Raw genomic sequence first — 46,684 nt, forward strand, 5'->3', positions numbered from 1 at the left:
TTGGCGGTCGATACATTTATTCCGCGCAAGGTGCAGGGCGGCATCGCCGGAGAGTGTTCCATGGAGAACGCCGTGGGTATTGCGGCGATGGTGAAAGCCGATCGTTTACAGATGCAGGCCATTGCCAGTGAGCTGAGCGCCCGGTTAAACACTCTGGTTGAGGTGGGCGGCGTAGAGGCCAACATGGCTGTGGCGGGGGCGTTAACTACGCCCGGATGCGCCGCACCGCTGGCGATCCTCGACTTAGGCGCAGGATCTACCGATGCCGCCGTCATCAATAGCGACGGCGTAGTGAAAGCGGTACATCTGGCCGGCGCGGGGAATATGGTCAGCCTGTTGATTCAAACTGAGCTGGGCTTAAGCGATGCATTTCTGGCGGAGGAAATAAAAAAATACCCGCTGGCAAAAGTGGAGAGCCTGTTCAGCATTCGCCATGAGAACGGCGCGGTGGAGTTTTTCCGCGAACCGCTCAGTCCGTCAGTATTCGCCAAAGTGGTGTACTTGAAAGAGGGCGAGCTGATCCCGGTAGATAACCAGACTTCGCTGGAAAAAATCCGTCTGGTGCGCCGACAGGCTAAAGAGAAGGTTTTTGTGACCAACTGCCTTCGCGCGTTACGCCAGGTGTCACCCGGTGGCTCTATTCGCGATATGACGTTCGTGGTGCTGGTAGGCGGTTCTTCGCTGGATTTTGAAATCCCGCAGATGATCACCGATGCGCTGGCGAATTACGGCGTTGTCGCCGGGCAGGGTAATATTCGAGGTACCGAAGGGCCGCGTAATGCGGTGGCAACTGGGCTGGTTTTAGCCGGAGAAGCAAAAAAATAGCGCAGAAAACAGCCGCGCAAGCGTTTAGCTGCGGGGTAAGTCAAATAAAGGCGATGTTCTCTTTGATATCCCGGCGGAGTTGGGTACATAGTATAAATGTGTCTCTCACGTGGTTAATTTTAAGGATAAGAGCATGCCAACAGCAATTGAGAAAGCATTGGATTTTATTGGTGGTATGAACACTTCGGCGTCAGTACCACATTCAATGGATGAAAGTACCGCTAAGGGAATCTTAAAGTATTTGCATGACTTAGGTGTGCCAGCGAGTCCGGAAGTTGTGATGGCACGGGGTGAGCAAGAGGGATGGAATCCCGAGTTCACGAAAAAAGTGGCCGGATGGGCAGAGAAAGTCGCCTCCGGTAACCGCATCCTTATCAAGAACCCAGAGTATTTTTCAACCTATATGCAGGAGCAGCTCAAAGAGCTAGTGTGAGCTGACTATCGAATTAAACTCTAACGGACGTTTCCATCCCAGGATGGCGGCGTCCAGATGGGGTTGCCATTAACATGCTGTTTTCTGAACAGGTGTATCGCGTAAATAGCTTTAGTCCCCGCCAGCTATGTTCTTCCGTGTACTCATTCAACATATTGATGCAAGCAAGTATTGATTTTGCTACATGCCAATTTCTATGGAATACCCATAAAAAAAGGACCTGCGATTTCTCGCAAGTCCTTGAGATTTGGTGGCCCCTGCTGGACTTGAACCAGCGACCAAGCGATTATGAGTCGCCTGCTCTAACCACTGAGCTAAGGGGCCGTGGCGGTGGATTATAAAGTAACTCCGCGTTGCAATCCAGACATAAGCGTACGGATGCTGTTTTTATAAACAATGTATTTTCAGTCCGTTATACTGGTTCCTCTGATGTATTGTTCGGAGTAATTATGGTTAAGGACATACTGGCACCGGAGCTGCGGGTGGTGTTTTGCGGCATCAATCCGGGGCTTTCTTCCGCAGGTACAGGATTCCCCTTTGCGCACCCCGCTAATCGCTTCTGGAAGGTTATCCATCAGGCGGGATTTACCGATCGCCAGCTTAAACCTGAAGAGGCACAGCACCTGCTGGACTTCCGCTGCGGCGTGACTAAGTTTGTCGACAGACCAACGGTACAAGCCAATGAAGTGAAGCTACAAGAGATGCGTAGCGGCGGTCGTCTGCTTATTGAGAAAATAGAAGAGTATCAGCCAGCCGCGCTCGCTATCCTTGGGAAGCAGGCATTTGAGCAGGGGCTTAGCCAGCGTGGGGCGCAGTGGGGAAAACAGACGCTGACCATTGGCGCGACGCAGATTTGGGTATTGCCGAATCCCAGCGGATTGAGCCGGATTACACTGGATAAGCTGGTGGAGGCGTATCGCGAGTTGGATGATGCGCTGGTCATGCGCGGGATGTAAAGAAAAACGCCACCTTGCGGTGGCGTTTATGCTTATGCGGCGAGATTAATCGTCCAGGAAGCTACGCAGTACTTCAGAGCGGCTCGGGTGGCGCAGTTTACGCAGCGCTTTCGCTTCGATCTGACGGATACGTTCGCGGGTAACGTCGAACTGTTTACCTACTTCTTCCAGCGTGTGGTCGGTGTTCATATCGATACCGAAACGCATACGCAGAACTTTCGCTTCACGGGCGGTCAGGCCAGCCAGAACGTCGTGCGTTGCGGCACGCAGGCTCTCGGTGGTCGCAGAGTCCAGCGGCAGCTCGAGGGTGGTATCCTCGATGAAATCACCCAGATGCGAATCTTCATCGTCGCCGATCGGCGTTTCCATGGAGATAGGCTCTTTAGCGATCTTCAGCACTTTACGGATCTTGTCTTCCGGCATCAGCATGCGCTCAGCCAGTTCTTCTGGCGTCGGCTCGCGGCCCATCTCTTGCAGCATCTGACGGGAGATACGGTTGAGCTTGTTGATAGTCTCAATCATATGTACCGGGATACGGATGGTACGCGCCTGATCCGCGATCGAACGGGTGATCGCCTGACGGATCCACCAGGTTGCATAGGTGGAGAACTTGTAACCACGACGGTATTCAAACTTATCAACCGCTTTCATCAGACCGATGTTACCTTCCTGAATCAGATCCAGGAACTGCAAGCCACGGTTGGTGTATTTTTTAGCGATAGAGATAACCAGACGTAAGTTCGCTTCAACCATCTCTTTTTTCGCACGGCGGGCTTTCGCTTCACCGATGGACATGCGACGGTTGATATCTTTAACCTGCTCGATGGTCAGGCCGGTTTCTTCTTCAATCTGCTGCAGTTTCTGCAGGCCGCGGTGAACGTCATCTGCCACGTCGTGCAGTTTTTCAGACCACGGTTTGTTCATCGCGATTGCCGCGTTGAACCAGGTTTCGCTGGTTTCGTTGCCAGTGAACAGGGTGATGAAGTTTTTCTTCGGCATTTTGCACTGCTCGACGCAGAGCTTCATGATCAGACGTTCCTGAGTACGCACGCGGTCCATCATGACGCGCATGCTGTTTACCAGGTAGTCGAACTGCTTCGGCACCAGGCGGAACTGTTTGAACACTTCGGACAGCTTCTGAATTTCTTCCTGCGCGGCAGCATGGCTGCGGCCTTTCGCTTTGATGGTGTCGCGAGTGATTTCGTACTGAGTACGCAGTTCACCGAATTTTTCACGCGCTAACTCAGGGTCGATGCTGTTGTCATCATCGCTGCTGTCGTCGTCGCCATCTTCTTCATCTTCATCTTCATCGTCATCCATCTCTTCCTGAGAGAGTTCAGAACCGACGTGGGTCGCCGTTGGCGCCATGTCTTCTTCCGCGTTCGGATCGACAAAGCCAGTGATCAGATCGGAAAGACGTGCTTCTTCAGCTTCTACGCGATCGTACTGCTCAAGCAGGTAGGTGATAGCTTCCGGGTATTCGGCAACGGAGCATTGAACCTGGTTAATCCCGTCTTCGATGCGTTTAGCGATGTCGATTTCGCCTTCGCGGGTTAACAGTTCAACGGTACCCATTTCACGCATGTACATGCGGACCGGGTCAGTCGTACGACCGATTTCGGACTCAACGCTGGACAGAACCTGGGCAGCCGCTTCTTCCGCGTCTTCATCGGTGCTGTTGGAGGTTTCAGCAAGCAGCAGATCATCGGCATCAGGTGCTTCTTCCATCACCTGAATACCCATGTCATTGATCATTTGGATGATGTCTTCGATTTGATCTGAATCGACGATATCTTCCGGCAGATGGTCATTGACCTCGGCATAGGTCAGATAGCCTTGCTCCTTACCACGTTGGACAAGAAGCTTCAGCTGTGACTGCGGGTTTTGCTCCATAAGACGGTATCCACACTTAATTCGTTTGATTGGTGTTGGGCGGTAAAACCGCCAACGGCAAAACGAGGGCATACTTATATTTTGCCGCTGCCTCTCCGTGCGGCTGTCGGGGGCTTCCCGATCGATATTCGGCAGTTAAGCCGTTAAATACTTTTGTCTTTCTGTTATTTCTTGGCCAGTTCCTGGTTCAGTGTCCAGAGTTCCCGGCGTTCTTCGCTGCTTAAACCGTGTGTGCGCTCACGAGCTATCAACTCTTCCTGGCGCAGTTCAAGCATCGAATCAAACATATGGTTGAGTGAGTCGGTGAAGGTTTTTTCCGCGATATCTTTATCTGCTATATCGTCCCACATCGACAGTTTTTCAAGGGTCGCAGCATCATTTGTGCCACGGTAGTGTTCTAAAAGTTGCCCGGTGGTCAGACCTGGCTGAGCCAGACAAGTGTTGACCAGTTCTCTGAATAAGCCAAGTCCAGGCAGCTTATTACTATCCAGTGCGCCTAACGGTGGAACCAGCGGGGCGAGGCCCGGGTTCTGTACCAGCAACCCTATAAGTATACGCATGGTCGTACGTTTTAGCTGTGGAACAGGGCGGGAAGCCCCATTTTCTGCCAGTTTAGGCATTAAACGTTCAAGCTGGCTGTCATCCAGAATGCCGAGCTTGTTCCCCAACTCCTGTCGCAGGTAAATGCGCAACGTTTCGCCTGGTACCTGAGTAATCAGCGGTAATGCCAGCGTACTGAGCTGTGCGCGTCCGTCCGGGGTACTCAAATCCACCTGCGGCAGCAGGCTGTTAAATAAAAACGCGGAGAGCGGCAGCGCCTGCTCCATCCGGGCTTCAAAGGCCTCTTTCCCTTCTTTACGCACCAGCGTATCGGGGTCTTCGCCGTCAGGTAAAAACATGAAGCGTAGCTGGCGTCCGTCTGTCATATAGGGCAGTGCGGTTTCCAGTGCGCGCCATGCTGCGTCGCGTCCGGCACGGTCGCCGTCGTAACAGCAAATTACGTTGTTCGTCGCGCGGAACAACAGTTGGATGTGATCGGCAGTAGTTGACGTCCCTAGGGATGCCACGGCGTAGTTAATGCCGTATTGCGCCAGCGCCACCACATCCATATAGCCTTCTACCACTAACAGGCGCTGTGGATCGGCGTTATCCTGCTGGGCTTCATAAAGGCCATACAGCTGGCGTCCTTTATGGAAAATATCGGTTTCCGGGGAGTTCAGATATTTCGGCAGGGCATCGCCCAGCACGCGTCCACCAAAACCAATGACTCGACCACGTTTGTCGCGAATGGGGAACATCACCCGTTCGCGGAAGCGATCGTAACTGCGTCCCTGATCGTTGGTGACCAACATCCCCGCATCGACCAGCGATTTGCGATTCTCAGCATTGCCGCCAAACCGTTTCAGGACGTTGTCCCAGCCGGGGGGCGCAAAACCAATAGCAAAACGGGTGATAACGTCGCTACTTAATCCTCGCTTTTCCAGGTACTGGCGCGCAGGGGTAGCGGCGGGCTGCATCAAAGACTGTTGATAAAAAGTGTTCAGGCCGTCCATCAATTGATAAAGGCTTTGCCGTTGATGGCGCTCTATCTGACTGGGGCCACTGCCTGCTTCATAGGGCACTTCAAGGTTGTGCATTGCGGCCAGTTCTTCGACGGTTTCCACAAACTCGAGCTTGTCGTAGTTCATGAGAAAGTCGACGGCGTTGCCATGCGCGCCACACCCAAAGCAGTGATAAAACTGTTTTTCACCGTTTACGGTGAAAGAGGGGGTTTTTTCGTTATGGAACGGACAGCACGCGTGATAATTTTTGCCCTGCTTTTTCAGCTTTACCCGCGCGTCGATGAGATCGACGATGTCGGTTCTTGCCAGCAGGTCATTGATAAAAACGCGAGGAATTCGTCCAGCCATAAGCCCCTGTTTTTTGATGACTCATATACACAAAATCATTCAGGATGCATCAAGGCGGCAAGGAAGCGAATCCTCAGGAGCGTACAGCAGTACGTGACTGGGGTGAGCGACTGCAGCCAACACTGAGGCAGCTTGAATGATGACGTGTATAAACGAAAATAAGCCGCGCATTCCTTCCGGAAGCACGGCCTTACAACTACAACTCAGTCTGAATTGAGAGCTTTGGCTCTCAATGGATTAGTACAGACGAGTACGGCGTGCGTTTTCGCGAGCCAGTTTCTTCGCGTGACGTTTCACAGCAGAAGCTTTAGCGCGCTTACGTTCGGTAGTCGGTTTTTCATAGAACTCACGACGACGAACTTCCGCCAGAACACCTGCTTTTTCGCATGAACGCTTGAAGCGACGCAGTGCTACGTCGAACGGCTCGTTTTCACGTACTTTAATTACCGGCATGTAACTCTCACCTTTAATAAATTCGGTTTGCCGCTGGCATCAACGCCAGCTTATTTCAAAATGGTGCGGAATTTTACTGCAATTGCTGCTGCTTTGTAAAGCACCGACGCGATTTTGAAAGGGACTTTTATAAGGACAAGGAGTATACACGAGCGAAACTCCTGGGGCGAACAAAGTTTTACATCAACCCGCATTGGTCCTACACTGCGCGGTAATAGAGCGAGGTAAAACAAGTCATGCGTGTACTGGGTATTGAAACATCCTGCGATGAAACCGGCATCGCCATTTACGACGATGAAAAAGGTCTTTTAGCCAACCAATTGTATAGTCAGGTGAAATTACATGCTGACTACGGCGGCGTAGTGCCTGAACTGGCCTCGCGCGATCACGTACGTAAAACCGTACCGTTGATCCAGGCCGCGCTGAAAGAAGCGGGACTGACGGCAAAAGAGATCGATGCGGTGGCGTATACCGCAGGTCCTGGTCTGGTTGGTGCGCTGCTGGTTGGCGCAACCGTAGGACGTTCGCTGGCGTTCGCCTGGGGCGTACCGGCAATTCCTGTGCACCACATGGAAGGGCATCTGCTGGCGCCAATGCTGGAAGATAATCCCCCTGCATTCCCGTTCGTCGCGCTGCTGGTTTCCGGCGGCCACACGCAGCTGATCAGCGTCACCGGTATCGGTCAGTATGAATTGCTGGGCGAATCGATTGATGATGCTGCCGGTGAAGCGTTCGACAAAACCGCCAAGCTGCTGGGATTGGATTATCCTGGTGGCCCAATGCTGTCAAAGCTGGCATCACAAGGCGTTGAAAAACGTTTTGTCTTCCCGCGTCCGATGACTGACCGTCCGGGGCTGGATTTCAGCTTCTCCGGCCTGAAAACCTTTGCCGCGAATACCATTCGTAATAACGAAAATGACGATCAGACCCGCGCTGATATCGCCCGTGCGTTTGAAGATGCGGTGGTCGATACGTTGATGATCAAGTGCAAACGCGCGCTGGACCAAACCGGTTTTAAACGTCTGGTGATGGCGGGGGGCGTGAGTGCGAACCGTACGCTGCGCGCAAAGCTGGCTGAGATGATGCAAAAACGTCGTGGCGAAGTGTTTTACGCGCGTCCGGAATTTTGTACCGATAACGGGGCGATGATCGCCTACGCGGGCATGGTGCGCTTTAAAGCGGGTGCAACGGCGGATCTTGGCGTGACCGTGCGCCCACGCTGGCCGCTGGCGGAATTACCGGCAGCATAAGTTTTTTTTGCCCGGTGGCGCTGCGTTTACCGGGCTTACAAAACCGTAGGCCGGGTCAGGCGAATCCGCCGCCCGGCGATAGCTCTCACTACATCCGCAACATTCCTTTCTCTTCCAGAAACGCGATAATTTTGTCCAGGCCTTCTCCAGATTTTAAATTACTAAACGTCCATGGACGCTCGCCGCGCATGCGCAAGGTATCGCGCTCCATCACCTTCAGCGATGCGCCGACGTAAGGGGCAAGATCGGTTTTATTGATCACCAGAAAATCGGATTTGGTGATCCCCGGACCGCCTTTACGCGGGATCTTCTCGCCTTCGGCAACATCGATCACATAGATCGTCAGATCCGCGAGTTCCGGGCTAAAGGTGGCGCTCAGGTTATCGCCGCCGCTTTCCACAAAAATCAGATCCAGATTGCCGAATTTCTCGCTCAGCGCTTCTACGGCGGCCAGATTCATCGACGCATCTTCGCGGATGGCGGTATGCGGGCAGCCACCGGTTTCCACACCAACGATTCTGTCCGGTTCCAGTGCGCCAGCCTCGGTGAGAATGCGCTGATCTTCTTTGGTGTAGATATCGTTGGTCACCACCGCCAACTGATAGCTGCTGCGCATGGCTTTGCATAACGCTTCCAGCAGCGCCGTTTTGCCGGAGCCAACCGGGCCGCCAACGCCCACACGCAGGGGATGCTTGTAGTTACTCATTTTTTCTCCTCAGGAGCGGAATAATCGGGAATATTGGGTTTCATGCCGGGCAGACGCGATAGCGGCCAACGGCGTTGCGGAGCCGAGGCTGGTGTCAGGACACGTCAGCGCCTGTGCCAAACCCTGCGCATAGCGATCGCAGAGCGCAATAATCAAACGCTGGGCCGCCTGTTGTCCAAAAGGAACCAGCTTGACGCCAGCCATGACAGCGCTCTCAATCCAGCTGTAGCCGAGGCTTAACGCCAGCTCCGTCAGCGGAATTTTCCAGCGTACGCCCAGCCAGGCCATGCCGCAGAGTTGGCTGTCGACAAAGAGGGTGCGCCATTCTCGCGAGCAATCCGCCTCCCAGTCGGTGACCAGCCGTGTAAACGCCGCACCCCGACTGCGTTCTTCATCCCGCAGTTCGCGGGTTTCGCGACAGGCCAGCAGGTAAGCGCTCCAGCGGCGTGCTGCGTCGAGATCGTCCTGCTCGCAGGCGCGATACAGTCTCGCCAGCAGCGGTAGGTCAACGGTAAAAAAGTTCTGCTCCATCTGCTGGATTTGCCAGGCAGAGAAGTCATCGACGCTTTTCACCCAGCCGATTTCCACCGCCCACTCCAGACCCTGGGACCAGGTAAATGACCCTACCGGGAGCGCGCTGCTGGCGAGCTGCATCAGACGTAGCTGTTGGCTGTTATGCATCAGTGCGCATGGCCGTGGTGATGCCCGTGTGATTCACTGGCATAAGCGCCTGCTTCAGGTTCAAACGGCAACTGGGCGAACGTCACCTCAAGGTTGAACTGGCGCAGCATGTCGTCCAGCACATGATCGTGATGGTAACGCAGTTCATCAGGCAGGATTTGCAGCGGAACGTGGCGATTACCGAGGTGATAACAGGCTTTGGCGAGCAGGAAAGGATCGGCGCAGCGCACCACGGAAACCGACTCCGGTGCGGCGATCACTTCGATCACTTCGCTGCCATCTTCGGTACTTAGCAGATCGCCGCCGCGCAGCAGCAAACCACGCGGTAGCATTAGCCCGGCTTCGCGACCGTCGTTCAGCGCCACTCTGGCGCGACTTTTAACCCGAACATCAATGGGTAGCGTGACGCTTGCGGTGGCGCGGTGGGCGTGGTCAAGGCGTTGGGTCAGGTAGATCATCGTCACTCCTCAAAACAGAAAATAGCGTTGCGCCATCGGCAAAACGTCTGCCGGTTCGCTGGTGATAAGTTCGCCATCAATACGCACCTCGTAGGTCTGAGCATCGACGGTGATATTGGGTTGCAGGCCGTTGTGGATCATGTCGGCCTTTTTCACCGTCCGGCAGCCTTTGACGACGGCGATAGTGCTTCGCAAACCGAGCTGCTGCGGGATGTTTTGCGCGTCAGCGGCTTGCGAAATAAAGGTCAGCCGGGTGTGATGCCGTGCTGCGCCAAGTGCGCCGAACATCATGCGGTAATGCACCGGCTGCGGGGTGGGGATCGAGGCGTTGATGTCGCCCATCGGCGCGCAGGCGATCATCCCGCCCTTGACGATCGTCGCCGGTTTTACGCCAAAAAAGGCGGGCGACCACAGCACCAGATCGGCCAGTTTGCCAGGCTCAACGGAGCCGACTTCATGGGCGATACCATGGGTTAACGCCGGGTTGATGGTGTATTTGGCGACGTAGCGTTTAACGCGCAGGTTGTCGTTGTCACCGGTTTCTTCTGCCAACGGGCCACGCTGAACCTTCATGCGGTGCGCCACCTGCCAGGTACGCAGGATCACTTCGCCCACGCGCCCCATCGCCTGTGAATCGGACGAGGTCAGGGAAAACGCGCCAATGTCATGCAGCACATCTTCGGCAGCGATCGTTTCCCGGCGAATGCGGGATTCGGCAAAGGCCACGTCTTCGGCGATATCCGGATCGAGGTGGTGGCAAACCATCAGCATGTCGAGATGCTCGTCGATGGTGTTGACGGTATAGGGCAGCGTCGGATTCGTGGAGGAGGGCAGAATATTCGGATGCGCGCAGGCGGTGATGATATCCGGCGCATGGCCGCCGCCCGCGCCTTCAGTGTGAAAAGTATGAATGGTGCGATCGCCAATCGCCGCCAGCGTATCTTCAACGAATCCGGACTCGTTGAGCGTATCGCTATGCAGCGCGACCTGGATGTCCATCTCGTCGGCTACGGTCAGCGCGCAGTCGATAGCGGCAGGCGTGGCGCCCCAGTCTTCATGGATTTTCAGGCCAATTGCGCCCGCGCTGATTTGCTCGCGCAGGGCGTCTGGGTTTGAGCCATTGCCTTTGCCCAGCAAACCAATGTTAACCGGCAACGCATCTGCCGCCTGCAGCATGCGCGCGATGTACCAGGGGCCCGGCGTGCAGGTGGTGGCGTTGGTTCCTGCTGCCGGACCGGTGCCTCCGCCGATCATCGTCGTCACGCCAGAAACCAGCGCCTCCTGCGCCTGCTGTGGGCAAATCCAGTGAATATGCGTATCCACGCCGCCCGCGGTGACGATCTTGCCTTCCCCGGCAATGACTTCAGTTCCCACGCCTATCGGGATCGTGACGTTGGGTTGAATATCGGGATTACCTGCTTTGCCGATGGCGAAGATCCTGCCGTTTTTGATGCCGATATCCGCTTTCACGATCCCCCAGTGATCGACGATCAGCGCGTTGGTGATCACCAGATCCACGCATGCATCGGCGCGCATTTGTCCCTGGCCCATGCCGTCGCGGATCACTTTTCCGCCGCCGAATTTGACCTCTTCGCCGTAGGTGGTGAAGTCTTGTTCCACCTCGATCCACAGGTCGGTATCCGCCAGGCGCACTTTATCGCCGGTGGTTGGGCCAAACATGTCGGCGTACGCCTGCCGGGAAATGTCACTCATTATCTGCCTCCAGTGCGCCCATCACTTCGCTGCGAAAACCCACGATCCTTTGTGCACCGGCAACGCGCACCAGTTCGACTTCGCGTTTTTGTCCTGGCTCAAAACGCACCGCTGTGCCCGCAGCAATGTTCAGACGAAAGCCGCGTGCGGCCAGCCTGTCAAAGCGCAGCGCCGGGTTTACTTCGTAAAAGTGATAGTGCGAGCCCACCTGGATGGGTCTGTCGCCATGATTTTCCACCACGATCGTGCAGGTCTCCCGCCCCTGATTAAGCGCGATATTGCCTTTTGCGATCTGATATTCACCTGGGATCATTGCCGCTCCTTAGACGATCGGGTTGTGGACAGTGACCAGCTTCGAACCGTCCGGAAATGTGGCTTCAACCTGAATATCCGGGATCATCTCCGGTACGCCTTCCATCACCTGATCGCGGCGCAGGACGTGACGCCCGTCTTCCATCAGCGCGGCCACGGTTTGCCCGTCACGCGCCCCTTCCATGATGAAAGCGCTAATCAGCGCCACCGATTCCGGGTAGTTCAGCTTCAGCCCGCGGGCCAGGCGACGTTCCGCCACCAGCGCAGCGGTAAACAGCAACAGCTTGTCTTTTTCTCTGGGAGTCAGTTCCATTAGGGTTCTCTTAGGTTTGCCAGATTCGCGGGAGTACGGGCGCTTTATGTGTCAGCAGCGGGCGCAGAAATTGCCAGATGTCGCGCATAACGCGCTGGACAACCAGGTTGTCGTTAGCAAGAAAACGGATTGTCAGCAACGAATCGTTAAGCGTTGCCCCGGCGTAATCGCCAAGCGCCGTAAGCCGCTCCCGCGTGCCCTCGAGCATATGTTCGCTGGCCGGATAACACAGCAACGTGCCGACCCAGGGATGATGTGCGACGCCGCTCAGATTCCCCTCCTGCAACTGCAAGCGTTCTATCAGCAGTGGCTGCCCATCTCGCCATACTTCCAGGCGGTTTTGCAGCGTGCCGTAACTGAAGGTCTCCTGCATAACCGGTCGGCCAAGACACAGCAGATCCCAGGCCAGCAGGCGGCTTGTGGATGTCAGATGAAAGACGGTCTGAATAGCGGCGTTGGCGCCGGGAAAGAGGATCGTATCCTGCGGCAACCACTCCAGCGTCGCGTGAGGAGTGAGGGTAAAATGCTGGCGCAGTAATGCCTGCGGTCCACGGCTGCGGTAAAACTTTCCCGCGCCAGGCTGGGTGATTAACGCGTGGCTGTTTTCGTCGAGCGTTACGGCGATATGGAGCTCATCCCCGCCGACGATCCCCGCCGGTGGATGAAGCAAATAGAGATGGCATACGTCCTCTTCCGGGTAAAACGGGCGTTGAACCGTCAATGGACCATGATGACGCGCCGAGGCGAGCACCGTTTTGTGCCCGGTGCAGGTAAAATGCAGATCCAGTTCGGCCTGCCAGCCCCGTGTGAGTGTCTCGTGCGCAACCGTGTCCAGAGCGTTTCCCCTATCAGCATGAGGGTGTTTGCATACAAAAAAGTATGCCTCAGCGCATCGGGAAATCGATCATATGAGAAGCTTATGGATAAAGGGGCGACAATACGCCGCCCCACCAGGGTTTTACAGTAAAACGAGGGGCATCCAGACCAGACCGGTAATCACCAGCAGCACGAGGAAAATCAGGCCAAAAATAGCACCGAGTCGCCAGTAATCCACCGTTGGTAAATAGCCGCTGCCGTAGTAGATAGGGCTAGGGCCGGTGGCGTACGGGGTCAGAATGCTGCCCAGACCAATGGCGGCGCCGACCATCAGGCAGAAGACCGGTAGCGGGATTTCCGGCATTGCCAGCGCGGCGGCAATCATCATCGGTGCGAGGGCGGAGGTATACGCCGTGGCGCTGGCAAAGAAGTAGCGCAGCAGATAGAACACCACGATAAGCGCCACCATCACCATCATCGGCGAATAACCGCTCAGCCCATTTGCCAGCAGCTTGCCGAACCAGGTAATAAAACCGGTGTTATTGAGCCCGGTGGCCAGCGTGATCAGCGAGGCCAGCCAGAAAAAGACGTTCCATGCGGCTTTATTGCTGACGATGTCATCCCAGCTAATGATGCGCAGCACCAGCATCAACGCCACCACGCTGTATCCGACCATCGCAGCGTCAATATAATCGCCGCCGAAGATCCACAGCACCAGCGCGCCGACCATCAGCACCAGCATCTTTTTCTCGCGAGCGCAGAGCGGTCCCATCGATTTTAGTTCGGTATCCGCCCAGCGTGGAACCTGATCACCGGATTTCAGCACCGGTGGATACAACACGTACGCCAGCCACGGCACGATCAGCACCAGTAAAATGCTCAGCGGCAGCATGCCTAAGAACCAGTCACCCCAGCTTAGCGCGGTGTGGGACGCGCCTTTCATCAGACCGATCAACAGCAGGTTCGGCGCCATTGCCGTTAAGAAAATGGCGCTGGTAACGCAGTCAGCGACAATACCCATCCACATGATGTACGAGCCAATAGAGCGTGAACTGGCGCTATTGGGTTGTGAGTTATACAGCGGCGGCAGGTTGCGGATAATCGGGTAGATTATTCCGGCCCCACGGGCGGAGTTGGAAGGTGTGACGGGAGCGAGGATAAGTTCGGAGAACATCACCGCATAGCCGAGAAACAGCGTCCTATGCCCCATCTTTTTCACCAGCATCAGCGCGATTCGCCGACCGAGTCCGGTTTTCTCATAGCCAGTACCAAACATAAAGGCCGCGAAGATCAGCCAGATGACCGAGTTTGAAAAGCCAGATACCGCCCACGACAGCGATTTGGCGGTAAATTTAAAACCGTCCTGCGCGAGTTGCTCCGGGCTGAACAGCAGCCACGGTGAAAGGACGGCGATGATCGAAATGCCAATCATCGCCACTACCGCGCCCGGTACAGGTTCCAGAATAAGCCCGACAATCACACCGGTAAAGACGGCAAAATAGAGCCAGGTGTGGCTCTCAAGACCGGTGGGGACGGGTAGAACAGCAATAATGGCGATGACCACCAGCGGAGCCAGGTATCGCCACCAACCAGCTAAAGGTGCCATTGTTGTATCCCTACGAAAGAGGAGAGGCGTAGCGCCTCTCCGGGAGGGTTATTTGATGTAATGCACGTGCTCGCAGATTTCATCGACGATAGGGTCGCGACGTTCAGCGAACAGCTTTTTGTTTTCAGCGATCAGGTTATTGCCGTGGGTATCGATGGAAACGATCAGCGGGCCGAACTCTTTTACCCGACACACCCACAGGGACTCCGGCATGCCGAGTTCCGTCCAGTGCACCTCTTCGATCTCCTCAACCTGGGTTGCCGCCACGACTGCGCAGCCTGCCGGGAAGATGACGTGCAGCGCTTTAAACTGCTTGCAGCCTTCTTCCGTCAGCGGTCCCATGCCGCCCTTGCCGACCACCAGTTTGACGCCAGTCTGTTCGATAAAGTCTTTCTCAAACGCTTCCATACGCATGCTGGTGGTTGGGCCGACGGAAACCATTTCCCATTTTTCACCGTTCTTACGTACGATCGGGCCCGCGTGGAAAATGGCTTTGCCGTTCAGGTCATAAGGAATCGGGCGCTTCAGTTCGATCAGGCGGCGGTGGCAAACGTCACGGCAGGTCACCAGCGTACCGGTCAGGTAAATGACATCGCCAACGCGAATGTCTGCCAGATCTTCTGCTTTGATCGGGGTTGTGAGGATCTTTTTCATAACGCGCTCCGGGTGTGAGACAGGTTTTCGAAGGAGAGGTCAGCATGAACCAACAGCGTGCCGCGACGGTGGGCCCAGCAGCCGGTAGAGACGGCAACGCCGATAGTCGACGGGTGGCGCGCGGCGGATTCGATATGCACGCCCATCACCGAGCTATTACCGGTCAATCCTTGCGGACCAATGCCCAGACGGTTAAGTCCTTCTTCCAGACGCAGTTCCAGTTCGGCCGCTTTCGGATTCGGATGACGTGAGCCGATAGGGCGCAGCACCGCTTTACGAGAAAGAACGGCGGCGGTTTCTACGGAGGTGGCAATACCTACGCCCACCAGCACCGGCGGACAGGCGTTGACTGCCAGCGTGGAGATATTTTCAAAAACAAATTTCACCACACCTTCGTAGCCCTCAGAAGGCATTAACACTTTCGAGCGTCCCGGTAGCGTACAGCCGCCGCCTGCCATGTAGACTTCGATTTCCGCGTCATCGTTATCAGGGATGATGTCCCAGGTGACCCACGGCACACCGGTACCTGTATTTTTGCCGGTATTCACTTCGTCAAAAATCTCGACCGCGTTATGGCGCAGCGGCGCTTTTACCGTGGCGTCTTCAACGGCCTGCTTCAGAATGCTTTGCAGTTCGCCGAGGAGCGGAAAACGGGAACCGACCTTCACGAAGAACATAATCTCGCCGGTGTCCTGACAGGCTGGGCGGTTCAGGTCGATAGCTTTCTGCATGTTGTCAAACATGGTGTGGTAGATGATTTTACCCATCGGCGAGGTTTCGCCTTCACGCAGCTTTTTTAATTTATCCACGACGTCATCGGGCATGCGGGTAGAAATCATGGCGGTAAAATCGGCGACAATGTTAGTCAGCGTATTTATCGCATTTTGGTTATTTTGATTGCTCATCTTGTTAACTCCAGTTCTTTTATTTATCTGGAAATAAATTCTCCGCCACAAACTACCACTAAAAGTGTGGATTAATATTATTTGCCACTGTGAATATCTAATTAACAGTTCGTGAATGATGGCCGGATAAGGCAATAAAAATTGCGCAAAGGCAGGGTTTAAGACGCATGAGAGAATTACACTGCGGTGAACAACATTACGGATAGACCGATCATGCTGAACACGTATCCCCTGGCGAAAGACCTGCAGGTGTTGGTTGAAATTGTGCATAGTGGCAGCTTCAGCGCCGCCGCCTCGACGCTGGGGCAAACGCCGGCGTTTGTGACAAAACGCATTCAGATCCTAGAGTCCGCGCTGGGGACGACGCTGCTAAGCCGCTCTGCGCGTGGTGTAGCGCTCACGGAGAGTGGTCAACGTTGCTATGAACATGCGCAGGCGATCCTCGCGAGTTATCAGCATCTGGTCGATGACGTCACGCAACTCAAAACGCGCCCGGCAGGGATGATTCGTATCGGCTGTAGTTTTGGCTTTGGGCGCAGTTATATTGCACCGGCAATTACCGAATTGATGCATAGCTACCCTGAATTACAGGTGCATTTTGAGCTTTACGATCGGCAAATTGATTTGGCGCAGGATAATATCGATTTGGATATTCGTATTAATGACGAGATACCGGATTATTATATTGCGCATTTGTTAACGAAAAACAAAAGAATATTGTGTGCGGCCCCACCGTACTTACAAAAATACGGTGAGCCGATGACGTTACAGGAATTAAGTCGTCATGATTGTCTGGTCACCAAAGAACGCGATATGACTCACGGGGTGTGGGAACTGGACAATGGTCAGGAGAAAAAGTCGGTCAAGGTGGCGGGACATCTTTCCTCTAACAGCGGTGAGATTGTGTTGCAGTGGGCGCTACAGGGAAAAGGGATTATGTTGCGTTCCGAATGGGATGTGCAGCCGTTTCTGGCCAGCGGTGAACTGGTGCGTGTGCTGCCGGACTATGCGCAGAGCGCTAATATCTGGGCGGTTTATCAGGAGCCGCTGTATCGCAGCGTGAAGCTGCGCGTGTGCGTGGAGTTTCTGGCGACGTGGTGTCAGAACCGATTAGGCAAACCGGTGGAGGGGTATCACATCCCCCACGCCGGATAAGACGCCGTTGCGTCGCTATCCGACAATAAAATCACTCGGGGTCTCGTTCGCGTTTTTTCTTCAGCTTGGTCCAGATCTTCGGCTCCTGACGACGCCACAGACGCTGAATGTTGTCATGGTGACGAAGCAGAATTAAGCACGACAGCATGGACACCGGGAAAGTGAACTGGGGATTGAACCACCAGACGTAAAAAGGGGCGATCAACGCGCTGACGATAGCGCCTAACGACGAGTAGCCGCTCAACAGGACGGTCAGCAGCCAGGTCCCGGCCATCACGCCGGTTAAGTCCCAACCAATCGGCGCAATCGCGCCAAAAGCGGTGGCAACGCCTTTCCCACCTTTAAAGCCGAAGAATACCGGCCAAATGTGGCCCAGACAGGCGGCGATTGCGATCAATCCCAGCCAGAAGGGGCTGACGCCTAGCGCATAGGCACCCCAGACGGGTAACATACCTTTCAGGACGTCGAAAATCAGTACCGCGACGGCGGCTCCCTTGCCACCGATGCGCAGCACGTTTGTCGCGCCCGGATTCCCAGAGCCGCTGTCGCGCGGGTCCGGCAATCCAGCAAGGCGGCATACCAGAATAGCACTGGAAATTGAGCCACAGAGGTACGCGAAGATAATCATTCCAGGCGCGATTGCACTCATAAGCTGTTCCGTTTTGAAAATGTCGTGTAAAACGCTACTTCTGTGGATAATACGCATATTTCGCCGGAAGTGGTATCCGGGTTAGCCAAAAAGCAGGCAGGTCGTGATGGATATTGTATTTATAGAGCAACTTTCTGTAATCACCACTATTGGTGTTTACGACTGGGAACAAACGATCGAACAACGGTTGGTGTTCGATATCGAAATGGCATGGGATAACCGCAAATCGGCTAAAAGCGATGATGTGGCTGATTGCCTGAGCTATGCTGATATTGCTCAAACGGTTGTTAATCATGTGGAAGGTGGGCGCTTTGCGCTGGTAGAACGGGTTGCGGAAGAGGTGGCAGATCTGCTGCTTAGCCGCTTTAATTCTCCCTGGGTACGGATCAAACTCAGTAAACCTGGCGCGGTAGCCCGTGCGGCGAACGTCGGGGTTATCATTGAGCGTGGCAATAATCTGAAAGAAAATAATTAATTTAATAATTTCTAAAACAAACGGGTATAAAAGGGTCCTTTCGTCGGCTCTTTTTTGCCGTGGTTTCTCTATCTAGGGGTTTATTAATGAGTGATATGCACTCGCTGCTGGTGGCGGCAATTTTGGGTGTGGTCGAAGGATTGACGGAATTTTTACCCGTTTCCAGTACCGGCCATATGATTATTGTTGGCCACTTATTGGGTTTTGAGGGTGACACTGCGAAAACATTCGAAGTGGTTATCCAGTTAGGTTCTATCCTGGCCGTTGTGGTGATGTTCTGGCGACGTCTGTTTGGCCTGATCGGTATTCACTTCGGCAAGGCTCCGCATGAAGGCACTGGCAAAGGTCGACTGACGCTGGGACATATCCTGTTGGGGATGATTCCAGCCGTGGTACTGGGGCTAATCTTCCACGACACCATCAAATCGCTGTTTAACCCGATCAACGTGATGTATGCGCTGGTGGTGGGTGGTGTACTGCTGATTGCCGCAGAATGCCTGAAGCCGAAAGAACCGCGTGCGCCGGGTCTGGATGATATGACCTATCGCCAGGCGTTTATGATTGGCTGTTTCCAGTGTCTGGCGCTGTGGCCGGGTTTTTCTCGCTCCGGGGCGACGATTTCTGGCGGCATGCTGATGGGCGTGAGTCGTTACGCGGCCTCGGAATTCTCCTTCCTGTTGGCCGTGCCGATGATGATGGGCGCGACGGCGCTGGATCTCTACAAGAGCTGGTCTTTCCTTAGCGCATCAGATATCCCGATGTTTGCAGTCGGATTTGTGACGGCGTTTATCGTGGCGCTGGTGGCGATCAAAACCTTCCTGCAACTGATTAAACGCATCTCGTTCATTCCGTTTGCGATTTACCGCTTTATTGTGGCGGCTGCCGTTTACGTCGTGTTCTTCTGATGACTTACCGTGGTGCCGGATGGCGGCGTTCCGCCTTATCCGGCCTACGGGTTATATCCATTTCGAACCTGTAGATCGGATAAGCACAGCGCATCCGGCAACGCAGTGTCTACGCTTTCGGGCAACGCTGCTCCTTCCAACTGGCTACCGCCGCGATGCGACGCCGGGTCAGTTCTTCACGAATTGCCTGACCTTTGAATCCAGCTTCAACCACGTCTTTCGTTGGCACCGCCTGCGCAACCTGCCAGGCTTCGCGCAACAGTCTGCCTTGCGGATAATCTGCCGCTTCAAAACCGGTTCGCCCACGCACATCGGCCTCGCTGGTGAGGGCGATTTGCTCCACGCGTTGCGGTTTGCGCCAGGCATCGATGGAATCAAACAGCTTAACGATGGTTTTCGGCTGCAGGATCGGGAAGGTATGAATGAGGTCGTGGAACTCGGAAACCAGTTTGGCTAAATCACGGATGTCATTCGGCACGCGCAGGCGCTGGCACAGTTGTTCGACAAGCTTAACACCCGCCGGACCGTGGCCGTGATGGCGCGGCCACAGCGCTTTAGGCGTCAATGCCTTGCCAAGATCGTGGCACAGCGTAGCAAAACGCACGTCGACCTCCGGACTTAACATGGCTGCCATCGACAGCGTCATCAGCGTGTGAATGCCGGTGTCGATTTCCGGATGCCACTGCGCGGGAGCTGGAACGCCAAACAAAGCATCCACTTCCGGAAACAGGACGCGCAGTGCGTCGCAGTCGCGCAGGACCTGGAAAAATACCTGTGGGTTACGGGTGGTTAATGCGCCTTCGGTTTCTTTCCACACCCGCTCTGGTGTCAGATGCTCCAGTTCACCAGCGGCGGTCATGTCACGCATTAGCGTCATGGTTTCGTCAGCAATCCGAAAACCGAGATGTGCGTAGCGGGCAGCAAAGCGTGCCACGCGCAGTACGCGCAGCGGATCTTCGCTAAAGGCAGATGAAACATGGCGCAGCAGACGGTTTTCCAGATCGTCGCGTCCGTTATACGGGTCGATAATCTCCCCGTCGTCATCGCGGGCGATTGCGTTGATGGTCAGGTCACGACGCTGAAGATCGGCCTCCAGCGTGACATCTGCGGCGGCATAGCAGGTGAACCCGGTATACCCCGAGCCTGACTTACGTTCGGTACGCGCCAGCGCATACTCTTCGCGGGTTTGCGGATGCAGAAACACGGGAAAATCGCGGCCTACCTGCTGGTAGCCCGCGTCGAGCATCTCTTGCGGCGTGGCGCCAACAACAACCCAATCTTTATCTTTAATCGGTAGCCCTAATAACGCATCCCGAACAGCACCACCGACCAGATAAATCTTCACGCCACTTTCCTTTTGAAAACTATGATCCCTTAATCATATGTCAGTGTGGCGGAGAAGGCGATTCAGTTCATCCAGCGATCTTTGCGTTTACGGCTTGGGATCATGTGTGGCAGAACCAGGCCGAGCAGCAGACCAAGACCCAACACGCCGCCACCGTACATAAACCACTGCATGATGATGGTGCGCTGTTTGTCATCAAGCTGAAGGTTGGCTGCGCTGACCTTCTTTTGCGCCACGATAAGCTCGTTTTTCAGCTTCTGGTTTTCTTGTTTCAGCCCGTCGATCACGCTGTCGCTTTGCGCTACCTTTTGCTGCATATCAGCGGTGCGCTGGTTCCACGTGGTATCGATATTATTGAGCTTATCGGTCAAGGTCTTAACCTGGTTTTCCAGGTCGGGAACGCGGGTACGCAGGCTCGGCGTACTGTTCAGCTCTTTCAGTGGGATCCAGGCGGTACGTCCGGTGCTGTCTTTCACCTGGCCGTAGTTAGTGTTGGCATCGGTCTGTAATAGCGTGACTTCCTCGCCGGCGTTAACCGTACCCACGAGGCGATAATTATCTCCCGGACCGCTGCGGACCCAGGTGTTCAGTTCGTCAGAGACATAGCGCTTTTCTTCGGCATGAGAGACTGCAGTGGCGCTAAGTGCGAGTAAAGTTAATCCAATCAGGCGTAATTTTGGCATCAGGCTGTCGTTATTGTCATAGAAAGTGGAACGATAGTAGTGGCATCAGTGTCTCTACGCAAAGCATTCGACATCAATCGGAATCATCTGTGTCCTTTTTGCCACCACTCGAAACTTTTACGCCCGTCAAATTGCTCGTTGCATGGCAATTTGGCGCAAAATACTATCTACTGACCATAAAGAACGAACTTAGTTCGCAGTCAGTTTTCTCAACTGTGACATAACCCATAAGTACAAGACCATGGCCCAGGAAATCGAATTAAAATTTATCGTCAATAGTGACGCTGTAGATGCGCTACGTGAACGTCTGAATACGCTGGGGGGAGAGCATCATGCGCCCAGCCAGTTGCTGAATATCTACTACGAAACACCGGATGCGTGGTTGCGTGGTCACGATATGGGGCTGCGTATTCGCGGTGAAAATGGTCATTACGAAATGACCATGAAAATTGCCGGACGCGTGACGGGCGGACTGCACCAACGGCCGGAATATAACGTTGCGCTAAACGCGCCTGAGCTGGACCTCACCTTGTTCCCAACGGAAGTCTGGCCTGATGGCGAGCTGCCTGCTGAACTTGCTTCTCAAGTGCAGCCGTTGTTCAGCACCGATTTTTACCGTGAGAAATGGTTGGTTGATGTTGATGGCAGCCGGATTGAAATGGCCCTCGATCTGGGGGAGGTGAAAGCGGGCGAGTTTGCAGAACCTATCTGTGAGCTTGAACTTGAACTGCTAAGCGGCGATACCCGTGCGGTACTGAAGCTGGCAAACCAGCTGGTTTCGCAAACCGGTTTACGCCAGGGTAGCTTGAGCAAAGCAGCGCGCGGTTATCACCTGGCTCAGGGGAATGCGCCGCGCGAACTTAAGCCGACACGCATTTTGAAAGTTCCGGCGAAAGCGAGTATTGAGCAGGGGCTGGAAGCGGCGCTGGAGCTGGCATTATCACAGTGGCAGTACCATGAAGAGCTGTGGGTGCGCGGCGTTAAAGGGGCGAAAGCCGAGGTGCTGGCGGCTATGGGCCTGGTGCGTCACATTCTGATGCTGTTTGGCGGTAATGTGCCGCGAAAAGCGAGCGCTCACTTACGTGATTTGTTGACCCAGTCGGAAGCGATCATTTCGTCGGACGTTTCTGCTGTTTCGGCGGTTTACAGCACGCAAACGGCAATGGCCAAGCTGGCGCTGACCGAATGGCTGGTGACCAAAGGATGGCAGCCGTTCCTTGATGCGAAGGCGCAGGGAAAAATTGCCGACTCCTTTAAGCGTTTCTCGGATACCCATCTTTCACGCCATGCCGCTGAGCTGAAAACCGCTTTTGCGCAGCCGCTGGGCGATCAGTACGCCGATCAGCTTCCACGTTTGACGCGCAACATTGATAGCATGCTGATGCTGGCGGGATACTACGATGAAAATGTCGCATCAGAATGGATCGCCAACTGGCAGGGTTTGCGCCACGCCATTGCGGCCAACCAATATATTGAAATTGAACACTTCCGTAACGAGGCAATTGCACTGGAACCGTTCTGGCTGCACAGCGGAAAACGATAATCAGCGCCGAGGCCGGGATGCCTGATGGCGCTGCGCTTATCAGGCCTACGCGATGTGTGTAACTGTCATGTAGGCCGGATAAGGCGAAAAGACGCATCCGGCACCATTCAAAGGATAACCCGTAAATGAAGCAGCTCTCTTCACCGTTACAGCAGTACTGGCCGACCGTTGTTGAGCGGCTGCCAGCAGCAATATCTGAGTCCTCGCTTAGCGTTCAGGCGAAGTCAGTACTTACATTCAGCGATTTTGTCCGTGACAGCATTATTGCCCATCCCGAATGGCTGGCTGAGCTGGAAAGCGCTCCACCCCTGGCGGATGAATGGCAACACTATGCCGACTGGTTACAGCAAACATTGGCTGACGTTAGTGATGAAAACACGCTGATGCGTGAGTTACGCCTGTTTCGCCGTCGCATTATGGTGCGTATCGCCTGGGCACAGACGTTGTCGCTGGTGACCGAAGAGAGTATTTTGCAGCAGCTAAGCCATCTGGCTGAAACGTTGATCGTCGCCGCGCGTGACTGGTTATACGCCGCCTGCTGTCGCGAATGGGGTACGCCCTGTAATCCTGAAGGTGTGGCGCAGCCGCTGCTGATTTTAGGCATGGGGAAACTGGGTGGCGGCGAGCTGAATTTTTCCTCCGATATCGACCTGATTTTTGCCTGGCCAGAACATGGCAGCACACAGGGCGGGCGACGCGAGCTGGATAACGCCCAGTTCTTTACCCGTATGGGCCAGCGGCTCATTAAGGTATTAGATCAGCCCACAATGGATGGGTTTGTCTATCGGGTGGATATGCGTTTACGCCCGTTTGGTGACAGCGGTCCGTTGGTACTGAGCTTCTCTGCGCTGGAGGATTATTACCAGGAGCAAGGGCGCGACTGGGAACGCTATGCGATGGTCAAAGCCCGCATTATGGGCGATGCCGACGGCACTTACGTCAGCGAGCTTCGTGCCATGCTGCGGCCTTTTGTTTTCCGTCGCTATATTGATTTCAGCGTGATCCAGTCGTTGCGTAACATGAAAGGGATGATTGCGCGTGAAGTGCGCCGCCGTGGTCTGAAAGACAACATCAAGCTGGGGGCGGGCGGTATTCGCGAAATAGAATTTATCGTGCAGGTATTCCAGCTGATTCGCGGCGGACGTGAACCGTCGCTGCAATCCCGCTCGCTGTTACCGACGCTTAGCGCCATCAATGCGCTGCACCTGCTGTCTGATACCGATACGGAACAACTGCGAGCAGCCTATCTCTATTTACGCCGCCTGGAAAACCTGCTGCAAAGCATCAATGATGAACAGACCCAAACGTTGCCAGGCGATGAACTGAATCGCGCGCGGCTGGCGTGGGGGATGAACGTTGATGACTGGCAGCAATTAACTGATGTGCTGGCCAATCATATGGACAACGTACGCCGGGTATTTAACGAGCTGATTGGCGATGACGAATCTGAAACCCAGGAAGAGTCGCTTTCAGAACAGTGGCGCGAACTGTGGCAGGATGCATTACAGGAAGATGACACCACGCCGGTGCTGACGCATCTGGCGGATGACGATCGCCGGCGCGTGCTGTCTCTGATTGCTGATTTCCGCAAAGAGCTGGATAAACGCACCATTGGTCCACGCGGACGCCAGGTGCTGGATCATTTAATGCCGCATCTGCTGAGCGATGTCTGTACGCGTGACGATGCCTCAGTCCCGCTATCGCGCATTACCCCTCTGCTGGTAGGGATTGTTACCCGTACGACCTATCTGGAACTGCTGAGCGAATTCCCCGGGGCGCTGAAGCATCTGATTTCGCTCTGTGCGGCCTCGCCGATGGTCGCCAGCCAGCTGGCGCGGTATCCGCTGTTGCTCGATGAACTGCTGGATCCGAACACCCTGTATCAACCCACCGCGACGGACGCCTACCGTGATGAGCTGCGCCAGTATTTGCTGCGCGTGCCGGAAGATGACGAAGAGCAGCAACTTGAGGCTCTGCGCCAGTTTAAGCAAACGCAGCTACTGCGTATTGCTGCGGCTGATATCGCCGGTACGCTGCCGGTGATGAAGGTGAGCGACCATTTAACCTGGCTGGCGGAAGCTATTATTGATGCGGTAGTCCAGCAGGCGTGGACGCAGATGGTCGCGCGCTACGGTCAACCCACTCATCTTGGCGAACGCGAGGGGCGTGGCTTTGCCGTCGTCGGGTATGGCAAGCTGGGCGGTTGGGAGTTGGGTTACAGCTCGGATCTCGATTTGATCTTCCTGCATGACTGTCCGATGGACGTGATGACGGACGGTGAGCGTGAGATTGACGGGCGACAGTTCTATCTGCGTCTGGCGCAGCGCATTATGCACCTCTTCAGTACCCGTACTTCGTCCGGTATTTTGTACGAAGTGGATGCGCGTTTGCGTCCGTCAGGGGCGGCGGGAATGCTGGTGACATCGGCTGATGCTTTCGCCGATTATCAGCGTAACGAAGCCTGGACATGGGAGCATCAGGCGCTGGTGCGTGCTCGCGTAGTGTACGGCGACCCGCAGTTGACCTCTCAGTTTGATGCGATTCGTCGCGATATCATGACCCTCGTCCGCGATGGGAAAACCTTGCAGACCGAGGTGCGCGAAATGCGTGAGAAAATGCGTGCCCATTTGGGCAATAAGCATCGCGATCGTTTTGATATCAAAGCGGATGAAGGCGGCATCACAGACATTGAGTTTATTACGCAGTATCTGGTGCTGCGCTATGCGCATGAAAAACCGAAGCTGACGCGCTGGTCGGATAACGTGCGCATTCTGGAATTACTGGCGCAAAACGACATTATGGACGAGCAGGAAGCGCTGGCGCTTACCCGTGCTTATACGACGTTGCGTGATGAACTTCATCATCTTGCGTTGCAGGAACTTCCGGGCCATGTGGCGCTGGAGCACTTTGACGCTGAACGTACGCTGGTGCGTGACAGCTGGCAGAAGTGGCTGGTTGCCGAGTGAAGTGTGCTATTATCGCGCGCAAATTTTAAGACCCTCAGAGAATCTCTCAGGAGACAGGAATGAAAGTAACGCTGCCAGAGTTTGAACGTGCAGGAGTCATGGTTGTCGGTGATGTTATGCTGGATCGCTACTGGTACGGTCCTACCAGCCGTATTTCACCTGAAGCGCCGGTTCCGGTGGTGAAGGTCGATACCATCGAAGAACGTCCCGGTGGCGCAGCAAACGTGGCGATGAACATTGCCTCTCTGGGAGCGAATTCGCGTCTGGTGGGCCTGACCGGTATTGACGACGCGGCGCGTGCGCTGAGCAAAACGCTGGCGGATGTGAACGTAAAATGCGATTTCGTTTCCGTGCCGACCCATCCGACGATCACCAAACTGCGCGTGCTTTCCCGCAACCAGCAGCTGATTCGCCTGGATTTCGAAGAAGGTTTTGAAGGTGTGGATCCGCAGCCGCTGCACGAGCGTATTAACCAGGCGCTGGGTTCTATCGGTGCTCTGGTGCTCTCCGACTACGCCAAAGGCGCGTTGGCAAGCGTGCAGCAGATGATTGCTCTGGCGCGTAAGGCTGGGGTGCCGGTGCTTATCGATCCGAAAGGAACCGATTTTGAACGCTACCGTGGCGCAACGCTGCTGACGCCGAACCTGTCTGAGTTTGAAGCGGTGGCGGGCAAGTGCAAAAGCGAAGATGAACTGGTTGAACGCGGCATGAAAGTGATTGCTGATTTCGACCTTTCCGCACTGCTGATCACGCGATCCGAACAGGGGATGACGCTGCTGCAGCCGGGAAAATCGCCGCTGCATATGCCGACCCAGGCGCAGGAAGTGTATGACGTGACCGGTGCGGGCGATACGGTTATCGGCGTGCTGGCGGCGACGCTGGCGGCGGGTAACTCACTGGAAGAGGCGTGCTATTTTGCTAACGCCGCAGCCGGTGTTGTCGTTGGTAAGCTGGGGACCTCCACTGTTTCTCCGATTGAACTGGAAAACGCCGTGCGCGGTCGGGCCGATACTGGCTTTGGCGTGATGAGCGAATCTGAGCTGAAACAGGCCGTTGCCAGCGCCCGCAAGCGCGGCGAGAAAGTGGTAATGACCAACGGTGTGTTCGACATCCTGCATGCGGGCCATGTTTCCTATCTGGCGAATGCGCGCAAGCTGGGCGATCGCCTGATCGTGGCGGTCAACAGCGATGCTTCGACCAAACGTCTGAAAGGTGAAACGCGTCCGGTCAACCCGCTGGAACAGCGTATGATCGTACTGGGCGCGCTGGAGGCCGTCGACTGGGTGGTCTCTTTTGAAGAAGATACGCCGCAGCGTCTGATTGCTGGCATTCTGCCGGATCTGCTGGTCAAAGGCGGCGACTATAAGCCGGAGCAGATTGCGGGTAGTGAAGAGGTGTGGGCGAACGGCGGTGAAGTGCTGGTGCTGAACTTCGAAGATGGCTGCTCCACGACTAATATCATCAATAAGATCCAGAAAGACAGCGATAAATAACACCTGAAAAGTTTGCCGGATGGCGGTGTGAACACCTTATCCGGCCTACGTGACGTAACGTTTGTAGGCCGGATAAGACGCTTTCGCGTCGCCATCCGGCTTTTTTTCGCTTTATTCTTCAGCCGCAGCGCCTCTTTCCCTGATATACCCGCCATATTTCATGCCCTCTTAGATTTCATAGGAAACTGTGAACCCGCGCAGTAGTTTTGCGCACAATATGTACAGAATAACTTCGTATCCAGGGAAATACTGAAATTAGAAAAAGCATATGGCCTTAGCAGATATTCAATAACTGGAGGGTATGCTCATGAACAGCAATATGTATTCACTGAACAATTTCGATTTCCTGGCCCGTAGTTTTGCCAGGATGCAGGCTGAGGGCCATCCCATTGATATCCAGGCGATAACCGGGAATATGGATGAAGAACATCGTAGCTGGTTTTGCAAACGCTATGCGCTGTACTGCCAGCAGGCGACGGAAGCCAGGAAGCTAGAACTGGAACACTAACAGAAAAACGGGCCTTGCGGCCCGTTGTCGTTTTTACTCTTGGGGATCAACTGACGGGATCGCGGGGGCAGGCTTAACGTCTGCCGTTTTATCACGTGATTCAAGCTCAGTCAGACGTTGCTCAAGCAGCGCCAGCTTTTCACGCGTGCGCAATAAAACCTGAGTCTGTACATCGAATTCTTCGCGGCTTACCAGATCCAGACGGGTCAGCTGTGACTGCAGCGTTTGACGAATTTTCTTCTCGACGTCTTCGCCAAACTCGCGGATCCCTTTCGGCATCGACTCGTGAACCTGACGAGCAATCTGCTCAATTTTTTTCGGGTCAATCATTGTGGTTTCCCTGAACTGGTACGTGTTGCTGCCTATTGTAGTGCGAACTGGCACAGGCATAAACCAGAATTGTGTGAAGCTAAGACGAGTAAAGGCGTTGATGAAGGTAATCAATAGCGTTATAGTTAACCCGCTTATTCTCAGGGCGGGGCGAAATTCCCCACCGGCGGTAAATCAACTGATGTTGAAAGCCCGCGAGCGCTTTTTGTTACGGCAAAAAGGTCAGCAGATCCGGTGTAATTCCGGGGCCGACGGTTAGAGTCCGGATGGGAGAGAGTAACGATCCAGTCGGGCATGGACCCGCTCACGTTATTTTTTTGCCGCTTAGACGGTACTCCTAAGACTGCCCTGATTCTGGTAACCATAATTTTAGTGAGGTTTTTTTACCATGAATCAGACGCTACTTTCCTCTTTTGGTACGCCTTTCGAACGTGTTGAACATGCGCTGTCTGCGCTGCGTGAAGGACGCGGTGTAATGGTGCTTGACGACGAAGACCGTGAAAACGAAGGCGATATGATTTTCCCGGCAGAAACCATGACCGTAGAACAGATGGCGCTGACCATCCGTCACGGTAGCGGTATTGTTTGCCTGTGCATCACTGAAGACCGACGCAAACAGCTCGATCTGCCAATGATGGTGGAAAATAACACCAGCGCTTACGGTACCGGTTTTACCGTGACCATTGAAGCCGCAGAAGGCGTAACCACCGGCGTTTCCGCAGCAGACCGTGTTACAACGGTGCGTGCGGCAATTAAGGATGGCGCAAAACCTTCCGATCTTAACCGTCCGGGGCACGTTTTCCCGCTGCGTGCTCAGGCTGGCGGCGTGTTGACCCGCGGTGGTCATACTGAAGCAACCATCGACCTGATGACGCTGGCAGGGTTTAAACCAGCCGGTGTGCTGTGCGAACTGACCAATGATGACGGCACCATGGCCCGTGCGCCAGAGTGCATCGAATTTGCCGGTAAGCATAATATGGCTGTAGTGACTATCGAAGACCTGGTGGCTTACCGTCAGGCGCATGAGCGCAAAGCCAGCTAATTGCTGACTACCGCGACAACCGTGGTAGGGATAAAAAAACCGAAGTCAGTTTTCTGACTTCGGTTTTTTGTTATTGCAGCCTGGCTATTTAGTTCTGGCCAGTTTAAGTGCCCAGGCTCCGCTCATTACCAGCAACAGCACTAAACACAAACCAAAAGCGAGCAGGCAAGCCTGCGCCATATTCATAAAATGCCATGGCGGGAGCAGATACCAGCCTTCGGACTGCTGGTACAAATCGACAAACCACTTTTGCATGCTGCTAAGCGCTACGCCATCAGGAACGACAGGTGCGTCATAGCCGCAATCTCCAGTGGGCTTAAACCATTCTGGAGCCCAGTTTGCCAGCGGCAAATTGAAAGGGAATGTCGGATCGGTGGAACATCCCTGTACGCCAAAGAGCGAATCCGGGTCCGGGTTATGTACCGCATAATGAATGCCATTAAGTTTGATAGAGAACTTAATGCCCATAATGCTGCCATAAAATGCCGCAATGCAGCCGACCAGTTTTAGAATGAGGTTTTTAGGGTTTATTGCCGCGATCAGCCCACCGAAAACCATCACAAACATGGCAAAGCGGATGTATACACATTGCTCGCAAGGGGCCATGTAGAGATAGATTTGGAAGAACGAGTGCGCCAGAATAATTAACCCACCCATGGCACAAGCCATTAGCAACCACAAAAAGCGTCGCTCCTGCCATCTCACCAGGGTATTAACCGGTGCGGTACATAAGTCTCGCCACAATCCTTTGATAAAATCCATAGCCGGTTCCCTGTTTATTTTGTCGCCAGCTCTCTGACAAGCTCAGCCATGGAATCAATCGATTTGATGCTTTTGGTGTAGATCAGGTACTTACCATTGACGACGTAAGCCGGAACCCCCTGGATTTTGGCAACATCATAAGCCGCTTTCCATTTTTCCAGTGTCTCCTGGACTACGGGTTCTTTTAAGGCGCTCTCGAAGTCTGCTTGACTCATACCTGCAGCGTCCAGTCCTGTTTTGATGAATGAAGCGGGATCTTTACCGTCAGACCAGCGTTCTTTCTTATCGTGGTAGGCAGTGTAGTAAGCAAACTTAGCTTTTTTGAACTGTGATTTGGCATCAAACAATGAAATTCCTGCGGCCTGATCCTTAGCAATCATTACTGCAAATACTTCACTGGCCTGTTTGCCGTATTCTCCTTTGGTCTCGAGATGAAACGGTGTGAAGGCGACGAGATCGGCAACTTTATCTGACACCGGGCCGGTCACGGCTTTATCATATTTGTAGCAGAATGGGCAGGCGTAGCTGAATACTTTGATCAACGTTTTATCAGCATTGGGAATCGGTTTCTCCAGCACCATATAGTCAGTACCTTCAGTAAAAGCCGATGCTGCAAATGGTGAAACCAGCGCTGCCGTTAATACCACGCTTTTAAATAATGAAGTAATCCATTTAGATGACATAATTAATCCTTAATCTAACGAAATTATTTAAATATTTGTTGTGGGCGAACCAGTAATGCGCGGTAGTGCGTTTGGTTTGGTTTATCGGAAAGGACATCAATTTCGACTTTGACTTCTTTTGTTTTGTAGTCAATTTCGTTGATTTTGCCGATGGTTGGCTGTCCAACGTCAAATAAATTAATAGAACCACCAAATCCAAACATCGTGTCGCGGTCTTTTTGATATTCAATTACCGACGTGATAGGACTGTAGAAATCATAACCGCGCTCTTTCCCGTATTCCCAAACTTGCTGAACGGTTCCTTTTTTCTCGTCAATTTTATATTCGACGAATCGGGAGTATTTCATTGTTGGTAGAGCCGGTTGTTCGAGTCCACGGCCATCGCCATTGTCAAAGATGGTTAGCGTTCCTTTGCTGGAGAGCCAGGCGGTGTGTTGGGTGTAGGTAAAATCGAAATCAGTATTCTCGCACTTACCGTTTTCATCACACTTCAGCGCGTTGCCCTTATCATCAACCGGTTTTAACAGTTTGCTTGCCAGCGCCTTATTCCAGCCTTTAGACGGTGCCAGGATCCATTTAACCTGTTTATCACGACCGATTTTGACGACACCCTGATGGCGGGAAGAAAGAATGATGGAGTCATCTTTAGCGTCATAGGCAATGGAGTTGACGTGAGCCCAGTTACGGCCCGCACCAACGCCGAGGGCGTCACCATAGGGGGTATCTGGCTCCAGTTTCGCCTGTTGGCCTGCGTGAGCGAGATCCACGTTGACGCATACCGCGCCTGCGTCCAGCGCACCCAGCAGCGCGTCACGCATCGGGTCGAGAATTTGTGTCAGATCCCATACGTCAACAACACGTCCAGATTTATCGACTTCAATAATCTGGTCGCGGATGGTATGTACGTGAAGGCCATCTTCTTTGCGATAATCGCGTTTACCCACGCGAAGCAGTACGGTGCCGTTCACTGTTTCGACCGACTCATGCGACGCGTCGAGGAATCCGCGAGGCAGCTTATGGTCGGCCAGAATTTGCCCCAGCATATCGAATTCATACCAGTGCTGGCCCTGGACGGCGGTGAAGGTGCCTCGCGGTGTTTCACGAATACCCATCAGGTAGCCGCGCTTGTTGATATCCATGTCATGGCCGTCATAGAAGGTGTCCTGATCCAGCCACCACCGATATTCACCTTCCGTATCGACGACAAAGGTAAAGGGTGCGATATCAAAGGGGAGTGCGCCGCCAGCTGGACCCGCATCCAGGATGCCGGCATTTTTATCTTTTTCGCCATGCCAGTGGAATTCTGCACCCTGCGGGGTAAAGGTGTGGGTATTCACCAGATAAAGACGATCTTCAAAACCCGGTGCTACTTTAATCACTTTTGTTTGCTGCAAATCAGATATTGAGCGGTTATCCATGTAGTGATTTACGATGGCTGATGTTTGCACCACATAATCATCTTTCATGGCCTTACCGTTTTCTTTATATTCAACGGTTACCTTATTTGCGAACTTTTGATAAAGGCCAAAAATAGGAATGCCATCGTACGTGGCGAGTGACTCTTTGCCGACGGTATAAGTCACCGGAACGCCTTTTTCACCTTTACCATGGACGGTAACTTTAACATCTGAAATAACGTGGCTATCTAATTCAACCAGCGCAGTAAGCGGGGCATTTCCATAAGGGTCAACTACTATTGCGCCCAATTTTCCTGCAGGTTGGGCCGGTTGAAAACCAGCGGCAAGAGAGTTTCCTGCTGCTAATCCAAATGTCAGTGCCAGAGTCCCTGCCAGAAGTGTTTTTCGGTATTGTGTAAACATGGATATATCTCCTTATATTACCTATAAATATAATCTTGCTGAATATATTATGTTTTTACGGTTTTGATAAAATAAAATGGTATTGCTAATACTACTTTTGTAATGCATTAATTAATATTGATGAAATGTATTATTCTTCAGGAGCTAATTTTTATTATTTTTTGATAGTATGAGTGAGATATTTTAAGAACAATATTTATTATTGCGTAGTGTGATCTTGTCGACATTGTTTTAATTGTCTATAACGAGTTTGGCTAATAGCTTAGCCGCTGATTTATATGATCGAAATCATATATTTGTTTCTGAAATATGCCACTATATGAGTATGTCAGAATAAGGTTGTGTAAAATTTTAACGTTAAATGTTTAATGATGTTAAATTTTAAGGGTAGAAGAATGTTTATTGCCTGGTATTGGATTGTATTAATTGCACTCGTTGCGGTGGGTTATTATTGCCATATGAAACGTTATTGTCGGGCATTCCGCCAGGACAGAGATGCCTTACTTGAAGCGCGAAACAAACTCTTTCGTCGCTCTGGTGAAGATAACAGCGCGATTAAGGAACAGGATTAGTCCTTCATATTCTGCTATGGATGAGCGGATGCTGTAAATTTGCAGGGTGGCATCCGCCCTCTGGATTATCCGATTCCCATTGACTGGAGGATGACGAGGCTTAATCCCATCACCGACATTCCACATAACACCCCATAGCTGGGATTATTATTGGGATCGATCTCTTTTGCCAACGGCATCAATTCATCGACGGACAGCGCCACCATAATACCTGCGACAGCCGCCATTATTGCCGCCATCACCACCGGTGATATCAGGCTACCGAGAATTAACCACGCCAGTACGCCGCCCAGTATTTCTGCCATACCTGAAATCCCTGCCCAGAATATCGCCGTACGTTTGGAGCCTGTGGCGGCATAGACGGGACCCGCCACCGCTAATCCTTCAGGAATATTGTGCAATGCAACGGCGAGGGCAATACCAAAGCCCAGCTCAAGGTTGCTACTGGCGGTAACAAACGTCGCAATCCCTTCAGGAAAGTTGTGCAGGCTGATGCCGAGCGTTAATAAAATCGCGGTGCGTTTAATAGAGCCGGGTAGAGGCTGCGTTGTTTTTTGTACCAGATCCTGAGGGTGCGCGTGCGGCAATAGACGGTCCAGGCCAAAGTAGCCCAGTAAGCCAACGATGAACATTCCGTAGCCTAATACTGGCGACATACCTTCAGCGGCCAGCGCAGCAGGTAGCATCTCCATAAGGGAGATCAGTAGCATAATCCCGGCGGCGAAGCCTAAAGAAAAGGCGAGAACGCGGTTAGACGGTTTTTGCCCTAACACGCCGAGAAATGCGCCGATAAACGTGGCGGCACCTGCCAGTAAAGTCAGAAGTAAAGGTACTGACATCGACAAATAAAACTCCTTATCAATCTGCTATCCGGGTTGGATCGTCAAAATAACTGATGATCTTCATCATCGTTATCTGAGTTCTTCATCAACCGAATAAGCGTATTGTGGTGGTATCAAAATGACTCCCTCAGTAAGGATATCATCATGTCTTCAACTCGTATGCCAGCATTGTTTTTGGGTCACGGTAGCCCGATGAATGTTCTGGAAGATAACGTTTATACCCGTGCCTGGCAGCAACTGGGGGAAACGTTGCCGCGTCCGAAAGCCATTGTGGTGGTCTCGGCGCACTGGTTCACCCGTGGAACGGGTGTGACTGCGATGGAAGCCCCCAAAACGATCCACGATTTTGGCGGTTTTCCGCAAGCATTATATGACACCCATTACCCGGCTCCCGGCTCGCCTGAACTGGCGCAGCATCTGGTTGACTTGCTTGCTCCTGTGCCTGTTACCCTGGACAAAGAAGCCTGGGGTTTTGACCACGGTTCCTGGGGCGTGCTGATCAAGATGTATCCGAATGCGGACATTCCGATGGTGCAGTTGAGTATCGACAGCACCAAACCCGCGTCATGGCATTTTGAGATGGGCCGTAAGCTGGCGGCGCTGCGTGATGAGGGCATTATGCTGGTGGCCAGTGGTAACGTGGTGCATAACCTGCGCACTGCGCGCTGGCACGGTGAGAACACGCCTTATCCGTGGGCGACTTCATTCAATGACTATGTTAAGGCAAACCTGACATGGCAGGGACCGGTTGAGCAGCACCCACTGGTGAACTATCTCGATCATGAAGGTGGATCGTTGTCGAACCCGACGCCGGATCACTATCTGCCGCTGCTGTATGTACTCGGGGCTTGGGATGGTAAAGAGTCTGTCACGATCCCGGTAGATGGTATTGAGATGGGAAGTTTAAGTATGTTGTCGGTGCAGGTAGGATGATGAATGCCCGATGGCACTGCGCTTATCGGGCATTAAGTTCGCGTCGTAGGCCGGGTAAGGCGAAGCCACCACCCGGCACTTTCAATCATTCGACAAAAATATGCGGATAGAAACGTGACAGATCCTGCGTGATCAACGCGCGGTCTTCACGAATGCCGATCCCAGCTGGTTGATCGTTGATCAGCCAGCTGCCAATCAGCATATAGCTGTCGCCAAACTTCGGTAGCTGATGGAACTGCTGCACGATCATGCCTTCTTCACCGTACGGTCCTTCCACGGATTCGATCGTTTTACCGTTCTCAATGATGGAGACATTAGCCCCCTCGCGCGAGAAGATCGGTTTGACGACGAATTTATCCATCTGCGGATGGTCGTCTTCGGCGAAGTACGCTGGCAGCAGGTTCGGATGGTCCGGGAACATTTCCCATAACAGCGGCAACAGTGCTTTGTTGGAGATAATGCTCTTCCAGGCCGGTTCCAGCCAGCGAACGCCAGCGTCTTCCAGCTTGGTGGAGAACATTTCACGCAGCATGAATTCCCACGGATAGAGCTTGAACAGGTTAGCGATTACCTGATCCTGCATGTCGGTGAACTGACCTTTTTCACCAAGACCAATATCTTCTACATAGAGGAATTCTGTAGCGATCTCAGCTTCGGCAGCGCAATCCTGCAGATACTGGATCGTACCGCGATCTTCTACCGTATCACGACAGCAGGTCAGATGAAGCAGTTGAAAACCATACTGCTCACGTAGCTCGGTGAAACGCTCGATCAGTTTTTCCTGCAGACTGTTGAACTGATCGCTGCCTTCCGGCAGGTTGCCCGCATTGAGCTGATCTTCCAGCCAGATCCACTGGAAAAACGCGGCTTCGTACAGCGAGGTTGGCGTATCGGCGTTGTTTTCTAAAAGCTTGGGTTCACCCGTGCCGTCCCACGCCAGATCGAGACGTGAATAGAGCGACGGTTGCTGTGTCTGCCAGGACTGGCGGACAAAGCCCCAGGTATGCTTCGGAATGCGAAACTTGGTCATCAACTCATCGCTGGCGATGACCTTTTCCACCACCTTGAGGCACATTTGATGCAGCTCTGCGGTGACCTCTTCCAGCTTTTCAACCTGAGCAAGGGTGAGCTTATAGTACGCGTCTTCACACCAGTACGGCTCGCCGTACATAGTGTGAAAATTGAAACCGTATTCGGTGGCTTTGTCGCGCCAGTCCGGGCGCTCAACAATACTGACTCTTTCCATGACGATCAGCCACCCATTGAACGTGTGGTGGTGCCGCTTGCGCTACGCTGCATGGTGCTCTGTTTGGCCACAGACTCACCAAATCCGCCGCGGGTTACGGTAGAGGTGGTGGCTGGTTTCGGTGCCATAGCGGTTTTCGGTACGGTCATGGTGCGACCCGGCGTTGCTGCGCCGTAGTTTTTACCGCTGGCATCAGTGTATTTGCCGTAAGCCGGGCTGGCTGGGTTTTTCGAGCTGAACAGCGGTTGCTGAGCGCCCATTCCGCCGCCCATCAGTCGACCCATCATGTAGCCCGCCATCAGCGGCATCCAGAAGCTGCCGCTGCTTTGATTCTGTGCCTGAGCCTGGCCTTCACCGGTCGGTGCCATACCCGCTTGCGCAGGAGCCTGCTGGCACTGGCCTTCGCCGAATTCAGCGATACAGTCTTCACGAGTGGCGTATTTTGGCGCGGTACGTTCAGCTTCTTTCAGCGCATTGTTAAACGCGGTAGTACATTCGGCGCTTTTACCCGGATTCGCCGCAGAGCAGTCGTCAGCGTTCTGATAAAGCGAAACCGTTTCGTCGCTCTTTTCACAGCCCGCGAGCATAAACACAGCGGTAACTGCCAGGGCGACAGGAGTCAGATGGCGCGCGCTCCAGCTTTTGCGGAACGAGGCGTGATGTATAGATTTTGTCCGTTTCATTTGTGTCTTCCAGTACCCAGTGGTAACTCTGCTCAGAATAGAGGATGACTGGTCGAAATTGAAGCGGTAAGAGGCGAGAATGCGGAAGAAGGGGCGGATCTTTACGTTGTCTTACGTTCAGACGGGGCCGAAGCCCCGTCATCAGCATCAGTTACGGAACGGGTTGTTGCCGGTGCTGCTGGTTGAACGTACTGCTGTCGGCTGCGCCGCAGGTGTCGCGCTGTTGGACGTATAACCGTCCGCCGCGGCGTCTTGCTGCGCATTTTCCGGCGCGATCGTATCCGGAGTCGTGGATACTGGTTTACCCAGCGTATTGTTCAGTGCCACCAGATCCTGCTCGTTCAGCGTACCGAGCGCAGATTTGACGTTTAACTGGTTGATAAGATAGGTATAACGCGCATTCGCCAGTTGCTGCTTGGCGTTGTAAAGCGTGGTGGTGGCATCCAACACATCCACAATGGTACGTGTACCTACAGAATAGCCGGCTTCCATCGCATCCAAAGAACTTTGTGCAGAGACAACCGCTTGTTTGTAAGCGTTAATGCTACTGATAGACGCATTAATGTTGTTGAACGAAGAACGAACGGTCTGCACCACGCTGCGGTGTGCGCTTTCCAGTTGTTCACTCGCGCCAACAAAGTTGTACTGCGCTTGTTTCACCTGCGAGTTAACCATTCCGCCCTGGTACAGCGGCAGTGAGAAGCTCAGACCGATTTTATTCTGGCCCATGTTGCTGTCGTCATACTGGGAGCTGTTGGTTTTAGACCCGCTGTACGAGGTGTCAGATACCCCGGTAGAGGCGGTCAGGTCCAGAGTCGGTAAGTGACCATCCTGTGCCAGACGAATCTGCTCACGTGCCAGATCCTGGCTCAAACGGGCCTGCAATAACGACAGGTTGCGGTTTTCTGCTTCTTTCAGCAGCGCATTCACCGCCTGCGGCTTGTTGGTTTTAAAACCATCAACGTTCAGTGAAGCCAGTTCCGGATAGTAGTTACCGGTCACCTGGCGCAGCTGTTCTACCGCGTTATCCAGATTGTTACGCGCGGTAACTTCATTCGCCAGTACAGTATCGTATTGTGAACGGGCGTTCTGTACGTCAGTGATGGCAACCAGGCCAACGTTAAAACGCTGTGTTGTCTGATCTAACTGACGATAGACCGCATCTTTCTGTGCCTGAGTGTAAGAAAGCACGTCAATTGCGTTCAGTACGTTAAAATAGGCCGTGGCGGTGTTCAGGATCAGCGTTTGCTGATCGGTCTGATAGGTCACGTCCTGGATGCCCGCTGATTTTTCTTGCAGCGTCAGGGCACGCCATTTAGACATGTCGAACAGCGTCTGAGTCAATTGTAATGACGCGCTGGTTGCATTGGAGTTGACGCCATTTGCATCACGGTAACCATTGCTGTAGGTGTAATCGGCACCTAAACCCAGTTGCGGCAGCAATGGACTACGCGCTTCGTTAATTTTTTCGAATGCAGCATCGCGATCGGCGGCGGATTTACGCAATTCCGGGTTGCTCAGGCGTGCTTGCTGATAAACCTGCATCAGGTTTTCTGCCTGGCTCAAAGTACTGAACCCCGACAGGCTCAGGCCGATAAGGATGGGGAGCAATTTCTTCATTTGCATTCCTTGTTGTGAAGCAGTATTTAGCGCTGATCAAATTGTAAAAATATTTGCTGATTCTAGCAGAATCCGCCACTTCAAAAAGTTGGCGTTACGTGCCATACGGCGTTAATTTGCATCAATTTAACACAAGGGCGTTCAAACATCAGTCAAACGACCTTGAAATTCACATTTTAATCACTATTGGTTTCAGGACAGCACAATGCGTAAACCAGACAACTTGCCAATGACTTTCACTAAAAATGATGTAGAAATTATTGCACGAGAAAAGCTATACCGCGGTTTTTTTTCACTGGATCTTTATCGGTTTCGCCATCGCCTGTTTAACGGGGGGATGAGCGGCGAGGTAACGCGCGAAATTTTTGAGCGCGGACACGCGGCAGTCTTGCTACCCTTTGACCCTGAGCGAGATGAAGTTGTGCTGGTCGAGCAGATCCGTATCGCGGCATTTGATACCAGCGAAAGCCCGTGGTTACTGGAGATGGTGGCCGGGATGATCGAAGAGGGCGAAACCGTTGAAGATGTAGCCCGTCGTGAAGCAATGGAAGAGGCCGGGCTGGAAGTTAAACGGACGAAGCCCGTTCTGAGCTATCTGGCAAGCCCGGGTGGCACCAGTGAACGCCTGTCTATTTTAGTCGGCGAAGTGGACGCCACGACCGCGAGCGGGATCCATGGTCTGGCTGATGAAAACGAAGATATTCGTGTTCATGTGGTGAGCCGGGAACAGGCTTATCAATGGGTTGAAGAGGGGAAAATCGACAACGCAGCGTCTGTCATCGCCTTGCAATGGTTACAGCTGCACTATCAAGAGTTAAAAACTGAGTGGAAAAAATGAAGCGTTACACACCTGACTTCCCTGAAATGATGCGTCTGTGCGAAACCAACTATTCGCAATTGCGCCGCCTGCTGCCACGTAATGATGCAGCCGGTGAAACAGTGAGCTATCAGGTAGCAAACGCACAATATCGGTTAACGATAGTTGAATCGACCCGATACACTACGCTTGTTGCGATCGAACAAACGGCACCGGCCGTCACATACTGGAGCCTGCCGTCATTGACCGTGCGCCTGTATCATGACGCAAGGGTGGCTGAAGTGTGTTCAAGTCAGCAGATCTTTCGCTTCAAAGCGCGGTATGATTATCCAAATAAAAAGTTGCATCAACGCGACGAAAAGCATCAAATTAATCAGTTTTTGGCCGACTGGTTACGGTACTGTTTAGCACATGGAGCGATGGCGATTCCGGTTTATTAGCGTCGTGAAACCTAAGGACACCATTTGGAAAGCCTGTTAACCCTTCCTTTGGCTGGTGAGGCCAGAGTCAGGATCTTACAAATTACAGACACTCACCTGTTTGCCGAAAAGCATGAAACGCTGCTGGGTGTGAACACCTGGGACAGCTATCAATCCGTACTGGATGCAATACATGCAGAGTCGCCTGAGTACGATCTGATCGTCGCGACGGGTGATTTGGCGCAGGATCAATCCGCTGCGGCTTATCAGCATTTTGCTGAGGGCATCGCAAGTTTTCGTGCGCCCTGCGTTTGGCTACCGGGCAATCACGATTTTCAGCCGGCAATGTACAGCGCGCTGCAGGATGCGGGCATTTCCCCGGCCAAACGCGTTTTCATTGGCGAACAGTGGCAAATCTTGCTGCTCGACAGCCAGGTGTTCGGCGTTCCCCACGGTGAGTTAAGTGAATTCCAGCTCGAATGGCTGGAGCGTAAACTTGCTGATGCGCCAGAGCGTAATACCTTGCTGCTTCTGCATCATCATCCTCTGCCTGCGGGCTGCAGCTGGCTCGATCAGCACAGTCTGCGTAATGCCGCTGAACTGGATAACGTGCTGGTGAATTATCCTCGCGCCAAGTATCTATTGTGCGGGCATATTCATCAGGAACTGGATCTGGACTGGAACGGACGCCGTCTGCTGGCGACGCCGTCGACCTGCGTGCAGTTTAAACCGCACTGTTCCAACTTCACATTGGATACCATCAGCCCAGGCTGGCGGACGCTGGAGCTTTTTGCCGACGGGACGTTGCAGACTCAGGTACGTCGTCTGCAGGGTAATCGGTTCCACCCTGATACCGCTTCAGAAGGCTACTGATGTCTACGCTTCTCTATCTTCACGGATTTAATAGCTCTCCTCGTTCGGCGAAGGCGTGTTTACTGAAAAACTGGCTGGCGGAACACCACCCGCACGTTGAGATGATCGTGCCGCAGCTACCTCCGTATCCGGCGCAGGCCGCAGAGATGCTGGAATCGATCATTCTTGAACACGGCGGAGAGTCGCTGGGGATTGTCGGTTCCTCTTTAGGCGGCTATTACGCCACCTGGCTGTCGCAATGTTTTATGCTGCCGGCAGTGGTGGTGAACCCTGCCGTACGGCCTTATGAACTGCTGGTCGACTATCTCGGTCAAAACGAGAACCCCTACACGGGGCAGCAATATGTGCTAGAGTCACGCCATATTTACGATCTTAAAGTCATGCAGATTGACCCGCTGGAAGCGCCGGATTTGATCTGGCTGCTCCAACAAACGGGCGATGAAGTGTTGGACTACCGCCAGGCGGTGGCGTATTACGCCTCCTGCCGTCAGACAGTTATTGAGGGCGGAAACCACGCATTCACGGGCTTCGAAGATTATTTCAACCCGATTGTCGATTTCCTTGGACTGCACAGTTTCTGACGATCAATTCGAATTGCTTATTTAAACCATGACGCAAACTTATAACGCTGATGCCATTGAGGTACTCACTGGGCTTGAGCCGGTACGCCGTCGCCCTGGGATGTACACCGATACGACCCGTCCGAACCATCTTGGGCAGGAAGTGATTGATAACAGTGTGGATGAAGCACTGGCGGGCCACGCGAAACGCGTGGACGTGATCTTACATGCCGACCAGTCTCTGGAAGTCATTGATGACGGACGCGGCATGCCGGTAGATATTCACCCTGAAGAAGGCGTTCCGGCGGTTGAGCTGATCCTCTGTCGTCTGCACGCGGGCGGCAAGTTCTCTAACAAGAACTACCAGTTCTCCGGTGGTCTGCACGGTGTGGGTATCTCCGTTGTTAACGCCCTGTCCAAACGTGTGGAAGTGAACGTGCGCCGCGACGGGCAGGTATACAACATCGCGTTTGAGAATGGCGATAAAGTGCAGGATTTACAGGTTGTCGGTACCTGCGGCAAACGCAATACCGGGACCAGCGTGCACTTCTGGCCGGATGAAAGCTTCTTTGACAGCCCGCGTTTTTCTGTTTCGCGTTTAACGCACGTACTGAAAGCCAAAGCGGTACTGTGCCCAGGCGTTGAGATCACTTTTAAGGATGAGGTCAACAACAGCGAGCAGCGCTGGTGCTACCAGGATGGTTTAAATGACTATCTGAGCGAAGCGGTGAATGGCCTACCGACGCTGCCGGAAAAACCGTTTATCGGTAATTTCAGCGGTGAGACGGAGACGGTGGACTGGGCGCTGCTCTGGCTGCCGGAAGGCGGCGAGCTGCTGACCGAAAGCTATGTGAACCTGATCCCAACCATGCAGGGCGGTACGCACGTTAACGGTCTGCGTCAGGGACTGCTGGATGCGATGCGCGAGTTCTGCGAGTACCGTAACATCCTGCCGCGTGGCGTGAAGCTGTCGGCGGAAGATATCTGGGATCGCTGTGCTTATGTGTTGTCGGTAAAAATGCAGGATCCGCAGTTTGCCGGACAAACCAAAGAGCGCCTCTCTTCGCGTCAGTGTGCGGCATTCGTCTCTGGCGTGGTGAAAGATGCATTCAGCCTGTGGCTGAACCAGAACGTGCAGTCAGCCGAACTGCTGGCTGAGATGGCGATTTCCAGCGCGCAGCGTCGTCTGCGTGCAGCGAAAAAAGTAGTGCGTAAAAAGCTGACCAGCGGGCCGGCGCTGCCGGGTAAACTGGCGGACTGTACCGCACAGGATCTTAATCGCACCGAACTGTTCCTTGTCGAAGGTGACTCGGCGGGCGGATCGGCCAAGCAGGCGCGCGATCGTGAATATCAGGCGATCATGCCGCTGAAAGGTAAGATCCTCAATACCTGGGAAGTCTCTTCCGATGAAGTGCTGGCTTCGCAGGAGGTTCACGATATTTCCGTGGCGATCGGTATCGATCCGGACAGCGACGATCTGAGCCAATTGCGCTATGGCAAGATCTGTATCCTGGCGGATGCGGACTCCGATGGTCTGCACATCGCTACGCTGCTGTGCGCGCTGTTTGTGAAGCACTTCCGCACGCTGGTGAAACACGGTCACGTCTACGTGGCGCTGCCGCCGTTATACCGTATCGACCTCGGCAAAGAGGTCTATTACGCGCTGACGGAAGAAGAGAAAGCGGGCGTACTGGAGCAGTTAAAGCGCAAGAAAGGCAAGCCGAACGTGCAGCGCTTTAAAGGTCTGGGTGAAATGAACCCGATGCAGCTTCGTGAAACTACGCTGGATCCGAACACCCGTCGCCTGGTGCAGCTCATTATCGATGATGAAGACGATCAGCGTACCAACGCAATGATGGATATGCTGCTGGCCAAGAAGCGTTCTGAAGATCGTCGTAACTGGTTGCAGGAGAAAGGCGACCTGGCGGATCTCGAAGGGTAATTGCATGTAGAAAAGCCGGAGACGGGCGTAAAATGCCTTATCCGGCTCTCATCTGACGAAGCGATTTATGCCGGATAGCTAAGCGTCACCCGGCAAATCGACAATCTTAAATGCCCGACTCCAGAATACGAATATTCATGTCCAGCACGTCACCTTTCACGGCTTCGCTGTAGGCTTTCATATGCGGGGTCTGCAAATGCGCTTCAAGATGCGCGATGCTTTCCCACTGCTCAACCATCACGATTGAATCTGGTGCTGTAGTCTGAAAACTCACACCTGCGGCGTGATCCACCATCGGCGCATAGCCGTGGCAGCCTTCTTCTTTCAGTACGGTCGGAACGATTTTGGCAAACTGATCCAGTACCGCCTGGCGGTGATGTTGACCTGGACGTGTACGGATTTCTGCAATAACGGTAAGCATGGTTAACTCCTTCTAATTCCAGGTTACCAGTTAACCAAAAATTTCGGTCAGATGCTTGCGATATTCTGCGATATAACGCGGGACGTCCGGCATTTTAATCACGTCATTGGTGATAAAGGTCGGCAGCGCTTCCATTCCCAGGAACTGGTTTGCTTTATGGAACGGGAGATAGACGCCATCAACGCCAACGCCATGGAAGAACTGGTCTTTTTCAGTGAAGGCTTCCATCGGTGCGTTCCAGGTCAGGGACAGCATGTATTTTTTGCCCTGAATCAGCCCGCCGGAGCCGTATTTTTTAGAGGCATCTGAACGTGTGCGGCCGTCGCTGGCGTACAGCGTACCGTGACCTTCGGTAAACACGTCATCGATGTATTTTTTCACGGTCCACGGTGCGCCCATCCACCAGCCAGGCATCTGCCAGATAACCGCATCGGCCCAGACGAAATTCTGCACTTCTGCTTTTACGTCATAATCGCTGTCTGCGCGTACGACTTTAACATCATGCCCGAGGTCGCGCAGGATACCGTCCGCGACCTCGGTCAGGGTGTCATTCAGTTGACCATTAGAATGGCCGAATTTTTTCGCCCCGTTGATAATCAGAATGTTGCTCATTTTGTGTCCTCAAGGAAATACGTTTGAGGACGATTTTACTCCCACCAGCGGTGCGGTGAAATTAGCAAAATGTGCAAAGTCTTTTGCTATATGAGCAACAATAACGCAATTACCAACTGACTTTTGCTTCAAAGCCACCTTCCGGAGCGTTGCCGAACGAGGCTGACATCCCATGCAATATCGCGATACGACGGACAATCGACAGGCCGAGACCGCTACCGGTCACGCTTTGTCCCGGTGGACGATAAAAGCGTTCACCGATATGTGTAAGTACCTCCGGCGCAACGCCAGGACCGTTATCTTTGACTCTGAAGTTACGGGCGTTGAGCGTCACTTCCACAATGCTCCCCTGCGGACTGTAGCGAATGGCATTATCCAGCAGATTTCGTACCATCAGGCTCAGCAACAGCGGCTGTCCTGTGCGCGTGATATTGTGTGCGTTAATCTGCAAACGTACGTCAATATGCGCCTGCTGGGCCGGGTGGTAGATATCCATCACCGCGGATTGCAGTAGCTCCTCCAGCGAGATTTCTGCCACATCCTGAAGATTATCGAGGGAGTCGAGGCGCGAAAGCGTCAGGAGCTGATCGACCAGTCGGGTGGCGCGTTCAATTCCCGCATGCAGCTGCACCAGCGCTTTTTCCCGCGTTTGCGGGTCGTCGTCTGACAGTTGCACCACTTCGGTTTGCACCTTCAGCGCGGTCAACGGACTGCGCAGCTCGTGAGCGGCGTCAGAGGTAAAGCGCCGTTCGCGGACCATCATAGAGTGAATGCGAGTAAACAGCTGATTAAGCGATTCAACCAGCGGGCGCACTTCGCTTGGCACACCTTTCGGGTCGAGCGGTTCTTCTGATTCCGGGGCGCGCCAGCGCAGAGCTTGCGCCAGTTTTTTTAGCGGCCTGAGTTCGCGACTCAGCATGACCACCAGGATCAGCAACATCAGCGGCAGCGCAACCAGCCACGGGGTTAACTGTGCGGTAAGGATCGACAGCGCCATATCCTCCCGGTATTCCCACTCCTGGCCCACCACAATGCGATATTTTCCATCAGCGGAATTCAGCCACAGGAAGCGCCAGGAATCGTTGTCGCCCCTGAGTTGGCCGTCGCTAAACCCCTCCCGGCTGTAGCTGTAGGGAATATCCTGGCCATTGTCGCCATCGTGTAGCACCATTTTGCCGTCGGTGGAGTAGATGGCAAACGCCAGTGCGTCGTCATCAATATGGCCATGTTTCAGTTTTTTTGGCGTGCGGGCCATATTGCTTGAGGTGGTGACATCGCTGATATCCAGCGTGCTAAGCCGCTTGGCGAACAGCATCAGCTGCGTATCAAACAGCTCATCGACATTATCGGTAGTCTGCCTCCAGGCCACAAAACTGGATACGGCCCAGGTTGCTGATGCCAGAATCAGAAAAATAAGCGTTAGCCTGACTCGCAGGCTGAGGCGTTGTGTAAGTTTCATGCGTCACCCAGGGTATAGCCAATGCCATGCACGGTACGGATAAAGTCGCTGCCGAGCTTACGGCGTAAGTGATGGACGTGGACCTCAACCGCATTGCTGGAGACATTTTCGTCCCAGGTATACAGTTTTTCTTCAATCAGTTTGCGGGGCAGGACGCGACCTTTGTTGCGCATCAGCAGTTCCAGCAGCGCGAACTCTTTAGGTTTGAGTGACAAAGGTTCACCCGCCGCCGTGGCGACCAGCGCGCCGGGATCGAGCGTTACCTGGCCATGGCACAATGTGTTGCTGGCCTGACCGCTGGCACGACGCACCAGCGCCTCCAGTCTGGCGGCAACTTCGATCAGCGCAAAGGGTTTGCACAGATAGTCATCTGCGCCCAGGCGCAGGCCTTCTACGCGTTCTGCCAGCGCGTCGCGAGCGGTCAGAATCAGCACAGGCTCCTGCTTTCCGTTGGCTCGCCATTCGCGCAAAATGTCCCGTCCGTCTATGCCTGGCAGCGTCAGGTCGAGGATTACCGCATCATAAGGTGCGCTGTAGAGTGCTTCTTTCCCTTGGCGACCTTCGGTAAACCAGTCGATGCTGAAACCCATTTTACTCAGACCTGTTTTCAGGCCATCGCCAATCAACGTGTCATCTTCGATCAGTAAAATACGCATATGTTCATCCCTGCGATAACTCATTTGCAGTCAGTAAACCTGTGGCTACAGTCTCTGTACAGCAAAAAAAGTATCTTTTTTTGCCTTAAGAACTTGTTAAGGATTAACTTATTTAATAGTCGTAAACCAACATGAAAGGGAGACATGACGATGAAAAAATTAGCTGCAATGGTTGCCGTAATGGCACTGTGTTCCGCACCTGTTCTGGCAGCTCAGCAGGGCGGCTTCTCTGGGCCAACGACAACCACCACGCAGAGCCAAAACGGCGGATTTGTCGGCCCTAACGGTAGCAGCACGACGGTAGAAAGCGCCAAATCACTGCGTGATGACACCTGGGTTACCCTGCGCGGGAACATCGTTGAGCGTATTTCCGACGACCTGTACGTGTTTAAAGATGCAACCGGCACGGTGAATGTGGATATCGACCACAAGCGCTGGAACGGCGTAACCGTCACACCGCAGGATGTGGTTGAAATCCAGGGTGAAGTGGATAAAGACTGGAACTCCGTTGAAATCGACGTGAAACAGATTACCAAAGTTGCTAAGTAATCCCCATCAGGGCCGCATTCGCGGCCCTTTTCTTTAGAACCAGTCTTAATCCCAGTTGCCATAGGGGTAGGTTTTACCGTTGATAAATGCCTGCGTTGACCGGAGGAAGGTAAAACTGCCGCCCGGGACGACGTAGTCTTTACACAGGGTCAGGTCTTTGCCGGAGCGGGTTGTCAGTTTCAGGGGCGTGACCGGCAGGCTGGGGCGTCCGGCGACATCGGAAAACCAGATTTTGAC

Annotated in this window: 48 protein-coding genes, 1 tRNA gene, 1 pseudogene and 1 riboswitch (1 of these 51 only partly in view); of the genes and pseudogenes, 20 read left to right on the forward strand and 30 right to left on the reverse strand. The window is 53.5% G+C overall.

Annotation, left to right across the window (positions count from 1 at the left end; all coding sequences use genetic code 11):
• Both OGX90_RS05380 and OGX90_RS05385 read left to right on the forward strand, forming a co-directional pair.
• Positions 1 to 825 carry the 3' end of a diol dehydratase reactivase subunit alpha gene (locus tag OGX90_RS05380; RefSeq protein WP_286623297.1) on the forward strand. Its footprint begins 990 nt before the window's first position, so only the last 825 of its 1,815 coding nucleotides appear in the window; the start codon falls outside the window, past its left edge; it ends in the stop codon at positions 823 to 825.
• A gap of 109 nt (positions 826 to 934) precedes the next feature.
• Entirely contained in the window at positions 935 to 1,258 is a 324-nt protein-coding gene (locus tag OGX90_RS05385; RefSeq protein WP_001573898.1) for a DUF1889 family protein, read from the forward strand.
• 248 nt (positions 1,259 to 1,506) lie between these two features.
• On the opposite strand, the gene OGX90_RS05390 is transcribed toward OGX90_RS05385, so the two are convergent.
• Positions 1,507 to 1,582 (reverse strand) — tRNA-Ile (locus tag OGX90_RS05390).
• A 125-nt stretch (positions 1,583 to 1,707) separates the two neighbouring features.
• On the opposite strand from OGX90_RS05390, the gene mug reads away from it, so the two are divergent.
• On the forward strand, positions 1,708 to 2,214 hold the full coding sequence (gene mug, locus OGX90_RS05395; protein ID WP_008785849.1) for a G/U mismatch-specific DNA glycosylase: 507 nt from the start codon (positions 1,708 to 1,710) through the stop codon (positions 2,212 to 2,214).
• A gap of 45 nt (positions 2,215 to 2,259) precedes the next feature.
• Here mug and rpoD read toward each other — a convergent pair whose 3' ends face one another.
• The 3 genes from rpoD to rpsU all read right to left on the reverse strand — a co-directional run bounded on the left by rpoD (position 2,260) and on the right by rpsU (position 6,470).
• Complete coding sequence (rpoD, locus tag OGX90_RS05400; RefSeq protein WP_003024699.1) at positions 2,260 to 4,107, reverse strand: RNA polymerase sigma factor RpoD; 1,848 nt, start codon at positions 4,105 to 4,107, stop codon at positions 2,260 to 2,262.
• A gap of 164 nt (positions 4,108 to 4,271) precedes the next feature.
• Positions 4,272 to 6,017 carry a DNA primase gene (dnaG, locus tag OGX90_RS05405; RefSeq protein WP_003828467.1) on the reverse strand — a complete coding sequence of 582 codons (1,746 nt, stop codon included), beginning with the start codon at positions 6,015 to 6,017 and terminating at the stop codon, positions 4,272 to 4,274.
• A gap of 237 nt (positions 6,018 to 6,254) precedes the next feature.
• Complete coding sequence (gene rpsU / locus OGX90_RS05410) at positions 6,255 to 6,470, reverse strand: 30S ribosomal protein S21 (protein WP_001144069.1); 216 nt, start codon at positions 6,468 to 6,470, stop codon at positions 6,255 to 6,257.
• A 236-nt stretch (positions 6,471 to 6,706) separates the two neighbouring features.
• Between rpsU and tsaD the strand changes: the two genes are divergently transcribed.
• Positions 6,707 to 7,720 (forward strand): tRNA (adenosine(37)-N6)-threonylcarbamoyltransferase complex transferase subunit TsaD, encoded by a 1,014-nt coding sequence (tsaD, locus tag OGX90_RS05415; RefSeq protein WP_003024694.1) that lies wholly within the window; start codon positions 6,707 to 6,709, stop codon positions 7,718 to 7,720.
• Positions 7,721 to 7,808: 88 nt separating this feature from the next.
• On the opposite strand, the gene ureG is transcribed toward tsaD, so the two are convergent.
• From ureG to ttdA, 10 genes are all read right to left on the reverse strand, one after another.
• Positions 7,809 to 8,426, reverse strand: a complete 618-nt coding sequence (gene ureG / locus OGX90_RS05420; protein ID WP_286623300.1) for an urease accessory protein UreG — start codon at positions 8,424 to 8,426, stop codon at positions 7,809 to 7,811.
• A gap of 9 nt (positions 8,427 to 8,435) precedes the next feature.
• A complete protein-coding gene (locus tag OGX90_RS05425; RefSeq protein WP_234096780.1) occupies positions 8,436 to 9,107 on the reverse strand; it encodes an urease accessory protein UreF in 672 nt (223 codons plus the stop codon).
• Positions 9,107 to 9,565 (reverse strand): urease accessory protein UreE, encoded by a 459-nt coding sequence (ureE, locus tag OGX90_RS05430; RefSeq protein WP_234103461.1) that lies wholly within the window; start codon positions 9,563 to 9,565, stop codon positions 9,107 to 9,109. Before ureE ends, OGX90_RS05425 begins: the two co-directional genes overlap by 1 nt.
• Before the next feature lie 9 nt (positions 9,566 to 9,574).
• Complete coding sequence (ureC, locus tag OGX90_RS05435; RefSeq protein WP_234692391.1) at positions 9,575 to 11,278, reverse strand: urease subunit alpha; 1,704 nt, start codon at positions 11,276 to 11,278, stop codon at positions 9,575 to 9,577.
• Positions 11,271 to 11,591, reverse strand: a complete 321-nt coding sequence (locus OGX90_RS05440; protein WP_057067197.1) for an urease subunit beta — start codon at positions 11,589 to 11,591, stop codon at positions 11,271 to 11,273. Before OGX90_RS05440 ends, ureC begins: the two co-directional genes overlap by 8 nt.
• A gap of 9 nt (positions 11,592 to 11,600) precedes the next feature.
• The gene (locus OGX90_RS05445; protein WP_003024678.1) at positions 11,601 to 11,903 is read right to left on the reverse strand and encodes an urease subunit gamma; all 303 of its coding nucleotides are present in this window, start codon (positions 11,901 to 11,903) and stop codon (positions 11,601 to 11,603) included.
• A gap of 10 nt (positions 11,904 to 11,913) precedes the next feature.
• A complete protein-coding gene (locus OGX90_RS05450) occupies positions 11,914 to 12,738 on the reverse strand; it encodes an urease accessory protein UreD (RefSeq protein ID WP_223124334.1) in 825 nt (274 codons plus the stop codon).
• 123 nt (positions 12,739 to 12,861) lie between these two features.
• A complete protein-coding gene (locus OGX90_RS05455; protein ID WP_241176393.1) occupies positions 12,862 to 14,325 on the reverse strand; it encodes an anion permease in 1,464 nt (487 codons plus the stop codon).
• A 48-nt stretch (positions 14,326 to 14,373) separates the two neighbouring features.
• The gene (gene ttdB, locus OGX90_RS05460; protein ID WP_003828447.1) at positions 14,374 to 14,979 is read right to left on the reverse strand and encodes a L(+)-tartrate dehydratase subunit beta; all 606 of its coding nucleotides are present in this window, start codon (positions 14,977 to 14,979) and stop codon (positions 14,374 to 14,376) included.
• The gene (ttdA, locus tag OGX90_RS05465; protein ID WP_235126642.1) at positions 14,976 to 15,884 is read right to left on the reverse strand and encodes a L(+)-tartrate dehydratase subunit alpha; all 909 of its coding nucleotides are present in this window, start codon (positions 15,882 to 15,884) and stop codon (positions 14,976 to 14,978) included. Before ttdA ends, ttdB begins: the two co-directional genes overlap by 4 nt.
• Before the next feature lie 213 nt (positions 15,885 to 16,097).
• On the opposite strand from ttdA, the gene ttdR reads away from it, so the two are divergent.
• Positions 16,098 to 17,039, forward strand: a complete 942-nt coding sequence (ttdR, locus tag OGX90_RS05470; RefSeq protein ID WP_241176394.1) for an L-tartrate utilization transcriptional activator TtdR — start codon at positions 16,098 to 16,100, stop codon at positions 17,037 to 17,039.
• A gap of 31 nt (positions 17,040 to 17,070) precedes the next feature.
• On the opposite strand, the gene plsY is transcribed toward ttdR, so the two are convergent.
• On the reverse strand, positions 17,071 to 17,688 hold the full coding sequence (gene plsY, locus OGX90_RS05475; RefSeq protein ID WP_003828443.1) for a glycerol-3-phosphate 1-O-acyltransferase PlsY: 618 nt from the start codon (positions 17,686 to 17,688) through the stop codon (positions 17,071 to 17,073).
• Between the two features lie 106 nt (positions 17,689 to 17,794).
• On the opposite strand from plsY, the gene folB reads away from it, so the two are divergent.
• Both folB and bacA read left to right on the forward strand, forming a co-directional pair.
• Positions 17,795 to 18,163 (forward strand): bifunctional dihydroneopterin aldolase/7,8-dihydroneopterin epimerase, encoded by a 369-nt coding sequence (gene folB, locus OGX90_RS05480; RefSeq protein WP_003024659.1) that lies wholly within the window; start codon positions 17,795 to 17,797, stop codon positions 18,161 to 18,163.
• Between the two features lie 86 nt (positions 18,164 to 18,249).
• The gene (gene bacA / locus OGX90_RS05485; RefSeq protein ID WP_003828439.1) at positions 18,250 to 19,068 is read left to right on the forward strand and encodes an undecaprenyl-diphosphate phosphatase; all 819 of its coding nucleotides are present in this window, start codon (positions 18,250 to 18,252) and stop codon (positions 19,066 to 19,068) included.
• 109 nt (positions 19,069 to 19,177) lie between these two features.
• Here the strand turns inward: bacA and OGX90_RS05490 are convergent, their stop codons facing one another.
• Complete coding sequence (locus OGX90_RS05490) at positions 19,178 to 20,413, reverse strand: multifunctional CCA addition/repair protein (RefSeq protein WP_032945041.1); 1,236 nt, start codon at positions 20,411 to 20,413, stop codon at positions 19,178 to 19,180.
• A 62-nt stretch (positions 20,414 to 20,475) separates the two neighbouring features.
• Positions 20,476 to 21,096, reverse strand: a complete 621-nt coding sequence (locus tag OGX90_RS05495; protein ID WP_003828434.1) for a TIGR04211 family SH3 domain-containing protein — start codon at positions 21,094 to 21,096, stop codon at positions 20,476 to 20,478.
• Positions 21,097 to 21,337: 241 nt separating this feature from the next.
• Between OGX90_RS05495 and OGX90_RS05500 the strand changes: the two genes are divergently transcribed.
• From OGX90_RS05500 to glgS, 4 genes are all read left to right on the forward strand, one after another.
• Positions 21,338 to 22,639, forward strand: a complete 1,302-nt coding sequence (locus tag OGX90_RS05500) for a CYTH domain-containing protein (protein ID WP_048215523.1) — start codon at positions 21,338 to 21,340, stop codon at positions 22,637 to 22,639.
• Positions 22,640 to 22,764: 125 nt separating this feature from the next.
• A complete protein-coding gene (gene glnE / locus OGX90_RS05505; protein ID WP_286623305.1) occupies positions 22,765 to 25,605 on the forward strand; it encodes a bifunctional [glutamate--ammonia ligase]-adenylyl-L-tyrosine phosphorylase/[glutamate--ammonia-ligase] adenylyltransferase in 2,841 nt (946 codons plus the stop codon).
• A gap of 59 nt (positions 25,606 to 25,664) precedes the next feature.
• Positions 25,665 to 27,098, forward strand: coding sequence for a bifunctional D-glycero-beta-D-manno-heptose-7-phosphate kinase/D-glycero-beta-D-manno-heptose 1-phosphate adenylyltransferase HldE (hldE, locus tag OGX90_RS05510; protein WP_286623308.1), 1,434 nt, complete (start codon positions 25,665 to 25,667; stop codon positions 27,096 to 27,098).
• A 301-nt stretch (positions 27,099 to 27,399) separates the two neighbouring features.
• Positions 27,400 to 27,606, forward strand: a complete 207-nt coding sequence (gene glgS / locus OGX90_RS05515) for a cell surface composition regulator GlgS (protein ID WP_008785836.1) — start codon at positions 27,400 to 27,402, stop codon at positions 27,604 to 27,606.
• 33 nt (positions 27,607 to 27,639) lie between these two features.
• Here the strand turns inward: glgS and ubiK are convergent, their stop codons facing one another.
• Positions 27,640 to 27,936: a ubiquinone biosynthesis accessory factor UbiK gene (ubiK, locus tag OGX90_RS05520; RefSeq protein ID WP_020996337.1), complete on the reverse strand. Its 297-nt coding sequence runs from the start codon at positions 27,934 to 27,936 to the stop codon at positions 27,640 to 27,642.
• A 132-nt stretch (positions 27,937 to 28,068) separates the two neighbouring features.
• Positions 28,069 to 28,218, forward strand: a riboswitch (FMN riboswitch).
• Positions 28,219 to 28,324: 106 nt separating this feature from the next.
• On the opposite strand from ubiK, the gene ribB reads away from it, so the two are divergent.
• Positions 28,325 to 28,978 (forward strand): 3,4-dihydroxy-2-butanone-4-phosphate synthase, encoded by a 654-nt coding sequence (gene ribB, locus OGX90_RS05525; RefSeq protein ID WP_003828424.1) that lies wholly within the window; start codon positions 28,325 to 28,327, stop codon positions 28,976 to 28,978.
• A gap of 84 nt (positions 28,979 to 29,062) precedes the next feature.
• On the opposite strand, the gene dsbI is transcribed toward ribB, so the two are convergent.
• From dsbI to assT, 3 genes are read right to left on the reverse strand one after another with little or no spacing between them, the layout of a single operon-like run.
• Positions 29,063 to 29,740, reverse strand: coding sequence for a protein-disulfide oxidoreductase DsbI (gene dsbI / locus OGX90_RS05530; RefSeq protein ID WP_286623310.1), 678 nt, complete (start codon positions 29,738 to 29,740; stop codon positions 29,063 to 29,065).
• Between the two features lie 14 nt (positions 29,741 to 29,754).
• A complete protein-coding gene (locus OGX90_RS05535) occupies positions 29,755 to 30,423 on the reverse strand; it encodes a thiol:disulfide interchange protein DsbA/DsbL (protein ID WP_008785833.1) in 669 nt (222 codons plus the stop codon).
• A 23-nt stretch (positions 30,424 to 30,446) separates the two neighbouring features.
• Positions 30,447 to 32,243, reverse strand: coding sequence for an arylsulfate sulfotransferase AssT (gene assT, locus OGX90_RS05540; protein ID WP_213752716.1), 1,797 nt, complete (start codon positions 32,241 to 32,243; stop codon positions 30,447 to 30,449).
• Positions 32,244 to 32,638: 395 nt separating this feature from the next.
• Between assT and OGX90_RS05545 the strand changes: the two genes are divergently transcribed.
• On the forward strand, positions 32,639 to 32,815 hold the full coding sequence (locus tag OGX90_RS05545) for a hypothetical protein (RefSeq protein ID WP_003828416.1): 177 nt from the start codon (positions 32,639 to 32,641) through the stop codon (positions 32,813 to 32,815).
• 65 nt (positions 32,816 to 32,880) lie between these two features.
• Here the strand turns inward: OGX90_RS05545 and zupT are convergent, their stop codons facing one another.
• The gene (gene zupT, locus OGX90_RS05550) at positions 32,881 to 33,654 is read right to left on the reverse strand and encodes a zinc transporter ZupT (RefSeq protein ID WP_003024600.1); all 774 of its coding nucleotides are present in this window, start codon (positions 33,652 to 33,654) and stop codon (positions 32,881 to 32,883) included.
• A 147-nt stretch (positions 33,655 to 33,801) separates the two neighbouring features.
• Between zupT and ygiD the strand changes: the two genes are divergently transcribed.
• A complete protein-coding gene (ygiD, locus tag OGX90_RS05555; RefSeq protein ID WP_032945034.1) occupies positions 33,802 to 34,590 on the forward strand; it encodes a 4,5-DOPA-extradiol-dioxygenase in 789 nt (262 codons plus the stop codon).
• An 85-nt stretch (positions 34,591 to 34,675) separates the two neighbouring features.
• Here ygiD and OGX90_RS05560 read toward each other — a convergent pair whose 3' ends face one another.
• From OGX90_RS05560 to tolC, 3 genes are all read right to left on the reverse strand, one after another.
• The gene (locus OGX90_RS05560) at positions 34,676 to 35,836 is read right to left on the reverse strand and encodes a glutathionylspermidine synthase family protein (RefSeq protein ID WP_079934119.1); all 1,161 of its coding nucleotides are present in this window, start codon (positions 35,834 to 35,836) and stop codon (positions 34,676 to 34,678) included.
• A gap of 5 nt (positions 35,837 to 35,841) precedes the next feature.
• Positions 35,842 to 36,519 (reverse strand): DUF1190 family protein, encoded by a 678-nt coding sequence (locus tag OGX90_RS05565; protein ID WP_003024591.1) that lies wholly within the window; start codon positions 36,517 to 36,519, stop codon positions 35,842 to 35,844.
• Between the two features lie 147 nt (positions 36,520 to 36,666).
• Positions 36,667 to 38,145, reverse strand: coding sequence for an outer membrane channel protein TolC (gene tolC / locus OGX90_RS05570; RefSeq protein ID WP_286623313.1), 1,479 nt, complete (start codon positions 38,143 to 38,145; stop codon positions 36,667 to 36,669).
• Positions 38,146 to 38,344: 199 nt separating this feature from the next.
• On the opposite strand from tolC, the gene nudF reads away from it, so the two are divergent.
• Genes nudF through parE form a run of 5 tightly spaced genes read left to right on the forward strand, consistent with a single transcriptional unit; the run spans position 38,345 to position 42,750 of the window.
• Positions 38,345 to 38,977, forward strand: coding sequence for an ADP-ribose diphosphatase (gene nudF / locus OGX90_RS05575; RefSeq protein ID WP_032945031.1), 633 nt, complete (start codon positions 38,345 to 38,347; stop codon positions 38,975 to 38,977).
• Positions 38,974 to 39,396 carry a DUF1249 family protein gene (locus OGX90_RS05580; RefSeq protein ID WP_003024582.1) on the forward strand — a complete coding sequence of 141 codons (423 nt, stop codon included), beginning with the start codon at positions 38,974 to 38,976 and terminating at the stop codon, positions 39,394 to 39,396. Before nudF ends, OGX90_RS05580 begins: the two co-directional genes overlap by 4 nt.
• A 24-nt stretch (positions 39,397 to 39,420) precedes the next feature.
• Entirely contained in the window at positions 39,421 to 40,248 is an 828-nt protein-coding gene (cpdA, locus tag OGX90_RS05585; protein WP_016154517.1) for a 3',5'-cyclic-AMP phosphodiesterase, read from the forward strand.
• Positions 40,248 to 40,829 (forward strand): esterase YqiA, encoded by a 582-nt coding sequence (gene yqiA, locus OGX90_RS05590; RefSeq protein WP_003024575.1) that lies wholly within the window; start codon positions 40,248 to 40,250, stop codon positions 40,827 to 40,829. Before cpdA ends, yqiA begins: the two co-directional genes overlap by 1 nt.
• Positions 40,830 to 40,857: 28 nt before the next feature.
• On the forward strand, positions 40,858 to 42,750 hold the full coding sequence (gene parE, locus OGX90_RS05595) for a DNA topoisomerase IV subunit B (RefSeq protein WP_003024571.1): 1,893 nt from the start codon (positions 40,858 to 40,860) through the stop codon (positions 42,748 to 42,750).
• Positions 42,751 to 42,856: 106 nt separating this feature from the next.
• On the opposite strand, the gene OGX90_RS05600 is transcribed toward parE, so the two are convergent.
• The 4 genes from OGX90_RS05600 to qseB form a co-directional block, all read right to left on the reverse strand.
• Positions 42,857 to 43,171 (reverse strand): putative quinol monooxygenase, encoded by a 315-nt coding sequence (locus OGX90_RS05600; protein WP_003024557.1) that lies wholly within the window; start codon positions 43,169 to 43,171, stop codon positions 42,857 to 42,859.
• 30 nt (positions 43,172 to 43,201) lie between these two features.
• A complete protein-coding gene (locus tag OGX90_RS05605; RefSeq protein ID WP_003828397.1) occupies positions 43,202 to 43,783 on the reverse strand; it encodes an NAD(P)H-dependent oxidoreductase in 582 nt (193 codons plus the stop codon).
• A 109-nt stretch (positions 43,784 to 43,892) separates the two neighbouring features.
• Positions 43,893 to 45,242 (reverse strand): quorum sensing histidine kinase QseC, encoded by a 1,350-nt coding sequence (gene qseC, locus OGX90_RS05610; protein ID WP_286623316.1) that lies wholly within the window; start codon positions 45,240 to 45,242, stop codon positions 43,893 to 43,895.
• Positions 45,239 to 45,898: a quorum sensing response regulator transcription factor QseB gene (qseB, locus tag OGX90_RS05615; protein ID WP_003828394.1), complete on the reverse strand. Its 660-nt coding sequence runs from the start codon at positions 45,896 to 45,898 to the stop codon at positions 45,239 to 45,241. The genes qseC and qseB overlap by 4 nt, the downstream gene beginning before the upstream one ends.
• 150 nt (positions 45,899 to 46,048) lie before the next feature.
• Between qseB and OGX90_RS05620 the strand changes: the two genes are divergently transcribed.
• Entirely contained in the window at positions 46,049 to 46,447 is a 399-nt protein-coding gene (locus OGX90_RS05620; protein WP_003024544.1) for a YgiW/YdeI family stress tolerance OB fold protein, read from the forward strand.
• 45 nt (positions 46,448 to 46,492) lie between these two features.
• Here the strand turns inward: OGX90_RS05620 and OGX90_RS05625 are convergent.
• Positions 46,493 to 46,684: pseudogene (locus tag OGX90_RS05625) on the reverse strand (DUF2931 family protein); the annotation flags it as partial.

The organism is Citrobacter sp. Cpo012 (assembly GCF_030333015.1).
Taxonomy (GTDB): domain Bacteria; phylum Pseudomonadota; class Gammaproteobacteria; order Enterobacterales; family Enterobacteriaceae; genus Citrobacter; species Citrobacter portucalensis.

What these genes read in the sequence shown, in the direction of transcription:
- OGX90_RS05495 (WP_003828434.1), bottom strand. Translation starts at nt 21,096, where the DNA reads ATGCCAAAATTACGCCTGATTGGATTAACTTTACTCGCACTTAGCGCC.
- ttdR (WP_241176394.1), top strand. Translation starts at nt 16,098, where the DNA reads ATGCTGAACACGTATCCCCTGGCGAAAGACCTGCAGGTGTTGGTTGAA.
- bacA (WP_003828439.1), top strand. Translation starts at nt 18,250, where the DNA reads ATGAGTGATATGCACTCGCTGCTGGTGGCGGCAATTTTGGGTGTGGTC.
- OGX90_RS05535 (WP_008785833.1), bottom strand. Translation starts at nt 30,423, where the DNA reads ATGTCATCTAAATGGATTACTTCATTATTTAAAAGCGTGGTATTAACG.
- folB (WP_003024659.1), top strand. Translation starts at nt 17,795, where the DNA reads ATGGATATTGTATTTATAGAGCAACTTTCTGTAATCACCACTATTGGT.
- OGX90_RS05605 (WP_003828397.1), bottom strand. Translation starts at nt 43,783, where the DNA reads ATGAGCAACATTCTGATTATCAACGGGGCGAAAAAATTCGGCCATTCT.
- ttdA (WP_235126642.1), bottom strand. Translation starts at nt 15,884, where the DNA reads ATGAGCAATCAAAATAACCAAAATGCGATAAATACGCTGACTAACATT.
- OGX90_RS05580 (WP_003024582.1), top strand. Translation starts at nt 38,974, where the DNA reads ATGAAGCGTTACACACCTGACTTCCCTGAAATGATGCGTCTGTGCGAA.
- glnE (WP_286623305.1), top strand. Translation starts at nt 22,765, where the DNA reads ATGAAGCAGCTCTCTTCACCGTTACAGCAGTACTGGCCGACCGTTGTT.
- qseC (WP_286623316.1), bottom strand. Translation starts at nt 45,242, where the DNA reads ATGAAACTTACACAACGCCTCAGCCTGCGAGTCAGGCTAACGCTTATT.
- ureG (WP_286623300.1), bottom strand. Translation starts at nt 8,426, where the DNA reads ATGAGTAACTACAAGCATCCCCTGCGTGTGGGCGTTGGCGGCCCGGTT.
- rpoD (WP_003024699.1), bottom strand. Translation starts at nt 4,107, where the DNA reads ATGGAGCAAAACCCGCAGTCACAGCTGAAGCTTCTTGTCCAACGTGGT.
- qseB (WP_003828394.1), bottom strand. Translation starts at nt 45,898, where the DNA reads ATGCGTATTTTACTGATCGAAGATGACACGTTGATTGGCGATGGCCTG.
- OGX90_RS05600 (WP_003024557.1), bottom strand. Translation starts at nt 43,171, where the DNA reads ATGCTTACCGTTATTGCAGAAATCCGTACACGTCCAGGTCAACATCAC.
- ygiD (WP_032945034.1), top strand. Translation starts at nt 33,802, where the DNA reads ATGTCTTCAACTCGTATGCCAGCATTGTTTTTGGGTCACGGTAGCCCG.
- ttdB (WP_003828447.1), bottom strand. Translation starts at nt 14,979, where the DNA reads ATGAAAAAGATCCTCACAACCCCGATCAAAGCAGAAGATCTGGCAGAC.
- dsbI (WP_286623310.1), bottom strand. Translation starts at nt 29,740, where the DNA reads ATGGATTTTATCAAAGGATTGTGGCGAGACTTATGTACCGCACCGGTT.
- ureE (WP_234103461.1), bottom strand. Translation starts at nt 9,565, where the DNA reads ATGATCTACCTGACCCAACGCCTTGACCACGCCCACCGCGCCACCGCA.
- OGX90_RS05445 (WP_003024678.1), bottom strand. Translation starts at nt 11,903, where the DNA reads ATGGAACTGACTCCCAGAGAAAAAGACAAGCTGTTGCTGTTTACCGCT.
- OGX90_RS05565 (WP_003024591.1), bottom strand. Translation starts at nt 36,519, where the DNA reads ATGAAACGGACAAAATCTATACATCACGCCTCGTTCCGCAAAAGCTGG.
- tsaD (WP_003024694.1), top strand. Translation starts at nt 6,707, where the DNA reads ATGCGTGTACTGGGTATTGAAACATCCTGCGATGAAACCGGCATCGCC.
- OGX90_RS05620 (WP_003024544.1), top strand. Translation starts at nt 46,049, where the DNA reads ATGAAAAAATTAGCTGCAATGGTTGCCGTAATGGCACTGTGTTCCGCA.
- rpsU (WP_001144069.1), bottom strand. Translation starts at nt 6,470, where the DNA reads ATGCCGGTAATTAAAGTACGTGAAAACGAGCCGTTCGACGTAGCACTG.
- ubiK (WP_020996337.1), bottom strand. Translation starts at nt 27,936, where the DNA reads ATGATTGACCCGAAAAAAATTGAGCAGATTGCTCGTCAGGTTCACGAG.
- ribB (WP_003828424.1), top strand. Translation starts at nt 28,325, where the DNA reads ATGAATCAGACGCTACTTTCCTCTTTTGGTACGCCTTTCGAACGTGTT.
- OGX90_RS05440 (WP_057067197.1), bottom strand. Translation starts at nt 11,591, where the DNA reads ATGATCCCAGGTGAATATCAGATCGCAAAAGGCAATATCGCGCTTAAT.
- OGX90_RS05425 (WP_234096780.1), bottom strand. Translation starts at nt 9,107, where the DNA reads ATGCATAACAGCCAACAGCTACGTCTGATGCAGCTCGCCAGCAGCGCG.
- dnaG (WP_003828467.1), bottom strand. Translation starts at nt 6,017, where the DNA reads ATGGCTGGACGAATTCCTCGCGTTTTTATCAATGACCTGCTGGCAAGA.
- mug (WP_008785849.1), top strand. Translation starts at nt 1,708, where the DNA reads ATGGTTAAGGACATACTGGCACCGGAGCTGCGGGTGGTGTTTTGCGGC.
- OGX90_RS05560 (WP_079934119.1), bottom strand. Translation starts at nt 35,836, where the DNA reads ATGGAAAGAGTCAGTATTGTTGAGCGCCCGGACTGGCGCGACAAAGCC.
- OGX90_RS05500 (WP_048215523.1), top strand. Translation starts at nt 21,338, where the DNA reads ATGGCCCAGGAAATCGAATTAAAATTTATCGTCAATAGTGACGCTGTA.
- plsY (WP_003828443.1), bottom strand. Translation starts at nt 17,688, where the DNA reads ATGAGTGCAATCGCGCCTGGAATGATTATCTTCGCGTACCTCTGTGGC.
- zupT (WP_003024600.1), bottom strand. Translation starts at nt 33,654, where the DNA reads ATGTCAGTACCTTTACTTCTGACTTTACTGGCAGGTGCCGCCACGTTT.
- assT (WP_213752716.1), bottom strand. Translation starts at nt 32,243, where the DNA reads ATGTTTACACAATACCGAAAAACACTTCTGGCAGGGACTCTGGCACTG.
- yqiA (WP_003024575.1), top strand. Translation starts at nt 40,248, where the DNA reads ATGTCTACGCTTCTCTATCTTCACGGATTTAATAGCTCTCCTCGTTCG.
- nudF (WP_032945031.1), top strand. Translation starts at nt 38,345, where the DNA reads ATGCGTAAACCAGACAACTTGCCAATGACTTTCACTAAAAATGATGTA.
- parE (WP_003024571.1), top strand. Translation starts at nt 40,858, where the DNA reads ATGACGCAAACTTATAACGCTGATGCCATTGAGGTACTCACTGGGCTT.
- ureC (WP_234692391.1), bottom strand. Translation starts at nt 11,278, where the DNA reads ATGAGTGACATTTCCCGGCAGGCGTACGCCGACATGTTTGGCCCAACC.
- glgS (WP_008785836.1), top strand. Translation starts at nt 27,400, where the DNA reads ATGCTCATGAACAGCAATATGTATTCACTGAACAATTTCGATTTCCTG.
- OGX90_RS05455 (WP_241176393.1), bottom strand. Translation starts at nt 14,325, where the DNA reads ATGGCACCTTTAGCTGGTTGGTGGCGATACCTGGCTCCGCTGGTGGTC.
- tolC (WP_286623313.1), bottom strand. Translation starts at nt 38,145, where the DNA reads ATGCAAATGAAGAAATTGCTCCCCATCCTTATCGGCCTGAGCCTGTCG.
- OGX90_RS05545 (WP_003828416.1), top strand. Translation starts at nt 32,639, where the DNA reads ATGTTTATTGCCTGGTATTGGATTGTATTAATTGCACTCGTTGCGGTG.
- hldE (WP_286623308.1), top strand. Translation starts at nt 25,665, where the DNA reads ATGAAAGTAACGCTGCCAGAGTTTGAACGTGCAGGAGTCATGGTTGTC.